At 71.2% G+C, this 48,358-nt stretch carries 44 protein-coding genes and 1 pseudogene; 31 read left to right on the forward strand and 14 right to left on the reverse strand.

The genetic code is table 11. The features are described from left to right. From H0E84_RS06185 to recO, 8 genes and pseudogenes are all read left to right on the forward strand, one after another. Positions 1–396 (forward strand): annotated as a pseudogene (locus H0E84_RS06185) (hypothetical protein); the annotation flags it as partial. 87 nt (positions 397–483) lie between these two features. Beyond that, the gene (locus tag H0E84_RS06190) at positions 484–2,073 is read left to right on the forward strand and encodes a Do family serine endopeptidase (RefSeq protein ID WP_180677767.1); all 1,590 of its coding nucleotides are present in this window, start codon (positions 484–486) and stop codon (positions 2,071–2,073) included. A 200-nt stretch (positions 2,074–2,273) separates the two neighbouring features. Next, the gene (gene lepA, locus H0E84_RS06195) at positions 2,274–4,067 is read left to right on the forward strand and encodes a translation elongation factor 4 (RefSeq protein WP_180677808.1); all 1,794 of its coding nucleotides are present in this window, start codon (positions 2,274–2,276) and stop codon (positions 4,065–4,067) included. Between the two features lie 93 nt (positions 4,068–4,160). Continuing rightward, entirely contained in the window at positions 4,161–4,958 is a 798-nt protein-coding gene (gene lepB, locus H0E84_RS06200) for a signal peptidase I (RefSeq protein ID WP_180677768.1), read from the forward strand. Positions 4,959–4,995: 37 nt separating this feature from the next. After that, on the forward strand, positions 4,996–5,379 hold the full coding sequence (locus H0E84_RS06205; protein WP_180677769.1) for a DUF4845 domain-containing protein: 384 nt from the start codon (positions 4,996–4,998) through the stop codon (positions 5,377–5,379). Beyond that, positions 5,357–6,031 carry a ribonuclease III gene (gene rnc / locus H0E84_RS06210; protein WP_180677770.1) on the forward strand — a complete coding sequence of 225 codons (675 nt, stop codon included), beginning with the start codon at positions 5,357–5,359 and terminating at the stop codon, positions 6,029–6,031. Before H0E84_RS06205 ends, rnc begins: the two co-directional genes overlap by 23 nt. A 123-nt stretch (positions 6,032–6,154) precedes the next feature. After that, positions 6,155–7,087 carry a GTPase Era gene (era, locus tag H0E84_RS06215; protein WP_180677771.1) on the forward strand — a complete coding sequence of 311 codons (933 nt, stop codon included), beginning with the start codon at positions 6,155–6,157 and terminating at the stop codon, positions 7,085–7,087. Between the two features lie 90 nt (positions 7,088–7,177). Then, the gene (gene recO / locus H0E84_RS06220) at positions 7,178–7,909 is read left to right on the forward strand and encodes a DNA repair protein RecO (protein ID WP_180677772.1); all 732 of its coding nucleotides are present in this window, start codon (positions 7,178–7,180) and stop codon (positions 7,907–7,909) included. Between the two features lie 42 nt (positions 7,910–7,951). Here the strand turns inward: recO and H0E84_RS06225 are convergent, their stop codons facing one another. Further along, positions 7,952–8,686, reverse strand: a complete 735-nt coding sequence (locus H0E84_RS06225) for a response regulator transcription factor (protein WP_180677773.1) — start codon at positions 8,684–8,686, stop codon at positions 7,952–7,954. Positions 8,687–8,719: 33 nt separating this feature from the next. Here H0E84_RS06225 and H0E84_RS06230 point away from each other — a divergent pair, with 33 nt between their 5' ends. The 11 genes from H0E84_RS06230 to H0E84_RS06280 all read left to right on the forward strand — a co-directional run bounded on the left by H0E84_RS06230 (position 8,720) and on the right by H0E84_RS06280 (position 20,191). Next, positions 8,720–10,744 (forward strand): hypothetical protein, encoded by a 2,025-nt coding sequence (locus H0E84_RS06230; RefSeq protein ID WP_180677774.1) that lies wholly within the window; start codon positions 8,720–8,722, stop codon positions 10,742–10,744. Between the two features lie 81 nt (positions 10,745–10,825). Next, positions 10,826–11,440 carry a YdbL family probable chaperone protein gene (locus H0E84_RS06235; protein ID WP_180677775.1) on the forward strand — a complete coding sequence of 205 codons (615 nt, stop codon included), beginning with the start codon at positions 10,826–10,828 and terminating at the stop codon, positions 11,438–11,440. A 47-nt stretch (positions 11,441–11,487) separates the two neighbouring features. Next, entirely contained in the window at positions 11,488–12,801 is a 1,314-nt protein-coding gene (gene rlmD / locus H0E84_RS06240) for a 23S rRNA (uracil(1939)-C(5))-methyltransferase RlmD (RefSeq protein ID WP_180677776.1), read from the forward strand. A 643-nt stretch (positions 12,802–13,444) separates the two neighbouring features. Then, the gene (nagZ, locus tag H0E84_RS06245) at positions 13,445–14,446 is read left to right on the forward strand and encodes a beta-N-acetylhexosaminidase (protein WP_180677777.1); all 1,002 of its coding nucleotides are present in this window, start codon (positions 13,445–13,447) and stop codon (positions 14,444–14,446) included. Next, complete coding sequence (locus H0E84_RS06250; RefSeq protein WP_180677778.1) at positions 14,443–15,000, forward strand: hypoxanthine-guanine phosphoribosyltransferase; 558 nt, start codon at positions 14,443–14,445, stop codon at positions 14,998–15,000. Before nagZ ends, H0E84_RS06250 begins: the two co-directional genes overlap by 4 nt. Positions 15,001–15,025: 25 nt before the next feature. After that, positions 15,026–15,781: an S-methyl-5'-thioinosine phosphorylase gene (locus tag H0E84_RS06255; protein ID WP_180677779.1), complete on the forward strand. Its 756-nt coding sequence runs from the start codon at positions 15,026–15,028 to the stop codon at positions 15,779–15,781. Positions 15,782–15,885: 104 nt separating this feature from the next. Then, positions 15,886–16,092, forward strand: coding sequence for a cold-shock protein (locus tag H0E84_RS06260; RefSeq protein ID WP_180677780.1), 207 nt, complete (start codon positions 15,886–15,888; stop codon positions 16,090–16,092). 73 nt (positions 16,093–16,165) lie between these two features. Continuing rightward, positions 16,166–17,446: an FAD-dependent oxidoreductase gene (locus tag H0E84_RS06265; RefSeq protein WP_180677809.1), complete on the forward strand. Its 1,281-nt coding sequence runs from the start codon at positions 16,166–16,168 to the stop codon at positions 17,444–17,446. A gap of 241 nt (positions 17,447–17,687) precedes the next feature. Beyond that, positions 17,688–18,059, forward strand: a complete 372-nt coding sequence (locus H0E84_RS06270) for a SnoaL-like domain-containing protein (RefSeq protein WP_180677781.1) — start codon at positions 17,688–17,690, stop codon at positions 18,057–18,059. Positions 18,060–18,347: 288 nt separating this feature from the next. After that, positions 18,348–19,988 (forward strand): acyl-CoA dehydrogenase family protein, encoded by a 1,641-nt coding sequence (locus H0E84_RS06275; protein WP_180677782.1) that lies wholly within the window; start codon positions 18,348–18,350, stop codon positions 19,986–19,988. A gap of 41 nt (positions 19,989–20,029) precedes the next feature. Continuing rightward, positions 20,030–20,191 (forward strand): hypothetical protein, encoded by a 162-nt coding sequence (locus H0E84_RS06280; RefSeq protein ID WP_180677783.1) that lies wholly within the window; start codon positions 20,030–20,032, stop codon positions 20,189–20,191. 10 nt (positions 20,192–20,201) lie between these two features. On the opposite strand, the gene H0E84_RS06285 is transcribed toward H0E84_RS06280, so the two are convergent. The 6 genes from H0E84_RS06285 to H0E84_RS06310 all read right to left on the reverse strand — a co-directional run bounded on the left by H0E84_RS06285 (position 20,202) and on the right by H0E84_RS06310 (position 25,556). Then, positions 20,202–22,031 (reverse strand): DUF2207 domain-containing protein, encoded by a 1,830-nt coding sequence (locus H0E84_RS06285; protein ID WP_180677784.1) that lies wholly within the window; start codon positions 22,029–22,031, stop codon positions 20,202–20,204. Continuing rightward, positions 22,028–22,585: a LemA family protein gene (locus H0E84_RS06290; protein WP_180677785.1), complete on the reverse strand. Its 558-nt coding sequence runs from the start codon at positions 22,583–22,585 to the stop codon at positions 22,028–22,030. Before H0E84_RS06290 ends, H0E84_RS06285 begins: the two co-directional genes overlap by 4 nt. Beyond that, positions 22,582–22,809, reverse strand: a complete 228-nt coding sequence (locus tag H0E84_RS06295) for an RNA-binding S4 domain-containing protein (protein WP_180677786.1) — start codon at positions 22,807–22,809, stop codon at positions 22,582–22,584. The genes H0E84_RS06290 and H0E84_RS06295 overlap by 4 nt, the downstream gene beginning before the upstream one ends. A gap of 75 nt (positions 22,810–22,884) precedes the next feature. After that, on the reverse strand, positions 22,885–23,532 hold the full coding sequence (locus tag H0E84_RS06300) for a serine/threonine protein kinase (RefSeq protein WP_180677787.1): 648 nt from the start codon (positions 23,530–23,532) through the stop codon (positions 22,885–22,887). A 13-nt stretch (positions 23,533–23,545) separates the two neighbouring features. Then, complete coding sequence (locus H0E84_RS06305; RefSeq protein ID WP_180677788.1) at positions 23,546–24,076, reverse strand: RNA polymerase sigma factor; 531 nt, start codon at positions 24,074–24,076, stop codon at positions 23,546–23,548. A 595-nt stretch (positions 24,077–24,671) separates the two neighbouring features. Continuing rightward, positions 24,672–25,556, reverse strand: a complete 885-nt coding sequence (locus H0E84_RS06310; RefSeq protein WP_180677789.1) for a LysR substrate-binding domain-containing protein — start codon at positions 25,554–25,556, stop codon at positions 24,672–24,674. A 102-nt stretch (positions 25,557–25,658) separates the two neighbouring features. Between H0E84_RS06310 and H0E84_RS06315 the strand changes: the two genes are divergently transcribed. The 4 genes from H0E84_RS06315 to H0E84_RS06330 are packed head-to-tail and all read left to right on the forward strand — an operon-like array spanning position 25,659 to position 28,515. Continuing rightward, on the forward strand, positions 25,659–26,030 hold the full coding sequence (locus H0E84_RS06315) for a cupin domain-containing protein (protein ID WP_180677790.1): 372 nt from the start codon (positions 25,659–25,661) through the stop codon (positions 26,028–26,030). Beyond that, the gene (locus tag H0E84_RS06320) at positions 26,011–26,928 is read left to right on the forward strand and encodes a DMT family transporter (protein WP_180677791.1); all 918 of its coding nucleotides are present in this window, start codon (positions 26,011–26,013) and stop codon (positions 26,926–26,928) included. Before H0E84_RS06315 ends, H0E84_RS06320 begins: the two co-directional genes overlap by 20 nt. 50 nt (positions 26,929–26,978) lie before the next feature. Further along, a complete protein-coding gene (locus H0E84_RS06325; protein WP_180677792.1) occupies positions 26,979–27,593 on the forward strand; it encodes a glutathione S-transferase family protein in 615 nt (204 codons plus the stop codon). Between the two features lie 28 nt (positions 27,594–27,621). After that, positions 27,622–28,515: a cyclase family protein gene (locus H0E84_RS06330; RefSeq protein WP_180677793.1), complete on the forward strand. Its 894-nt coding sequence runs from the start codon at positions 27,622–27,624 to the stop codon at positions 28,513–28,515. Between the two features lie 150 nt (positions 28,516–28,665). On the opposite strand, the gene H0E84_RS06335 is transcribed toward H0E84_RS06330, so the two are convergent. Then, positions 28,666–29,604, reverse strand: coding sequence for a bifunctional helix-turn-helix transcriptional regulator/GNAT family N-acetyltransferase (locus tag H0E84_RS06335; RefSeq protein ID WP_180677794.1), 939 nt, complete (start codon positions 29,602–29,604; stop codon positions 28,666–28,668). Positions 29,605–29,725: 121 nt separating this feature from the next. Between H0E84_RS06335 and H0E84_RS06340 the strand changes: the two genes are divergently transcribed. Beyond that, positions 29,726–31,468: a sulfatase family protein gene (locus H0E84_RS06340; protein WP_180677795.1), complete on the forward strand. Its 1,743-nt coding sequence runs from the start codon at positions 29,726–29,728 to the stop codon at positions 31,466–31,468. Positions 31,469–31,471: 3 nt separating this feature from the next. Here H0E84_RS06340 and H0E84_RS06345 read toward each other — a convergent pair whose 3' ends face one another. The 6 genes from H0E84_RS06345 to H0E84_RS06370 form a co-directional block, all read right to left on the reverse strand. Next, positions 31,472–32,764: an NTP/NDP exchange transporter gene (locus tag H0E84_RS06345; protein WP_219339622.1), complete on the reverse strand. Its 1,293-nt coding sequence runs from the start codon at positions 32,762–32,764 to the stop codon at positions 31,472–31,474. A gap of 27 nt (positions 32,765–32,791) precedes the next feature. Next, positions 32,792–33,778, reverse strand: coding sequence for an aldo/keto reductase (locus tag H0E84_RS06350; protein ID WP_180677797.1), 987 nt, complete (start codon positions 33,776–33,778; stop codon positions 32,792–32,794). A gap of 383 nt (positions 33,779–34,161) precedes the next feature. Continuing rightward, complete coding sequence (locus H0E84_RS06355; protein WP_180677798.1) at positions 34,162–35,250, reverse strand: SRPBCC family protein; 1,089 nt, start codon at positions 35,248–35,250, stop codon at positions 34,162–34,164. Then, the gene (locus H0E84_RS06360) at positions 35,247–36,215 is read right to left on the reverse strand and encodes an acyl-CoA desaturase (RefSeq protein WP_180677799.1); all 969 of its coding nucleotides are present in this window, start codon (positions 36,213–36,215) and stop codon (positions 35,247–35,249) included. The genes H0E84_RS06355 and H0E84_RS06360 overlap by 4 nt, the downstream gene beginning before the upstream one ends. 210 nt (positions 36,216–36,425) lie before the next feature. Further along, the gene (gene fdhD, locus H0E84_RS06365) at positions 36,426–37,277 is read right to left on the reverse strand and encodes a formate dehydrogenase accessory sulfurtransferase FdhD (protein ID WP_180677800.1); all 852 of its coding nucleotides are present in this window, start codon (positions 37,275–37,277) and stop codon (positions 36,426–36,428) included. 277 nt (positions 37,278–37,554) lie between these two features. Next, entirely contained in the window at positions 37,555–39,369 is a 1,815-nt protein-coding gene (locus H0E84_RS06370; RefSeq protein WP_180677801.1) for a DUF885 domain-containing protein, read from the reverse strand. Between the two features lie 186 nt (positions 39,370–39,555). On the opposite strand from H0E84_RS06370, the gene H0E84_RS06375 reads away from it, so the two are divergent. The 7 genes from H0E84_RS06375 to H0E84_RS06405 form a co-directional block, all read left to right on the forward strand. Further along, positions 39,556–41,187 (forward strand): TldD/PmbA family protein, encoded by a 1,632-nt coding sequence (locus H0E84_RS06375; protein WP_180677802.1) that lies wholly within the window; start codon positions 39,556–39,558, stop codon positions 41,185–41,187. A 178-nt stretch (positions 41,188–41,365) separates the two neighbouring features. After that, positions 41,366–43,000, forward strand: coding sequence for a TldD/PmbA family protein (locus H0E84_RS06380; RefSeq protein ID WP_180677803.1), 1,635 nt, complete (start codon positions 41,366–41,368; stop codon positions 42,998–43,000). Between the two features lie 25 nt (positions 43,001–43,025). Next, positions 43,026–44,360, forward strand: a complete 1,335-nt coding sequence (locus H0E84_RS06385; protein ID WP_180677804.1) for a TldD/PmbA family protein — start codon at positions 43,026–43,028, stop codon at positions 44,358–44,360. Between the two features lie 78 nt (positions 44,361–44,438). Beyond that, the gene (locus H0E84_RS06390; RefSeq protein WP_180677805.1) at positions 44,439–45,137 is read left to right on the forward strand and encodes a DUF4159 domain-containing protein; all 699 of its coding nucleotides are present in this window, start codon (positions 44,439–44,441) and stop codon (positions 45,135–45,137) included. Positions 45,138–45,348: 211 nt separating this feature from the next. Continuing rightward, a complete protein-coding gene (locus H0E84_RS06395) occupies positions 45,349–46,347 on the forward strand; it encodes an AAA family ATPase (RefSeq protein WP_180677806.1) in 999 nt (332 codons plus the stop codon). A 12-nt stretch (positions 46,348–46,359) separates the two neighbouring features. Further along, complete coding sequence (locus H0E84_RS06400; protein ID WP_345776282.1) at positions 46,360–47,253, forward strand: DUF58 domain-containing protein; 894 nt, start codon at positions 46,360–46,362, stop codon at positions 47,251–47,253. Beyond that, positions 47,250–48,358: BatA domain-containing protein (locus H0E84_RS06405; RefSeq protein WP_180677807.1), on the forward strand; the 1,109-nt coding region annotated here is incomplete at its 3' end. The genes H0E84_RS06400 and H0E84_RS06405, both read left to right, overlap by 4 nt.

Genomic DNA, 48,358 nt, shown 5'->3' on the forward strand with positions numbered 1-48,358 from the left:
AACCAGCGTCGCGCCGAGCAGGCGCCGGCGGCGGTCGCCGCTGCCACCAGCGCCATCGCGCCCGCGGCCGTCGCGCAGCCGGCCTCCCCCCTCGAACGCCCGGCGATCGAGACGTTGGCCGTCGCCGACTCCAGCGCGGGCGAGCCTTTCGCCCCCGCGCCGGCGGCATCCAGCCGGCCCTGGCCGCGTGCGGTGCTGCCGGGAGCGACTCCCGACAGCTTCGCGGTCGGCTATGGCGCCGCCGATGCCGACGGTCGTGCGTTCCATCCGTTCCAACCGCGGGTGACGCCGGAGCCGGCCTGGACCGGCCTGGCCCCGGCCACGGCGATCGGGGCCGCGGTGCTGCCGGCCTCAGGCCCGAGCGAAGCCGCAGCCGCCACGGCGGACCCGCGCTGAGCCGGACCGCGGCCGGTGGCCTGAGCCGCTCCGCCGGCCGGGCCGCGCCATGACTTTCTTCACCGACCTGTCGAGGATGGTTCCCCGATGAGAGCACCGTTCACCGCAATCGCCCTGGTCCTGGTTACCGCCGCCGCCACCGCTTCGGTGGTCGTGCCCGACGCCGCTCCGGTGTCGGGCGCCGCGCCGGGCACGGCGGCCGCCGGGAACGTGGCGCCCGCGGCCGCCGCCCAGGCCGTTGCGCCCGAGGCGCAGCGGGCGCCGGCCGAGCAGTTGGTCACCGGCCTGCCGGACTTCACCCGCCTGGTGGAGCAGGTCGGCCCCGGAGTGGTCAACATCGAGGCCACCATCGGTTCGCGCACCGCACAGCGCGGGCAGCGCCGCGGCGGGCAGATGCCGAACGAGGAGATGATGCCGGAGATCTTCCGTCGCATCCTCGGACCGGAGTTCCCGTTCCCCGGTGCGCCGCAGGGCCCCGACGGCCCCGGGCCGCGCGGCACCTCCATGGGCACCGGCTTCCTGGTGTCGGCCGATGGCTATCTGCTCACCAACCACCACGTGGTCGCCAATGCCGACCAGGTGAAGGTGCGTCTGCACGACCGCCGCGAGTTCGACGCCGAGGTGGTCGGCAGCGACGAGCAGTCGGACGTGGCCGTGCTGAAGATCGACGCCAGCGGGCTGCCGGTTCTGCGCGCCGGCGATTCGCGGCAGGTCCGGCCCGGGCAGTGGGCGGTGGCGATCGGCTCGCCGTTCGGGCTCGACCAGTCGGTGACCGCGGGCATCGTCAGCGCGGTGGGCCGCTCCAATCCGTACGCCAACCAGCGCTACGTCCCGTTCATCCAGACCGACGTGGCGATCAACCGCGGCAACTCCGGCGGCCCGCTGCTCAATACCCGCGGCGAGGTGATCGGGATCAATTCGCAGATTTTCAGCAATTCCGGCGGCTACATGGGCGTGAGCTTCGCGATCCCGATCGACATGGCGATGAACGTCGCCGAGCAGATCAAGAGCACCGGTTCGGTGCAGCGCGGCCAGGTCGGAGTGGTCGTCGAGGCGGTCAATGCCGAGAAGGCCGCCGGCCTGGGCCTGCCCGACACGCTGGGCGCCCTGGTCAACAGCGTGCAGCCGGGCAGCCCTGCGGAGAAGGCGGGCATCGAGGTCGGCGACGTGATCCGCGCCGTCGACGGCAGCGCGATCAACCAGTCCAGCGACCTGCCGCCGATCATCGGCAGCAAGGCGCCGGGCACCCGGGTGCGGCTGGAGGTCTTCCGCGAGGGTCGCTCCCGCAATGTCGACGTCACGCTCAGCCAGCTCGACGAGGGCGCGGCCGTTGCCGCGGCCGGCGGTCCCGATGCCGGACGCACGCCGGGGGCGGCCTCGAGCAACCCGCTTGGCCTGGTGGGGCAGGACCTCACCGCCGCCCAGCGCCGCCAGCTGGGCCTCGGCGCCGACGAGGGGGTGCGCATCGCCCGGGTCGAGGGGCTGGCCGCGCGCGAGGCCGGGATACAGCCCGGCGACGTGGTGCTGCGGGTCGGCCGCACCCCGGTGGCCGGCGCTGCCGCCCTGGACCGCCAGTTGCGCGACGTCAGGGCCGGGCAGACGGTGATGCTGCTGGTCAACCGCGGCGGCACCACCCAGTTCATCGCGGTCACCCCGCGCGAGGGCGGCGAGGACTAGGCCGCATTCGAGTCAGGCCGGTGGCGCGGCCGGATCCCGGCCGCATCGCCGCGAGCGATCGCCCGCGCTCCCGGCGAGGAGCGCGGGTTTGCAGCCCCGCGCCCACCCGGGCGCGGGGCGCGCATATGCGATAATCCCGCGCTTTGCCACGCGAACCAGGCCGCAGGGACGGCCCGCCTGACCTCATGAGCGCCGATCCGATGCGGAACATCCGCAACTTCTCCATCATCGCCCACGTCGACCACGGCAAGTCGACCCTGGCCGACCGCATCATCCAGCTGTGCGGCGGCCTGACCGAGCGCGAGATGGAAGCGCAGGTGCTCGACAACAACCCGATCGAGCGCGAGCGCGGGATCACCATCAAGGCGCAGTCCGTCTCGCTGCCGTATACCGCGAAGGACGGCCAGACCTACCAGCTCAACTTCATCGACACGCCGGGCCACGTCGATTTCAGCTACGAAGTCAGTCGCTCGCTCGCCGCCTGCGAGGGTGCGCTGCTGGTGGTGGATGCCGCCCAGGGCGTCGAGGCCCAGTCGGTGGCCAACTGCTACACCGCGGTGGAGCAGGGCCTGGAAGTGGTGCCGGTGCTCAACAAGATCGACCTGCCCACCGCCGACGTCGACAAGGTGAAGGCCGAGATCGAGGCGGTGATCGGCATCGACGCCACCGACGCCATCGCGGTCAGCGCCAAGACCGGGCTCAATGTCGGCGACGTGCTCGAGGCCATCGTCACCCGCATCCCGCCCCCGGTGCCGCGCGATACCGACAAGCTGCAGGCGCTGATCATCGACTCGTGGTTCGACAACTACCTCGGCGTGGTCTCGCTGGTGCGGGTGATGCAGGGCGAGATCCGCCCGGGCGGCAAGATCCTGGTGATGTCGACCGGGCGCAGCCACCAGGTCGACGGCGTCGGCGTGTTCACCCCCAAGCGCAAGGCCCTGGACGCGCTGCGCGCCGGCGAGGTGGGCTGGATCAATGCCAGCATCAAGGACGTGCACGGCGCGCCGGTCGGCGACACCCTCACCCTGGCCGCGGACCCGGCGCCGAAGCCGCTGCCGGGCTTCCAGGAGATGCAGCCGCGGGTCTTCGCCGGGCTGTTCCCGGTGGATGCCGACGACTTCCCGGACCTGCGCGAGGCGCTGGACAAGCTGCGCCTGAACGACGCCGCGCTGCGCTTCGAGCCGGAGAGTTCGGAGGCCATGGGCTTCGGCTTCCGTTGTGGATTCCTCGGCATGCTGCACATGGAGATCGTGCAGGAGCGGCTGGAGCGCGAGTACGACCTCAACCTGATCAGCACCGCGCCCACCGTGGTCTACGAGGTGCTGCAGACCGACGGCGAGGTGGTGCCGCTGGACAACCCCGCCAGCCTGCCCCCCGCCAACAAGGTGGAGGAGGTGCGAGAGCCGATCATCCGCGCCAACATCCTCACCCCGCCGGACTACGTGGGCAACGTGATCACCCTGTGCGAGGAGAAGCGCGGTCGCCAGATCGGCATCCAGTACCTGGGCAGCCAGGTGCAGATCAGCTACGAGCTGCCGATGGCCGAGGTGGTGCTGGACTTCTTCGACAGGCTGAAATCGGTCAGCCGCGGCTACGCCTCGCTGGACTACCACTTCCTGCGCTTCGAGGCGGGGCCGTTCGTGCGTGTGGACACCCTGATCAACGGCGACAAGGTCGATGCGCTGTCGATCATCGTCCACCGCAATCACGCCGACCGCCGCGGCCGCGAGCTCACCGAGAAAATGAAGGAACTGATCCCGCGGCAGCAGTTCGACGTCGCCATCCAGGCCGCGATCGGCTCGCAGATCATCGCCCGCACCACGGTCAAGGCGCTGCGCAAGAACGTGCTGGCCAAGTGCTATGGTGGCGACATCTCCCGCAAGAAGAAGCTGCTGGAGAAGCAGAAGGAAGGCAAGAAGCGCATGAAGCAGGTCGGTCGCGTGGAGATCCCGCAGGAAGCGTTCCTGGCGGTGTTGAGTTCGAGCCGTGAATAGGGAATCGGGAATCGGGAATCGCGAGCGCGCGGCCCTCCCGCTTTGCGCCATTCTCCATTCCCGATTCCCGATTCGCGCTCCAGAGGAGCACACATGAAGTGGTTCGAAATCGCCCTGGTGGTGCTGACCCTGGCCACCGGCATCATCTGGCTGCTCGACCGGCTGTTCTTCGCCAAACGCCGCGCCGAGCGCGCCGGGCTGCTGGAGGAGAAGGAGCCGGTGGTCGTGGACTACGCCAAGGCCTTCTTCCCGGTACTGGCGGTGGTGCTGATCCTGCGCAGTTTCGTCGCCGAGCCGTTCCGCATTCCCTCCAGCTCGATGATGCCGACCCTGCTGATCGGCGATTTCATCCTGGTCAACAAGTTCGCCTACGGTCTGCGCCTGCCGATCAGCAACCGCAAGTTCATCGAGATCGGCGAGCCCAGCCGCGGCGACGTGGTGGTGTTTCGGCCGCCGCACCAGCCCGACCAGGACTGGATCAAGCGTGTGGTGGGCCTGCCGGGCGACGTGATCGAATATCGCGAAAACACCGTCTACGTGAACGGCAAGGCCCTCGAGTACCGACCGGTGGGCAACGGCGGGTACGTCGGCAAGGGCCGCGGCCGCGAGATGACCGGCGCCCAGCTGCTGGTCGAGGCCATGCCCGGCCGCGAGCACCAGGTGCTGGAGATCCCCAACCTGCCCTTCAGCGACCCCGGCCAGGGCGAGTGGACGGTCCCGGAGGGCGAGTATTTCGTGATGGGCGACAATCGTGATAGAAGCGACGACAGCAGGTTCTGGGGTTCGCTGCCGGAGAGCCAGCTGCGCGGAAAGGCCTTCCTGGTCTGGATGCACTGGGACGGCAGCGCCGGCGGGGTGGGGTTCGACCGGATCGGCGGCAGCATCCGGTAGTATCCGGGCCACGCGCATTCCTTGGGGAGAAGGGCAAATGAAACGCACACAGAAGGGCATGACCCTGCTGAGCTTCGTGATCGTGCTGGCGGTGGTGGGGTTCTTCGCCTACGTGGCGATGAAGCTGTTCCCGATGTATTCCGAGTACTACAGCGTGCGCGCGGCGCTGAAGGGGTTGTCCGACGAGGCCGGCATCGCCCAGCAGGATCCGGCGCGCATCCAGGACCTGTTCTTCCGGCGCCTGTACATCAACTACTCCGAGAACGTGAAGAAGGAACACGTCAAGCTCAAGCGCGTCGACGACGGCTGGCAGATGGACGTGCAGTACGAGGTGCGCAAGCCGCTGGTCGGCAACCTCGACGTGGTCGGCAAGTTCCAGACAACGCAAATGCTCACGCGTGGCGGCGGCGCGGCCAACTGAGCCCTTCGGTCACCGCTTCGGTGACCAGGGCCTGCTGGCGCAGGCGCTGACCCACCGCAGCGCGGGGGCGCCGCACAACGAGCGCCTCGAGTTTCTCGGCGACGCCCTGCTCGACCTGATCATCGCAGAAGCGCTCTACCAGCGCTGGCCGCGCGCCGACGAGGGCGCGATGACCCGCGCCCGCGCCGAGCTGGTGCGCGAGTCGACCCTGGCGCGTATCGCCCGGGGGCTGGAGCTCGGCCCGCGGCTGATGCTCGGCCCCGGGGAGATGAAATCCGGCGGCCACCGGCGCGACTCGATTCTCTCCGACGCGCTGGAGGCGGTGATCGCCGCGATCCACCTCGACGCCGGCTTCGACGCCTGCCGCCAGGCCGTGCTGGCCTGGTTCCGCGCCGATCTGGACGGACTCGAGATCGCCAAGGTGGGCAAGGACGCCAAGACCAGGCTGCAGGAATGGCTGCAGGCGAGGCAGCGGCCGCTGCCGGTGTACGAGTTGCTGGGCGAGTCCGGCGACGACCATGCCAAAACGTTCGGGGTGCGCTGCAGCGTGTCCGAACCCCAGGTCTCGGCCGAGGGCGAGGGCGCTTCGCGCCGCGCCGCCGAGCAGCAGGCCGCCGAGGCGGTACTGGCAGCGCTGGACAAGGTCGGCTGAGCGCCGGGCGCGGCTCACGCCCCGCACAGCAGGCCGTAGGCGCTCTGGAGGAATCCAACCCGGGGCAGGGGCGCGGCGGGGCAGGTCGATATCGGCCGCACGCTGCGCGCGTAGAATGCCGGGATGATCCCATCCAAGCCCCACCGCGCCGGCCACATCGCCGTCATCGGCCGCCCCAACGTCGGCAAGTCCACCCTGGTCAACGCCCTGGTGGGCGCCAAGGTCAGCATCGTCTCCAATCGGCCGCAGACCACCCGCCACCGGTTGCTCGGGATCGCCACCTTCCCCGAGGGCCAGCTGGTCCTGGTCGATACCCCGGGCCTGCACCGCGACCAGGGCAGGTCCAGCGCCAGCGCCATGCACCGCTGGATGAACCGCGCCGCGCGCGGCGCTCTGGAGGGCGTGGATGCGGCGCTGCTGGTCGTGCAGGCCGGCCGCTGGGACGAGGAAGACGGCGCCGCATGGCAACTGCTGCACCAGGCCGGGGTGCCGGTGGTGCTGGTGGTCAACCAGGTGGACCGTCTCAAGGACAAGGCCGCGCTGCTGCCGTTTCTCGCCTCGGCCACCGAGGGGCGCGAGTTCGCCAGCGTGCACCCGGTCTCGGCGCTCAAGCGCACCGGCCTGGAAGCGCTGGTGGGCGCCCTGCTGCCGCTGCTGCCGGAGCAGCCGGCGCCGTACGGCGAGGACGAGATCACCGACCGCAGCCAGCGCTTCCTGGCCGCCGAACTGCTGCGCGAACAGCTGATGCGCCAGCTCGGCGCCGAGCTGCCGTACGCGACCACGGTGGAGATCGAACGCTTCGAGGAGGATGGCGCGCTGTCGCGCATCGGCGCGGTGATCTGGGTCGAGCGCGAGGGGCAGAAGGCCATCGTCATCGGCAAGGGCGGGACGCGCCTGCGCGAGATCGGCACCAAGGCCAGGCAGCAGATGGAGCGCCTGTTCGACCGCAAGGTGTTCCTGGAGACCTGGGTGCGCGTGCGCGAGGGCTGGTCCGACGACGAGGCGGCGCTGCGGGCGTTCGGGTATGAGGAGCCGGGAATGGGGAATCGAGAATAGGGAAGCGGAAAGGCGGATGCACGCGTCCACCACGTGACGGCGCGCCTTGCCGATTCCCGATTCCCCATTCCCGATTCCCGGCTTCACGCCATGCGCTACACCCAGGAACCCGCCTTCGTCCTGCACGCGCGCCGCTGGCGCGAGACCAGCCTGCTGGTCGAGGTGCTCAGCCAGGGTCACGGGCGGCTGGGCCTGGTGGCGCGCGGGGTGCAGGGGCCGAAGCGCCAGGCGCTGCGCGCGGCGCTGCAGCCGCTGCAGCACATCCGCATCGAGGCCACCCAGCGCGGCGAGCTGGCCTGGCTGAACTCGGCCGAGGCGATCGACCATGCGCCGCGGCTGGCCGGCGCGGCCGGGCTGGCCGGGTTCTACGTCAGCGAACTGGTGCTGCGCCTGGCGCCGCGGCAGGACCCGCATCCGGCGCTGTACGCGCTGTTCGCGCAGGTGCGCGAACGGCTGCGTGTCGGCGAGCCGCTGGCATGGTCGCTGCGCCGTTTCGAGCGCGACCTGCTCGAAACGCTGGGTTTCGGCTTCGCGTTCGATGTCGATGGCGACGGAATGCCGATCGATCCGGCCGCGCGCTACCTGCTCGATCCCGAGCACGGACCGCGGCGCCAACTCGGCGTGCGCGACGGCGGCGAGCGCGGACGCGCCGCCACCGGCCGCGCGCTGCTGGCGCTGGCGGCCGACCAGATGCCGGTCGCCGACGATCTCGCCGGCCTGCGCCGCGGCCTGCGCGGCCTGCTGCTGCACTACCTCGGCGGGCGCGGTCTCAAGTCGTGGGAACTGGCGGAAGGACTCGGCCGGATCGGCGACGGCCATTGAGGGGCGGCCCGCGGGGGCGTGCCGCGCGTCGCGCGCGCGGGGTCAGCCGGCGTCTGCGGTCGGTTTCGCAGCGGCCGCTGCCGTGCGCTCCAGGGTGTCGAGGAACTGCTGCAGCGCAGTGCCGCTGGCGGGATCCTCGTGCAGGCGGACGGCCGCGAACTGCAGTCCGGCCGCCCCGACGAAGCCGCAGCCGGCGCGCAGCCGGTGCAGGGCGCTGCGCACGGCCTCGTGGTTGCCCGCGGCGACGGCGGCGGCAACGGTCTCGCGGGTGGCGGGCAGTTCGGCGAGGAACAGCTGGCGCAGCGCGGCGACGTTGGCGGCATTGCCGCCCAGCGCCGCCGCCGCGCCGGCGTCGTCCCAGAGCGCGACGACGGGGGAGGCCGAGGCCTCCGGCCGGTCCTGCACGCCACCGCCGCGCCCGCCCAGCGCGTCGTGGATCGCCGCCTGCCAGGCCGCTGCGGAAAGCGGCTTGGTCACGACCGCCGCGAAACCTTCGTCCAGCAGCCGCTGCCGCTCGGCGTCGTCGTGGGCGGCGGTATGCGCCAGCGCCGGCGTCTGCAGGCCCTGGCCGCGCAGCGCGGCCAGCAGCCCGCCGCCGCTGCCGTCGGGCAGGTTGACGTCGAACAGCCACAGCGCGTGCTCGGCGGCCACCGCCATCGCGTGCGCTTCGGCCACGCTGCCGGCATGGTCGACCGTGGCCGGCAGCGCCTCGGCCGCCAGGCACAGGAAATGGCGGCTGGCGGGGTCGTCCTCGAGCAGCAGCAGCCTGGGCTTCATCGCGCACCTCCCTTGCGTGGGTATGCTTCCGGCATGACGATCCCCCGCATCCTACTCCTGGCCGCCGTGCTGCTGGCGGCGGGCGTCCAGGCGGCCCAGGCGCGCACGATGAGCGCTCGGATCGAGCGGGTCGATGCCGCGGTGGCGGTGCTCGAGCAGGTGCGGGTCCGGCTGGAGTGGCCGGATGGCGCCGAGGCCGGCACGCTGCGGCTCGAGGCAGGCCGCGTTCGCGCCCCCGACCTCGGGTACGAGTTCCGCGATCTCGCCTGGGAGTGCCCGCTGGCGCGCGCCGGGGCCGGGCGCTGGCGCTGCGACGGGGAGCTGCGCAGGCGCGGCGGCGGTCCGCTGCGCCTGGTCGTCGATCTCGGTCCCGCGACCACCGATGCGGTGCTGGCCGGCGGCGGGGCGCGCATCGCCCTGGCGCGCAGCGCCGCCACGCCCGACCGCACCTCGCTCGATCTCGCCCGGGTGCCGCTGGCCTGGGCGCAGGCGCTGGTGACGCAGGCCTGGGAGGGCGGGCGCCTGGCCGGCGGCACCCTGGACGGCGAGCTGGACATCGACGTGCCGGAGAACGGCCCGCTGCGGATCGGCGGCGAGCTGCAGGTGGCGGGCGCCGCGCTCGACAGCGCCGACGGCACGGTCGCCGCCGAGGGACTGGGCGTGCGCATCGCCATCGACTACCGCAAGGTCGGCGACACCGACCTGGTCGCCCTGGACGGTGCGTTGCGCGGCGGCGAGGCGCTGGTCGGCAACGCCTATCTGCTGCTGCCGGACACGCCGGTGCCCGTGCGCCTGGACGCGATGCGCGAAGGTGCCGGCGCCGGCTGGAGCCTGCCGCATTTCGAATGGCGCGACGGCGCGACCCTGCAGGCCAGCGGTTCGGCCAGGCTCGACCCGGACCTCGGGGTGCGGGCACTCGATCTCGCCCTGCGCAGCGACGACGCCTCGCAGTTGCCTTCGCGCTACCTGTCCGGCTGGCTGGCACTGAGCGGACTGGCCGGACTCGAGCTCGAAGGCGGGCTGGGGCTGGCCCTGCGCATGGAGGGCGAGCGCCTGCAGTCGCTGACCGCGGAGCTGCGCCGGCTGCGGTTGCGCGACGGCGCGGGGCGCTTCGGCTTCGAGGGCCTCGACGGGGGGCTGCGCTTCGCCGGCGACACCAGCGTCGACAGCGAGCTGCGCTGGAGCGGCGGCGCCCTGCGCGATGTCCGATTCGGGCCGGCGCGGCTGCCGTTCCGCGCCGCCGGCGGCGAGTTGCGCATGCGCGGACCGTTCGAGGTGGAACTGCTCGGCGGCCGGCTGCGCTTCGACGGCTTCGCATTGCGCCCGCCGGGCGGGGACGAGGGCATGCGGCTGCAGTTCGGACTGGCGGTGGAGGCGCTCGACGTGGCCCGGCTGGCCGAGGCGTTCGGTTGGCCGGCGTTCGGCGGCACTCTCAGCGGCGAGATCCCGCAGGTGCGCTATGCCGACCAGCGCCTGGAGTTCGACGGTGGCCTGGCGGTGCGCGTGTTCGGGGGCGCGATCGCCGTCTCGGCGCTTTCGATGGAGCGTCCGTTCGGGGTGGCGCCGACGCTCTCGGCCGATCTCGAGCTGCGCGATCTCGACCTGCTCACCGTCACCCGCGTGTTCGAGTTCGGCAGCATCAGCGGCAGGCTGTTCGGGCACGTCGACGGCCTGCGCCTGGTGGACTGGCAGGTGTCCTCGTTCGACGCCGCGCTGCACACCGAGCGCCGGCGCGGAGTGCGCCAGCGGATCAGCCAGCGCGCGGTGCAGAACATCTCCAGCGTCGGCGACGCTTCGTTCGTCGGCAGCCTGCAGGACCGCCTGATCGGCCTGTTCGACGATTTTCGCTACGCCCGCATCGGCATTTCCTGCCGGCTGGCCAACGAGGTCTGCCGCATGGGCGGCCTGCGTTCAGCGGGCAACACCTTTACTATCGTCGAAGGAGCCGGGCTGCCGCGGCTGAGCGTGGTGGGCCACAACCGCGACGTCGACTGGCCGACCCTGGTCGAGCGCGTCGCCGCGGTGGCCGGCGGCGACGTCGCCCCGGTGGTCGACTAGCCGGGGCCGGCGCGCGAGACGCTATCCTTTCCGCCCAGATGTCCCTGCAGAATCCGTCCGAACGATCACCTGGAGCCGTCCATGAACCGCTGGTTGGGAATGCCGATCGCCGCCGCGCTGGTGCTCAGCGCCTGCGTCACCATCAACGTGTACTTCCCCGCTGCGGAGGCGCGCGAGGCAGCGCGCGAGTTCGTCGACAACGTGATCGGCGAGAATGGCCGGCCCGTCGAGGACGACGGCCTGTTCCCGCAGGAGCCGGGCGGCATGGCGCGGGCCCCCGCGCCGGCCTCGTTCCACCCGCTGATGCTGATCGGCATCGCCCCGGCGCATGCCCAGGGCAGTCCGGACATCACCATCAAGACCCCGGCGATCGACGCGATCCGCTCGCGCATGCGCGAGCGTTTCGGCAGCGCGCTGCGCCCGCATTTCGAGTCCGGTGCGCTCGGCTTCGGCAACGACGGGACCGTCTCGGTGCGCGACGCCGGCAAGATCCCGCTGTCGGACCGGGTCAAGGTGAACCAGGCGGTGGCCGACCAGAACCGCGATGCCCAGGCCGTGTACCGCGAGATCGCGGTGGCCAACGGCCATCCGGAGTGGGAAGGGCAGATCCGCGAGGTGTTCGCCAAGCAGTGGGCCGACAGCGCGCGCAGCGGCTGGTGGGTGCAGGACCGGAGCGGAAGCTGGAAGCAGAAGTAGGCCGATCTGCGACAATGGCCGGCTTTCCGCCCGCAGCCTGACGCCACGTGGCCCGCATCGACCAGACCCCGTTCGAACTCGACATCCTCGATCTCAGCCACGACGGCCGCGGCGTCGCCCGCCGCGACGGCGGCAAGACCGTCTTCGTGGCCGGGGCCCTGCCCGGCGAACGGGTGCTGGCCAGGCAGACGCGGCGCTCGCGCAGCTTCGACGAGGCGGTCGCGCTGGAGGTGCTGCGCGCCTCGCCGGACCGGGTGCAGCCGCGCTGCCCGCATTTCGGCACCTGCGGCGGCTGCGTGCTGCAGCACCTCGACGAGGCTCGGCAGATCGAGGCCAAGCAGCGGGTGCTGCTGGAGAACTTCGAGCGCATCGGCCACGTGGCCCCGGAGGCGGTGCTGGCGCCGCTGACCGACGTTTCCTGGGGCTACCGCCGCAAGGGGCGGTTCTCGGTGCGGCGGGTGGAGAAGAAGGATCGCACCCTGGTCGGGTTCCGCGAGCTCGATCCGCGCTTCGTCGCCGACCTGTCGATCTGCCACACCGCGATCGCCGAGGTGGGCGGGCGCGTCGAGGCGCTGTCGCGGCTGGTCGACGGCCTGCAGGCGCGCCGGGAGATCCCGCAGATCGAGTTCATCGCCGGCGACGACACCGTGGCGCTGGTGTTCCGCCACCTGCAACCGTTGTGCGAGACCGACCGGGAAGCGCTGGCGGGATTCGCGCGCGCGCATGGGGTCGCGATCTTCCTGCAACCGGGCGGCATCGACTCGGTGCATCCGCTCTGGCCCGAGGCGCCCCCGCTGTCGTTCCGGCTGGCGCCCTGGGACGTGGAGCTGCGCTTCCGGCCGCTCGACTTCATCCAGGTCAATGCCGGCCTCAACGAGAAGATGATCGCGCGTGCCCTGGAACTGCTGGACGTGGGCGCCGGCGAGCGCGTGCTCGATCTGTTCTGCGGGCTGGGCAACTTCACCCTGCCGCTGGCCCGCGGCGGCGGCGAAGTGGTCGGCGTGGAAGGCGACGCCGGGCTGGTGGCGCGGGCGCGCGAAAACGCCGCGCACAACGGCCTGGACAACCCGCGCTTCTTCGCCGCCGACCTGGCGCAGGACCTCGCCGGCCATCCGTGGATGCGGCAGGGCTTCGACCGGCTGCTGCTCGACCCGCCGCGCTCGGGCGCGGAGGCGGTGCTGAGGCAACTGCCGCTGAAGGGGCTGAAGCGCATCGTCTACGTCAGCTGCCATCCCGGCTCGCTGGCGCGCGATGCCGGCTACCTGGTCAACGAGCGCGGCTGGAAGCTGCGCAGCGCCGGGGTGATGGACATGTTCCCGCACACCGCGCACGTCGAATCGATCGCGATGTTCGAGCCCTGATCTCCGGGCTGTTTTTTGCTGTCCGCGTCCCTCGGCCCGGGCGCCGCGTCGGCGACTCGCTTTCGGGTGCTCGGTAGCCAGTCCGTCCGAAGCCCACCAACGGTGAGAAGCGGGAGCCGCGCCGGGGGTGTTGCGGAGAGCTGCACAGGGATGTGCAGCGGCCCTGACTCCGGCCATGGATGGCCGGACGGAAGGGCGGAGCAATGCCCCCGGCGCGGCTCACTCCCCGCGCAGCTTCCGAAGCGGCTATTCGACGTCATCGGCCCGTGGCGACGGTGCGAGATTGCCGTTACGGATGGGGCTGCCTGGCGCGGTCGGACGGAAGGGCGGAGCAATGCCCCCGGCGCGGCTCACGCCCCGCGCAGCTTCCGAAGCGGCTATTCGATGTCATCGGCCGTGGCGACGGTGCGAGATTGCCGGCACGGATGGGACTGCCTGGCGTGGCCGGACGGAAGGGCGTAGCAATACCCCCGGCGCGGCTCCCGCCCCGCGCAGCTTCCGAAGCGGCTATTCAATGTCGCTGGCCCGTGACGACGATGCGGATCCCTCCATCGGATGGGACTGCCTGGCGCCCCGGCGCGCCATTCACGCCGTTGCGCGGCAGCCCCGTACAATCGTCGGCCGACCGCGAAGGAACCCCCGCATGCTCGTCATCGGCATCGCCGGACACGAACTCGACGCCCGAGAGCGCGACTGGCTGCAGCACGACGCCTGCGCAGGCGTGATCCTGTTCACCCGCAACTTCGCCTCGCGCGCGCAGGTGGCCGAACTCGCCGCTGCGATCCGCGAAGCCGCGCCCCGGCCGCAGCTGCTCTGCGTCGACCAGGAGGGCGGCCGCGTGCAGCGCTTCCGCGACGGCTACAGCGCGCTGCCGCCGCTGGACGTGTTCGGCCGCCACTACGCGCAGGATCCGCGCGGCGCCCTGGCGGCCGCGCGCGAGCACGCCTGGCTGATGGCCAGCGAGGTGCTGGCCAGCGGGGTGGACCTCAGCTTCGCGCCCGTGGTCGACCTGGGGCGCGGCAACCTCGCCATCGGCGATCGCGCCTTCGCCGCCGACCCGGAGATCGTCGCCGAGTTCACCCGCGCCTACGTCGAAGGAATGCATTCGGCGGGCATGGCGGCCACGCTCAAGCATTTCCCGGGGCACGGCTCGGTGCGCGAGGACACGCACTTCGACGCCGCCGTCGACGACCGCCCGCTCGAGGCGATCCGCAACGAGGACCTGGTTCCCTTCGCCGCGGGCATCGAAGCCGGCGCCGATGCGGTGATGCTGGCCCATGTGACGTATCCGCAGGTGGACCCGGAGCCGGCCGGCTACTCCAAGCGCTGGATCGATGACATCCTCCGCGGCGAAATGCGCTTCCGCGGCGTGGTGTTCTCCGACGACATCGGCATGGCCGCCGCGCATTCCGCCGGCGGCGTCGGTGCGCGCATCCACGCCCACCTGGATGCCGGTTGCGACGTGGTGCTGGTCTGCCATCCGGAACTGGCCGAGGAATCGCTCGCGGCGGTGGCCGGCCGCAGCCTCAACACCATGGCGCTGACCGGGCTGATCGGTCGCGGGGCGCTGGGCTGGGACGGGCTGCTCGCCGACGGCCGCCATGGCCGTGCGCGCGATGGCCTGGGCGGGGAGGGCGTGGCATGACCCCGCGCCTGGCCGATGCGCTGCGCGGGGCGGAACTGATCCATGCCCGCACCACCCTCGAGGCAGCGATCGTGCGAATGGCCGGCGAGATCCACGCCGAATACCGCGACGACGAGGTACCGCCGCTGTTCCTCACCGTGATGCATGGAGGGCTGCCGTTCGCCGCGCAGCTGGCGTTCGCGCTCGGCGACCTCGGCCTGGACCTCGAGTTCGACTATCTGCACGCCACCCGCTACCGCGGCCAGACCACCGGCTCGGGGCTGGCCTGGCTGCATCGCCCGGCCACGCCGATGCGCGGGCGCCGGGTGCTGCTGGTCGACGACATCCTCGACGAGGGCCACACCCTGCACGCCATCACCCACTGGTGCGAAGACCAGAACGCCGCGGACGTGCGGGTCGCCGTGCTCGCCGTCAAGCTGCACGACCGCTGCGTGGAAGGCGTCGAGGCCGACTGGGTAGGCGTCGAGGTGCCGGACCGCTACGTGTTCGGCTACGGCATGGACTATCACGAACAGGGCCGCAACCTGCCGGCGATCTACGCGCTGGCCGAATAGCGCGCCGAGACGAGCGGAGCACGGGATGGACGCGGAGCAGATCGCACTGGCCGTCATCGGCGGGACCGGCCTCTACCGGCTCGCCGGACTGGATGCGGTGGAAACCCATCAGCCCCCGACCAAGTACGGCGCGTTGTCCGGGCCGGTCCGGTTGGGCACGCTGGCGGGCCGGCGGGTGGCGTTCCTGGCGCGCCACGGCGAAGGGCATTCGGTGCCGCCGCACCTGGTCAACTACCGCGCCAACCTGGCCGCGCTGCAGGCGCTGGGCGCGCGGCGGGTGCTCGCCCTCAATACCGTGGGCGGCATCGGCGCGCGCTTCGGGCCGCGGGTGCTGGCCTGTCCCGACCAGCTCATCGACTACACCTGGGGTCGCGTCTCCACTTTCTGCGAGGAGCCGGGCAGCGAGGTGCTGCACGTCGATTTCGGCGACCCCTACACCCCCGCGCTGCGCGCCGAGATCCTCGCCGCGGCGCATGCCGCCGGAGTGGCGATGGTCGATGGTGGATGCTACGCCGCCACCCAGGGCCCGCGCCTGGAGACCCGCGCCGAGATCGCCCGGCTGCGCCGTGACGGCTGCGACCTGGTCGGCATGACCGGCATGCCGGAAGCGGGCCTGGCGCGGGAACTGGGCCTGGAATATGCCTGCGTGGCGATCGTGGCCAACTGGGCCGCCGGCTGCGGAGATGAGGAAGAGATCACATTCCAGCAGGTCCTGGACAACGTCGCCGCTGCGTCCACCGCGCTGCCGGCGCTGCTGGACGCGCTGCTCGCACGGCCATAAAACGATTGCAACCGTCGGGGGTTGCTTTGCATACTCGGGCCGTGCGCCCGTTTCGGGGACTCGGGGCGGGCGCGCGCTCTTAATCCAGACAAGGTGGAAGGGTCATGCAATACGGCACAGTGAAGTGGTTCAACGACGCCAAGGGGTTCGGCTTCATCGCTCCGGAGGATGGCGGGTCGGACGTGTTCGTCCACTATTCGGCGATCGAGTCGCAGGGCTTCAAGAGCCTGCAGGAAGGCCAGCGGGTCAGCTACGAGGTCACCCAGGGCCCGAAGGGCGCGCAGGCGTCCGGCGTCAGCCCGGTCGCCTGACCGGGACATTGCGGATCGAATTATCCGGCCCCGCGCATCGCGCGGGGCCTTTTCGCGTGGGGGAGCGGTGAGGCTGCACGTCGGCATCGTCGGCTACGGCAGCGCCGGCCAGGCGGTGGCGCTGATGCTCGCGCGCGACGGTCACCGGGTGGAGGTATTCGAGCGGGTGCCGGTGCCGCGGCCGGTGGGCGCCGGGTTCCTGCTGCAGCCGGTCGGGCTCGAGGTGCTTTGGGAGATCGGCCTGCTCGACGCGGTGCTGCGGCACGGGGTGCGCATCGAGCGCCTGTACGGCGAGACCGACGCCGGCCGCGCGGTCATGGACATGCGCTATCGCGAGCTGCAGCCGGCCCTGTTCGGGCTGGGCATGCAGCGTGCGGCGCTGTTCTCGCTGCTGGACGACGCCTGGAGCGGGGAGCGGGTGCTGCATGCCGGCTGCGAGGCGGTCTCGGTCGATGCCGGGCGCGGCACGCTGGTCGCGGCCGACGGCGCCAGCCACGGTCCGTTCGACCTGCTGGTGATCGCCGACGGCGCCGCCTCGCGGCTGCGCGGCATGGTGCATCCGGCGCGGCTGGACCGCGCCTATCCCTGGGGTGCGCAGTGGTGTCTGGTGCCCGCCGGCGACTGGGCCTGGCCGGCCGAATTGCGGCAGCGCTACGTGCGGGCGCGGCGGATGGCGGGGATGCTGCCGGTCGGCACCCGCCCGGGCGACGACACCCCGCGCATGAGCTTCTTCTGGAGCCTGCCGGCCGCGGCGATGGATCCGTCGGCCTGGCTGGGCGAGGAGGCCTGGCGCAGCGACGTCGCAGCGGTCTGGCCGGAAGCTGCGGAACGGCTGCGCGCCACCCCGGTCCCGGACGGGCTGGCGCAGGCGCGCTACCGCGACGCGGTGCACCGGCACTGGTTCCAGGGACGGGCGGTGCTGGTCGGCGACGCAGCGCACGCGATGAGCCCGCAGCTCGGGCAAGGCGTGAACATGGCACTGCTGGACGCGCGCGCGCTGCGCGATGCGCTGCGCCTGCACCGCACGCCCGCCGCGGCGCTGCCCGCGTTCCAGCGCGAACGCCAGGCGCACGTCGGCATCTACCACGTCTGGAGCCGGATGCTGACCCCGCTGTTCCAGTCCGAACTCGACCGGGTGGCCGCGCTGCGCGATCTCGTCATGCATCCGCTCACCCGCGTGCCCGGCCTGCGCGGCCAGTCGCTGCGGGTGCTCACCGGCACCCGCCGCGGCTGGCTCGGCCGTCAGCCGCTGTCGTCCGCATTCCTGCACCATCTCGCCCGGCTGGCGAAGGAGGAAGCCGTGGCGCGCCGGCAGCCCGGTCCCATGGCGGCGGGATCCCGCGCGGTGGAATGACCTCATGGTAGTTGCGCCGCTCTCCTGGCCAGATCCAGGTGCAACTGGGGGTTTCCGGGCGATGAGGATCCGGGATTCGATCGGGAGGCGTCGAGAGCGCCGTGCTGGGGGTTGCGCCTCCTCCGCATGTGTCGCGCCTGTCGCAGACCCTGAGACGGCATCCGGCTGCAATGCATCGCCGACGCGGCGATGACGCCGCTGCCCGCAGCAGCCAGTTCCCACTTTCGATCAGGAGCGTGCCATGAACACCCAGCAAGTCGCAGATCGCCTCGTCGCGCTATGCCGCGAGGGCAAGTACGAGCAGGCGCAGCAGGAGCTTTACGCCGACGATGCGGTCAGCATCGAGATGGAAGGGGCGCCGGGCGCCGGGCCCGGCAAGGTCCAGGGGATGGACGCGATCCGCGAAAAGGGCCGCAGGTGGATGGAGAGCATCGTCGAGATCCACGGCGGCAGCGTCGGCGATCCCGTGGTCGCGGGCAACTGGTTCAGCATGGCCATGGGCATCGACGCCACCTACAAGGACATGGGACGGATGCCGATGGAGGAGATCTGCGTGTACCGGGTGCGCGACGGCAAGATCGTGCACGAGCAGTTCTTCTACGACGTGGGCTGATCGTCTTCTACGACGTGGCTGGTCGGCCCGCGCGCCGGGCGTTCCGGTCGTTCCGTGCAGCCGCCCGGAGGTCTCCGGAAAGCGCTTCTTCCTGCCAGCCGGCAGCCGGTCCTGACCGAAGCGGGCTCGAGCGGTAGGCGATGCGGCTGTGCCATCCGGCGCAGTTGCCCGAGAAGGCCGGCAAGCGCCCCGGGAACGCCGCCCCGGCGCGCGACCGTCGTCATGCCGTGACCGCCGTGACCGGGTGCGCGCCGTAGAATCGGACTGCACCCGCCACGGAGCGATTCCATGACCGCAGCCCCCGAGCCGCAGGCCACCCGCGTCGCGTTGAACCAGCCGCCGGAGTTCGCGCCGTGCGACCTGTGGCAGGCGGATGTGGTGCTGCGCGAGGCGGTGGAACGCGAGGGCGGCGGCGATTTCGCCGCGCAGCTTTCCGCCTACGGCCTCCTGGCCGGCGGCGAGCTCTACGCCCGCGGCTTCGACGCCAACCGCGACCGCCCGCGCCTGCGCACCCACGACCGCTTCGGCCAGCGCATCGACCGGGTCGAGTTCCACCCCGACTACCACCGGGTGATGGAGGCGGCGATCGAGGGCGGCGTGGCGGCGCTGTCGTGGTCCGACCCGCGTCCCGGCGCGCACGTGGCACGCGCCGCGCTCAGCTACCTGCACCACCAGGCCGAGGCCGGCACCAGCTGTCCGCTGACCATGACCCACGCCGCGGTGCCGGTGCTGCGGCGTGCGCCGGCGCTGGCCGAGTGGGCCGAGAAGGCGATCGCGTGCCGCTACGATCCGGCCGACGCGCCGATCGCCGGCAAGCGCGGCGTCACCGTGGGCATGGGCATGACCGAGAAGCAGGGCGGCAGCGACGTGCGCGCCAACCTCACCCGCGCCACCCCGCTGATCGCCGAGGGCGAGTATCTGCTGTCCGGGCACAAGTGGTTCTTCTCGGCGCCGATGTCCGACGGTTTCCTGGTGCTGGCGCAGGCGCCGGGCGGGCTGAGCTGCTTCCTGCTGCCGCGCTGGCGTCCCGATGGGGCGCGCAACGCGTTCCGGCTGATGCGGCTCAAGGACAAGCTCGGCGACTGGTCCAATGCCTCGAGCGAGGTGGAGTTCGACGACGCCTGGGCGTACCGCATCGGCGACGAGGGGCGCGGCGTGGCGACCATCATCGAGATGGTGATGCTCACCCGGCTGGACTGCATGCTCGGCTCGGCCGCGGAGATGCGCATGGCGCTGGCGCAGGCGGTGCATCACGCGCGGCACCGTGCCGCGTTCGGCAAGCGCCTGGTCGAGCATGCGCTGATGCGCAACGTGCTGGCCGACCTGGCGCTGGAATCGGAGGCGGCCACCGCGCTGGCGCTGCGGGTGGCGCGCGCGGTGGATGCCGCGCCGCGCGACGCGGGCGAGGCGGCGTTCGCGCGCGTCGCCACCGCGATCGGCAAGTACTGGATCTGCAAGCGTGCGCCGGCTTTCGTCAACGAGGCGCAGGAATGCCTGGGCGGCAACGGCTACGTCGAGGAGTCGATCCTGCCGCGGTTGTACCGGCAGGCGCCGCTGAACTCGATCTGGGAGGGCAGCGGCAACATCCAGTGCCTGGACGTGCTGCGCGCGCTGGTGCGCGAGCCCGCCAGCGGCGCCGCGCTGCGCGCCGAACTGGAATCGGCGCGCGGGCACGACGATGCCTTCGACGGTGCGGCGTCGAGGCTGGGCGATGCGCTCGCCGGCGGCGCCGTGGAGGAGGCGGGCGCGCGCCTGCTGGTGGAGCGCCTGGCGCTGGCGCTGCAGGCCGCGATGCTGCTGCGCGGCGGCAGCCCGGTGGCGGAGTCGTTCTGCCGCAGCCGCCTGCGGCCCGGCTGCGGTCGTGCGTTCGGCACGTTGCCGGCCGGCACCGACCTGGACCTGCCGATCGCGCGCACCCTGCCGGGCTGAGCGAGCACCACGCAGGCAAGGACCGGCCGTAGGAGCGTGCCATGCACGCGAAAGCCGGCGTCGTCGCGGTGGCGATGCATAGTCGCTGCTCGCCGGCGAGTTCGGCGCGCGCGCATGATGCGGGCGCTTCGCCGGCGCTGGTGGCGCAGGTGGCCGAGCCGGGCGGATTCGATGCGGTGCGGCGAGGCGACGTCGCGGGCTGAGCGTGGCGGCTCAGCGGCCGCCGCCGCCCCCGCCGCCCCCGCCGCCGCCGGAGAACCCGCCGCCGCCACCGCCCGACGAGCTTCCGGGCGGGGTGGAGGAGGACGAGATCTGCGAGCTGAGGCTGCTGCCGACCGCTCTGGTCAGGCTGCCCAGGTCGCTGACGCCTCCGCCGCTGTACCAGCCGATCGAGGCGGTCGTCGCCGCCGCCGCCGCGGCTCCCACGGCGACGGTGAACCTGCGGGTCCAGGCGTCTTCGACGTCGAGCGCCACGGCGTAGGGCAGCAGTCGCTCGAAGCGCTTCGCGTCGAGCGCCGGTTCGGCTGCGCCGGGTGCCTGCAGCCGCTGCAGGTCCTGCTGCTCGGCGACCTGCAGGTAGCGCCGGAAGCCCTCGATCTCGTCGAGCAGGCGGCGCCCGGCCGGGGTCGGCGCGGCGACCAGCAACGCGAACACGACCACGGTGGCCAGCATCAGCAGCGCCACCGGGAGCAGCAGCAGCACGCCGGAGCCCGAACCCGCCCCGACCGCGAACGCCAGCAGCAGCGACCCCAGCATGATGCCGGCGGCGATCGCGATGCTGCCGGCGTTGCGGTTGAACATCGCCGGTTGGAAGCGCTTCTTCAGCAGCGCCCGGTGCGCGCTGGTGGCGGCCTGGAACGTGCTGGCGTTGCTGTTCTTCATTTCCAGGGTGCTGCCCACCCGTGGCAGCAGGTGCTGCAGCAGCGCCTGGGGCCCGGCGCCGGTGTCGCCCGGGTCGCCGGTGCGCTCGATGCGCCAGCTGTCCTTCAGCAGGCCCTTGTCGCGGTGGATGCGCACCGCGCCGTCGACCGCGCAGGCGAGCAGGTCGGCGGTGACCGCGCGGCTGTCGTGGCGCATCCGCCGCATGTAGCGCAGCGCCGCCGGGGAATGGCCGACGGGGGGCTCGTAGCGCACGATCACGGTACCGGGGCGCGGGTCGCGGCCGACCTTGCGCCAGCGCGTCGCGCAGTACGCCAGCAGCGCCAGCAGCCCCATCAGGCCCAGCAGTACGCCACGGTTGTCGCCGAGCAGCCACAGCAGCCGCTGCGTGCGCGAAGGCTCGGCGACCAGGCCCTTGGGAAACTCCAGCACGATGGTGAAGCCTTCGCGCGGCGCCAGCGGCCGGGTCAGCTCCCAGCGCGCGCGGCCCGGTGCCGGCAGCGTGCTGCGGTAGTCGGTCGCGCGCGCGCCGTGGGGGCCGGTGTAGCCCGATGCGGTCATGTCGGTGGCCGGCACCGGCTCCGGCAGCGTCACCTCCACGCTGCCGCCATCGATGGCGAAGGCCCAGCCGTGGCCGATCGCGTTCCAGTAGAGCTCGTCGTGGTGCTCGAAGAAGCCGAGCTGGCGATTGGTGCGATAGCGCAGGGTATAGGTGTAGGTGGCAGGCAGCGGCAGGAAATCGTCGTTGCCGGTGTTGACCCGCACGCCGTTGCCGTGGCGCTCGGTGAACCAGGGTTCGGGCTTGCCGTCGCGCAGCACCTCCAGGACTTCGAAGCCGGCCGCCACGCGGTTGCCGTAGCGGTCGCGGTAGCGGGTCGGGAAGTCGCGGTAGATGCCGCGGCGGATCTGGTTGCCTTCGGCGCGCACCTGGATCCGCTCGGTGATCTCCAGGGTGGCGTCGGCGCGGACGTCGACCACCGTGTCGTAGGCGAGGATGCGTTCGGCGCCGCGGGCGGCGGCGGGCGCCATCACGGCCAGGACGAAGGCCAGGGCCAGTGCCAGCGCGAGCGCCGGCAGCCGGCCGCGGCTGCGCGCGCCACCGCTATCCGCCGAGGGCACCCCGCCGCGGCGCCAACCGGCATCCCTCCGGTACGCGGCGGTCATCGCGCCAGCTCCACGGCCGGCGCGGCGCGCTCGTCCTCGCGCGCCTGGAAGAATCCGGCGGGACGAAATCCGAAGCCGCGCGCGACGGCGATGTCGGGAATCCGCTGGGTGGCGTCGTTGTAGTCGCGCACCGCCCCGTTGTAGAAGCGGCGGGCGTACTGCAGGTGTTCCTCCACGTCCACCAGGTCGCGTTGCAGCTGGGCGAAGTTGTCGCTGGCCTTGAGGTCGGGATAGGCCTCCTGGATGACCAGCAGCCGCCCGATCGCCAGTTCCAGCGCCGACTCCAGCTCGCCGAGCTTGGCCGGGTCGCGCTGGGTGAGCGCCTGCGCGCGAAGTTCGGTCACGGCCTCCAGCACGGCGGCCTCGTGCCCGGCGTAGCCGCGCACCGCCGCGACCAGCTGCGGCACCAGATCGTGGCGGCGCTGCAGCTGGACGTCGATGTCGGCCCAGGCGGTGCGCACCTGGTTGCGCAGCCGCACCAGGCGGTTGTAGAGGAACGCCGCCCAGCCGAGTACGGCCAGCACCAGCCCCGCGAGGACGCTGGTGACGGTCATGGCGCCTGCTCCGGCAGGACGCGTATTTCGGTGCCGGCGACCGAGACCAGCTGCCCGGCGCGGATCTTGCAGGTCTTCCTCGTCTCCACCGCGCCGTCCACGCGGACCAGGCCCTGCGCGACCAATGCCTTGCCGGCACCGCCGCTGTCGCACACGCCGGCCAGTTTCAGCAGCTGGTTGAGTTCGACATGGCTGCGGTCGAGCTGGAAGTCGATGCGTTGCATGGCGGCGCCGGACGGGAGGCAGGGCCACGAGACTAGCGCAACCGCCGCGGCCCTGCCGACACGGAGGGCGGCGGGCTAGTCGCGCTCGAAGCTTGCCAGCTCGTCGACGATGCGCTCGCTCCTGCGGATCCCGTCGGCGCCGTCGGCGCGGTCGCGATCGGCCTGGCGCGCGGTACGCCTGCCGCTCCATGCGTACAGCCAGGTCCCGGCCAGCCCGGCCAGGCCGACGCCGAGGCCGATCCAGACCCAGGCCGGCGTCGCGGACCCGGGCGGAGCGTCGCCCAGTCCGGCGAACGCGACCACCACCGGCAGCCACATGATCCACCACGGCAGGGCGCAGATGTTGGCATTGAAGGCATGGAAGCGCCGCAGCGTCGCCAGTTGCTTCTGGATGCGCAGGACCGCCGCCGAGTAGTCGACCCTGGCGACCAGCGCCATGGTGATGCCGGCCAGGGCCGCATTGGCCACGCCGAATGCATGCACGAGGATGCCGGCGGCCAGCAGCCCGGGGACCTCGGGATTGCGCGTCCAGCACGCCACGCCCAGCCCGATCAGCGCGACGCCGAGCAGGAATTGCAGGGTCTGCCCGAGCATCAGCGGACGCAGGCTGCGCCTGGCCCGCTCCAGGCGACTGTCGCGCAGCAGCTGGAACTGGATCGCGTCCTGGCGCTCCAGCTGGTGCCCGAGCGCACGCCAGGCGGATTTGAGTTCGTCGAGTTCCATCGGGTGTTCCTTCTCAGTCGTGGCCGGCGGCCGCCGCGTAGTCGCGCAGCCGCTGCTTGAGCCGGTTGATCTTGGTGGTGACGTTGCTCTCGCCGATGCCCAGGACTTCGCTCATCTCGCGGCTGCTGCGCTCCTCCAGGTAGAGCAGCAGCAGGGCGCGGTCGAGCGGCTGCTGGTCGGAGATGAAGCGCTGCAGCAGGCGCATCCGGTCGAGGCCGTCGCGATCATTGGTGAGGTCGTCCGCGGTGTCGTGCAGCGCTTCGTCGAACGGCACGGTCAGGCGGGAATGCGGCGCGTGGCGGCGCACGTGCCCGATCGCGACGTTCAGCGCGATCCGGTACATCCAGGTGGGGAATGGCCGCGACGGGTCGTAGCCGGGGAAGGCGCGCCAGAGCTGCGTCGCGATGTCCTGGGTCAGGTCGGCGCGATCCTCGGCGTGCCACGCGTAGCTGGCGGCGATCTTGAGCACGATGCCGCGATGCCGGCTCAGCAGCGTCTCGAAGCGGGCGCGGTCGTCGGTGGCCATGGGGGTGGCGATCTCCATCCTCGGCATCGGATCCCGTGCGGCGCTCTGCCGCGTCGGAAAGATGATTCGCGCGGCCGGCGAATATGTCACAGCGGCCGCGCCAGGCAGCCCCATCCGTTGCGGGGATCTTTCACCGTCGCCGCGCCAGGCAGTTCCATCCGTTGCGGGGATTCATCACCGTCGCCGCGCCAGGCAGTCCTATCCGTCGAACTCATCCATCACCGTCGCTACGGGGCTGCGCCAGTGAATAGCCGCGTCTGGCAGTTGCTCTTTGGAAGAGGGAAGAGCGCCTTCGATCGACCGCGCGGGGCGGGAGCCGCGCCGGGGGCGTTGCTCCGCCCTTCGGTCCGGCCATCCATGGCCGGACTCAGGGCCGCAGACCATCCATGGTCTGCTCTCCGCAACACCCCCGGCGCGACTCCCGCCTGAACGTTGATGAGCTTTGGAGGGACTGGCTACCGAGCATCCGAAAACAAATGGCCGAGACGGCGCCCGGGCCGGGGAAATGCGGAGAGCAGGCCATGGATGGCCCGACCGAGCTGCGCAGCACTCCCCGGCCCGGGCGCCGCTGGCTCCGAAGTTCGCGATGGCGCGGCGCAACGCCGCGGCTGCCTCAGTCGGGCGCCTGCGCCAGCATCCAGTCGGCCAGCGCCTGCGCCTCGGGGCGCAGGCGCCGGTGCGAGGGATGGACGATGTAGTAGGCGAAGCGCCCCGTCATCTCCGGCCCGGGCAGTTGCCGCAGCCGCCCGTTCTCGAGCCACGGCGCGACGATGCGCTGGCGCGCCAGGCCGATGCCCAGGCCATGCGCCGCCGCCTCGAGCACGTCGGTGCTGTCGCTGAACACGTAGTGCGGATCGATGCGCACGCCGTGGTGGCCGGCATGGCGGAACCAGTCGTGCCAGCCCTGCCGGTTGTTGTCGGCCAGCAGCGGCAGCGCGGCGATATCGCCCGCGCCGCGGATGCGGGAGAGGCCGGGCAGCGACGGCGAGGCCACCGGGAACATGGTCTCGTCCATCAGGTGCCTGGACGACAGGCCCGGCCAGTGGCCGGGGCCATGGCGGATGCCGAGGTCCGGGCCGCCATCGTCGAATCGGGTCAACGCCACCTCGGTATCGACGTGGACGCGCAGGTCCGGGTGCGCCGCGGCGAAATCCGCCAGCCGCGGCAGCAGCCAGGAATGGGTCAGCGAGTGCAGGGTGGTGACGCGCACCACGTGGCGTTCGTCGCGGCGACTGCGCAGGGCCTGCACCACGCCGTCGATGTCGGTGATGGCGCTGCCGGCGGCATCGGCCAGCTGCCGGCCCTCGGCGGTCAGCGAGACCCCGCGCGCGTGGCGCTGGAACAGCGGCACGCCCATTCGAGCCTCCAGCTTGCGCACGTGATGGCTGACCGCACTGGCGGTCAGATGCAGTTCCTCGGCGGCGTGGGCGAAGTTCTGGTGCCGGGCCGCCGATTCGAACGCCGCCAGGGCCGGCAGCCAGTCCGCTCTGGTCTTCATCGAGCCACAAGTCTGGTTTGTGTCTGGCGCCCAAAGTACGCGCTTGCACCGCTTTTGGCAAAGCCGACAATGGCAAGTCAGACGACTGCCGGAACCGCTGAAATGATCGCCCAACCCAGGCCCGAAACGGCCGCGACACCGTTCGTTCTGCCCGCCCTCGCTGCCGATCTGCCGCAGTCCTGGAAATCCACGGCCGTCGCCGCCGTCGCCGGTGCGCGGCTGAAGCTGTTGCGGATGGACACGCGTCTCCACCCCCACGAGGTCCACGACCACGACGAGGCATTGCTGGTGGTCGACGGACGCCTGCTGCTCGAGGTCGAAGGCAAGGCGGTCACCGTGGATGCCGGCGAGCTGTACGTCGTTCCCGCCGGGACCGTGCATGGCGTCGCTGCAGGCAGCCATGGCACGCTGCTGGTGATCGACCCGCAACCGCTCCGGCTCGAGGAAATATCGTATGCAGCACGACTCCTGTAGCGCCCTGGGCGCCGGTGCAGCGGAGGCTCGGCGCGCGCGAATCGTCGGCGACTGGCTCACGCCGCTGGAGCTGTCGCTGCTCGGCGCGATCTGGGGGGCCTCGTTCCTGTTCATGCGCGTGGCCGCGCCGGATTTCGGCGCGGTGGCGCTGGTGGAACTGCGCCTGGCGCTCGGCGCGGTGGTGCTGCTGCCGTTCCTATGGCGCGCAAGGGCCGCGTTCCCGGCCCAGCTGTGGCCGCGCCTGGCGCTGATCGGCGCGATCAACTCGGCGGTGCCGTTCGTGCTGTTCGCCTGGGCGGCGCGGCATGCGCCGGCGGGCATCGGCGCGATCACCAATAGCATGGCGGTGCTGTTCACCGTGCTGGTCGGGTTCCTGTTCTTTGGCGAGCGCATCGGCACCCGCAGCGCGGTCGCGCTGCTGGCGGGTTTCGCCGGCGTGGTGGTGCTGGCGGCCGGCAAGACCGCCGGCGCCAGCATCGGCTGGGCGGTCGCCGCCGGCACGCTGGCGGCATTCCTGTACGGCATCGGCGCGAACATGGTACGGCGACAGCTGACCGGGTTGCCGCCCGCCGCGGTAGCGGCAGCCACGCTGTCGTGCGCCGCGCTGCTGACCCTGCCGCTGGCGATCGCGCGCTGGCCCCAGCATGAGATCCCGGCCGCATCGTGGCTGTCGGCCGCGGCGCTGGGGGTGCTGTGCACCGGCGTCGCGTTCGTGATGTTCTATCGGCTGATCCAGCGCGTCGGCAGCGCGCGCGCGGTCGGCGTAACCTATCTGGTGCCGCTGTTCGGCGTCGCCTGGGCCTGGATGCTGCTCGGCGAACCGCTGACCTGGTCGATGGCCATCGCCGGCGCCCTGATCCTGGGCAGCGTGGCCCTGAGCCAGCGGAAGGCGGGATGAGCGTAGCGGAGCGCGGTCACGTTGAGTGGTGAAAGCGCAGGTGATGCGAAATGTTCAAGGTCTACGGCGACACGCTTTCCGGAAACTGCTACAAGGTCAGGCTGCTGTTGGCGCTGCTCGATCTTCCGCACGAATGGGTGCACGTCGACATTCTTGCCGGACAGACCCGAACGCCGGAGTTTCTCGCCAGGAATCCCGGCGGCAGGATTCCCCTGCTGGAAATCGGGGAAGGCATCCATCTACCGGAATCCAATGCCATCCTGGCCTATCTGGCCGACGGCACGCACCTGCTGCCCGGTGAACGCCTGCCACGGGCGCAAGTCCTGCAGTGGCTGTTCTTCGAACAGTACAGCCACGAGCCCAATATCGCCGTTGCGCGCTACATCATCCGCTACCTGGGGCGGCCGCAGACGCACGAGGCCGCGCTGCAGGCGAAGACAGCACCCGGATACGCGGCGCTCGCGGTCATGGAAACGCATCTGTCCGGACGAGAGTTCTTCGTAGGCGAACGCTACACGATCGCCGACATCGCGCTGTACGCCTACACGCATGTCGCGCACGAAGGCGGGTTCGACCTGGGCCGTTTTCCGGCGGTGACGGGTTGGCTGGAACGCGTCGGCCGGCAGCCCGGCCACGTCGCCATGGACGATGGCGGCGACGAATGACACTTGGTCGAACAGGAACAGGAACGGCATGACGGCACAGCATCGCGTGGAATTCGATTTCGAGATCGAGTTCACCAACGGCGGCGGCATCCAGGGGCAGGGCTTCCGTCTCGACATCGACGGCGACGACATCGACGATGCCGCGCTGGTCGACTACATCGTGCGCGACCTGCGCCTGCTGATGGTCGGGCCGGCGCGGATCCTCGGCAAGCGGATCATCGCCGAGGCGCACAAGCGCAACCGGCCCGCAGGCGGGCGGTCGCGCGCGATCGTCGAGCTCAGCCACGTGGTGGCCGATGGAACGGTCACCTATCCCGGCCTGCCGGCGCCGCGCATCTGCGATTTCCTCAGCCGGGAACGCTCGCGCGAGCTCTACGCGCACGGTACCGAATTCCAGATCGCTTCGATCGACATGGTCGCCAATACCGGCACCTACGTCGACAGCCCGTTCCACCGCTACCGGGATGGCAAGGACCTGGCGCAGATGCCGGCCGAGGCCTTCGCCGACCTGGAGGCCGTTGTGGTGCGCGCCGACCACCGCCGGGTGCGCGCGATCGATGCCGGGTATTTCCGCGACCGGGAGCTGCGCGGCCGCGCGGTGCTGGTGCACACCGGCTGGGACGAGCACTGGACCCGGCCGTCGTATGCGGTCGACCATCCGCATCTGACCGCGGACGCGGCGCGCTACCTGCGCGACTGCGGCGTGCGCCTGGTCGGCATCGACTCGATGAACATCGACGACACCCGGGGCAGGGAACGGCCGGTGCACACGCTCCTGCTCGGCGCGGAGATCCCCATCGTCGAGCACCTTTGCAATCTGGTGGTGCTGCCCGACGACGGTTTCCGCTTCAGCGCGCTGCCGCCGCGCTTTGCCGGGGTCGGCACCTTCCCCGTGCGCGCGATCGCGACCCTGCGACCGTAGAGTGGAGCTTGCTCCGCTGCTCTCCATTTTCCCGCTCCCCTGCTGCGCCTGCCCCGGCAACCGCGCGAAGGGGCTGGTTGCGTGGTTTGCAAGACCTGCCAGCGTGGCGGGGCCGGGCTTCGGGGAGACGGCAGCGGAGCAAGCTCCGCTCTACGGGGGGGCGAGGCCGAGGGTCCAGGTTTCGGCGATCAGACCCTCGCCGAAGTCGTCGTGCGGCGTCTCGGCGGTCTTGCGGAAGCCGGCTTCGGCGTAGAGGTGGCGGGCGGCATGCAGGTTGGACTGGGTCCACAGCACGATGCAGCGATAGCCGGCCGTACGTGCGAAATGCACGCATTCGCCCACCAGGCGCCGGCCCAGCCCGAGGCCGCGCGCGTGCGGCTCCACCAGCAGCATCCGCAGCCTGGCTTCGGCGCGGTTCTCGGCGGCCAGGAAAACGCAGCCGAGGCGTTCGCCGCCGCGCTCGGCGATCCAGCAGCGCTCGCGCCGCGGATCGAACGTCCGTACGAAGCGTAGGGCGATCTCGGCGACCAGCGTCTCGAAGCGTTCGTCCCATCCGTATTCCCGGCAGTACAGTTCGCCGTGGCGCTGCACCACCCAGCCGATGTCGCCGGGGCGGTGGCCGCGCAGGACGACTTCGGTCGAGGCCGAGGCGATGCCTTCCAGGCCGTCGTGGATGGCGCGCATCGCCGCCAGCACGTCCTCGCGCCGCTCCGGGTCCAAGGCGCCCAGCAGGGTCGCGACCTGTCCGGCCGAACGCCGGTCGAGCATTGCGAAGGTGTGCCGGCCGGCCGGCGTCAGCCGCAGATGGTGGCGGCGGCCGTCTGTGGTGGACCTGGTCCTGGCGATCAGGCCGCGGGACTCGAAGCGCTTGAGCATGCGGCTGAGATAGCCGCGGTCGAGCCCGAGGTCGGTCGCCAGTTCGAACGCGCTCACGCCGGGGCGATGCGCCAGTTCGTACAGCAGGCGCACTTCGGTCAGCGAGTGGGGACTGTCGAGCAGGCGCTCCTGCAGCACGCCGATGCGCTGCGTGTAGTAGCGGTTGAAGCCGCGCACGGCAGCGATCTGCGCGGGGGTCGGGTCCAGCGACATGGCGATCACCTCCTCGGGCCGAGCATCCGCCAGATAGTTGACGAAGTCAACAAATCGGGCTGCACGCCGGCAAGCGCCGTATTGACTGGCGCGGAGGAGGATGCATAGTCTAAAAGCTGGCATGAAAACGTTTTCAGTGCTGGGAGGGATGATGCGACACCAAGCAGCGCAGCGGGCGGCATCGGCGCCCGGAAGCGGCCACGCGCGAAGGAATGCCGGCGCGATCGCCGGGGCGGCGACCTTGCTGTCGATCGTGTTGCTGGTGGGTGCCCACGCTCAACCGGCCGCTGACGCGCCGCCCCGGCGCAAGCTGCCCAACGTCGTCTTCATCCTGGCCGACGACGTCGGCTTCGGCGACCTGGGCGTGTACGGCGGGAAGGTGCCGACGCCCAATCTCGACCGGCTGGCGCAGCAGGGCATGCGCTTCACCGATGCGCATTCCCCGGCCGCCCTGTGCGCGCCTTCGCGCTTCAGCATGCTCACCGGCAGCCATCCCTACCGCAACGGCCGGGCCGGCGGAAGCTGGGACGTCAACGTCAGCTCCGGCTTCAGCCACAACGGGCACCTGACCAGGGCGGGCCGCCACGTCACCGTCGGCGAGATCCTGCAGAACGCCGGCTACCGCACCGCCTTTTTCGGCAAGATGCATCTGGGCGGCGACGTCCGCGACGGCGACGGCGAACCGATCCGCGACAAGGACAAGCTCAACACCATGGATTTCAGCCGCGGCATCGGCGACGGCCTCGGCGAGCACGGCTTCGACTACTGGCTCGGGCTGCCCAGCGGCATCCAGCACGAGCCCTACGCGTATTTCGAGAACGGCAGGTTCGTCCCGGTCGATCCCGGCAAGCCCGCCGACAACTCCAGCACCCGCCTGCTCAACGACGGTTTCTACCTGGTGAGCGGCAACGGCCTGTCCGAGATCGTGGAGGCCGCGAAGGTGCCGGCGCGGGGCGACGTCGACTACGACTCGAGCCAGGCCGGCATCCGGTTGACCAATGCCGCGGTCGATTTCATCGACAGCCACGTGGAAGCGAACAGGGCGAGCGGGAAGGAGCAGCCGTTCCTGGTCTACTTCGCCTCGCAGGCGATCCATGTCCCGCATTCGCCGCCGTTCGATTTCGACGGCGACCCGGGCACCATCGACGAGCAGGTCTACGGCAGGACCGGGGCGATGACCTCCGACGTGCTCTACGAGCTGGACCTGCAGGTCGGCAGGATCATCGCCAAGCTGGAGGAGAAGGGCATCGCCGACGACACCCTGATCTTCTTCACCAGCGACAACGGCGCGCTGTGGCCGCACATCACCCGCTACGGCGATCCGGCGCACGACAACAACGGCCCGCTGCGCGACTACAAGGCCTCGGTCTACGAAGGCGGCCACCGCGTCCCGTTCATCGCCAAATGGGGCGACGGCACCGCGGCCGGCTCGGTGATCCCGCCCGATACCGTTTCCGACCAGCTGATCATGGGCCAGGACTGGGTGGCGACGATGTACGAGCTCACGGGCCAGGACATGCAGGAGGACCAGGCGATGGACAGCTTGTCGCTGCTGCCGGTCCTCACCGGTCGGCAGTCGGAGCGCGAACCGCTGCGCGAGTTCGCCCTCTACCAGGCCGGGTTCGCCTACGAGGGCGCGATCCGCGAGGGCAGTCTCGTGCTCGTAGTCGACAACGAGGTCGGCGCGCGGGAGTTGTACGACCTGGCGACAGACCTGGGCCAGGAAAGGGACCTGATCGACCTGGAGGAATACCGGGACACCGTCGCCAGGCTGTACCGGAAGTTCCGGACCTACAACGATCACGACGACGGCACCGTCGAGCCGCGGACGACCGAGCCGTACCGGATCGCTCCAGGGCGCTAGGGACTAGGGAGCCGATCGTGCGGCGGTACGCCGCTGCTGGGCGCGTCCCAGCCAGATCCCCAGCGCGGCCCAGACCACGGCCAGCGGCAGCACCACGCTGACCAACCCGCCCAGCGCCAGCCCCAGGCGCCCGAGCAGGCCCTCGGTCTGCGCGCCGATCACGTCCCCGGCGCGGTAGACGAAGGTGTCGATGAACGCCTTGGCCTTGTACTTGTCCTCGCGGCCGACCACGGTGTAGAGGGTTTCGCGTGCCGGACGGGTCAGGCCGCGCTGCACGGCGCGATTGGTCGCTTCGAGCAGGATCAGCACGACGAAGGAGCCGTAGATCGCCAGGCCGATGAAGCCGATGGCCGTGGCGATGGGCAGCGCGGCCAGCGCGAACGCCAGGCCGAAACGCTTGATGATGTGCCCGGTGAGCGTCACCTGCAGCGCCAGCACCGCGATCTGCGTCCACATGTCGATGCTGCCGAGCAGGCCGGTGCGCGCGTCGAGATCGTCGACGGCGGCGGCCACCATCTGCAGGCGGGTGAAATAGATGAAGGTCGCCATGACCGTCATGATGACGATGAAGCCCGCGATCCCGGCCAGATAGGGGGAGGAGAACACCGCGCGGAAGCCGGCCCAGGCGCTGCCGCCGATACGCACGGCCTCTTCCGCCTGGGGCGTTGCGAGCTGCGCCTCCGCCGTTCCCGTGCGCCGGTCCGGGCGGATCCAGACCAGCAGCCATGCCGTGGCGATGGCGAGCGCGAGCAGCAGTGCGGCCACCAGCAGCAGATTGGGCGTGCCGAGCGGCTCCGCCAGCCGCGAGGCCAGCCACGGCCCGAAGATCGCGCCCAGAGTGCCGCCGACCGCGATCAGGGCGAAAAAGCGCTTGCCCTGCTCGCTGGAGAACCGGTCGGCCAGCAGCGCCCAGAACACCATGGTCACGAACAGGTTGAACACGCTGAACCAGACATAGAAGACCTGGCCGCTGCGCTCGCCCACCGCGCCCGGAGCGAACAGCAGCAGCGCCCAGAATCCGACCAGGCTCAGGGCGAAGAAGGCGTATGTGGCCGAAATGAAATGCAGGCGCCGGAAGCGGCTCACCATCCAGCCGAAGATCGGGTTGACCAGCAGCGTGGCAACCGCCGTGCCGACGAACAGCCAGCGGACCTCCTCGATCCCGCGCTCCATGCCCAGCGCATCGCGCGCCGGGCGCAGCAGCATCAACGCGGTCAGGATGAAGAAGAAGAACAGGCTGGCGACGAGCACCGGCGCGACTTCGTCGCGCCGGAGGTTGAACAGCCGTGAGAGCATGCCGCGCATCCGCTCGGCTGCCGGGGATCAGGCGAACATCCGGATCAACTCGGCCTGCTGGTCCTCGTCCAGCAGGGCGCCGGTGCCGGCGCCGAGATTGTCGGCCTGGCGGTCGGGCTTGCCGGTCGCCGGGATCACCGCGGTGACCGCCGGATGGCTGATGGCGAACTTGAGGAACAGCTGCGCCCAGCTGGCGGCGCCGACCCCCTCCGCCCATGCCGGCAGCGGCTTGTCCTTGACCTGCGCGAACAGCTTGCCGTCGTCGAAGGCGCGGTTGATCAGGACGGCGACGCCCAGTTCCTGCGCCGCCGGCAGCAGCGAGTCAGCCGCCTGCGGCGCGGTGACCGAGTAATTGATCTGGATGAAGTCGGGCCGTTCCGCGCGCATGATGCGTTCGAGGTCGGCATGACCACTTTCCAGGTAGTGGGTGAGGCCGATGTACTTCGTCAGCCCCTGCTCCTTCAGCTCGCGGGCGTAGGGCAGGGCGATCTCCCAGGCGCGCAGGTTGTGCACCTGCAGCAGTTCCACGCGGTCGGTGCGCAGGCGGCGCAGCGTCTCGGCCCATTGGGCCTCCATCGCGGCGCGATCGTCTTCGGCGATCTTGGTGGCGAGGAAGCAGCGCTCGCGCCAGCCGCCCTCGTCCAGCAGCGCGCCGAGCACTTCGTCGGCGTTGGAATAGTTGGGCGAGGTGTCGAACACGCTGCCGCCGCCCTCGAAGAACACGCGGATGGTTTCCTTCAGCGTCTCGAACTCGCCCGAGCCCATCGGTACCTCGTAGCTGCCGGAGGTGCCGGCGCCGATCGCCGGGATCCGCTCGCCGGTGGCCGGGATCGCGCGCGTCAGCAGTGGGCCGGCCTCGGCCGCGGGCGCCGACGCGACCGGCGGCGTGGGTGCGGAAGTCGCCGGCGCGGCCGGCGGTGCCGGGTTCTCGCGGCTGCAGGCGGCCAGCGGCGCCAGCGCCAGGCCGGTCGCGGCGAGCGTGGTGGAAGTCAGGAAGTCGCGGCGTGAGGTCATGATGGATTCCTCGGCATTGGCGGAAGCCGGCGGTTCGTCCGCTCGGCGGCTGCGCGGGGGATGCAGGCGTGGGCGGGGCGGCTTCCGGATCTCGAAGGGCGAGCGACGATCGGCGCGCCGATCAGAGCATGCCATGGGTCGCGTGACAACTGCATGGCCCGGCAGCATCGAATCGACGGCGACGGGGTGGTCTGCGGGGTGGTGTTGTGCCCGGACGACCGCCGCTGCGGAGCCGGAGCGGCCGGGAGATTCCGATTTCGACATCATCGCGAGGCTCGGTGTGGAGGTGCAAGCGATGCTGGCGCCTGCAGGCGCCGCCTGCCAGCGCGCCGATCGATGAGCGGCTGTGCGCCGATCGCACAGCTTGCGCGCGGTCGAATCCGCTACCGCGCGGGATGCCGCGCCGCCGGCGCCTCGGGTCCCGCGGCCTCCGCCGCGGCTTCGCTGCGCCGGCGATAGAAGGCGAGGGCGGTGTCCTCGAAGTTGCCGATCAGCAGCTTGGCCAGCGGCTCGGCGTACCAGTTGAAGCGGGTACTGACGCGATAGCGCATCTGCAGGGTGAGCCTGGTGGCGTCGCCGACCGGTTCCAGGGTGTAGACCGTATCGCCCAGATCGAAGTAGTCGCCGCCGATGCGCACGTGGTCGTCGAGCGCACGCGGCGGGATCGAGTCTTCGCTGAAGCGGTAGCGGAACACGACCCGGCGCTCCGGGACCCATTCGGTCGCCACCTGGTCGAAACGGATGCCCTTGCCCATGCGGATGCGGCGCACGCGGCCCTCGGCGGTGTCCTCGGTGAGGCCCGACACCGGCAGCGGCACCCCGATGCGGTACATCCAGCCGCGATCGATTTCTTCGGGGCGGATCGCATCGGCGTGGTGGATCTGCTTCCAGACCTCCGCCGGCGGTGCGGCGATGGTGACGGTGCGTTCCACGTCGTCGAGCCGCTGCGGCAGGCCGGTGCCCGGCTCGAACGCGCCGAGCAGCAGCGGAAGCACGGCGACGCTGTAGGTCGCGTGCTTGGGCCAGCGCGTCCAGCGGCAGATCGCGCCCATCGCCAGGCCGCCGAGCGCGCCGAGGGTAGCGAACAGCGGAATGATGAGGATCGCGCAGATCCAGCCCTCGATCAGGATGAGCAGGGTGCCGACGACGAACAGCACGTTGGCCAGGAACGGGGCAAAGAAGTAGTAGCCCCAGCTGCGACGTTGCTGCCGCTCCGCGGCGTAGACGGTCACCGCGCCGACCGCGATGGGAGCGAGCAGGATGAAGCTGCCGGCCATCGCCGAGTAGGCGTGTCCAGGTGCGGCGCTGAAGAAGAGCCGCAACACCAGGCCGACGCCGGCACCGGCCAGGATCGGCCACGGTAGCCGGAACGGCAGGTAGTTGCGCAGCTGGATGGGCGCTGCCGGCTTGGGTGCGGGGGTGCCCGGGGGGAGTTCCGGCTGCCGCTGGTCGGGTGCGTGATCTTCGTTCATTCGTGGAGACTCCTGTAGGCGAGCGCGGCCTCCGCCGGCGCACGGCTGCGCGCGAGGGCGGTGCCGACCAGTTCGGGCCGGTGCGGGAGGTCGCTCGGCAGGCGGATCCCCCAGGCCAGGCCCAGCCGCCGCAGCGCCAGCAGCGTCCACCAGCCCGGGTCCCATTCGCCGGCGTGCAGGCCGAGCCTGGCCGAACCGGGAAACGCGTGGTGGTTGTTGTGCCAGCATTCGCCCATCGTCAGCAGCGACGCGAAACGTACGTTGTGGCCCTGTACGCAGGCGCCACGCACCTCGTGGTGCATCGGGCCATGGTTGTGCGCGAACCAGCCGATCAGCCAATGGCCGCAGATCCCGGCGGTCACGCGGGCGCAGACGCCCCAGAACACGAACGCCCAGCCTCCCCACCACCACAGCAGCAGCGCCCACGGCAGCTGCTGCAGCATCCAGGTGCGCTGCAGGAAGCGGTAGACCGGATCGTCGGCGATACGCGATTCGATGTCGATGCGCGGTGGGCGCGTGAGCCGCAGCTCGCAGTGCAGCTGCCACCATCCGTCGCGCAGGAAGGAACGCCGATGCGCGAGAAAATCGTGGCAGTGCGGCAGGCGCTGCGCGTAGTCGCGCAGATCGTGCGTGCGCAGCAGTGCCAGCGGGCCGGCCAGTCCGACCAGCACGCCGCAGTAGACGAGGAAGTATTCCAGCCATTTCGGACACTGGAAGCTGTCGTGGATCAGCTTGCGGTGCATGCCGAGGGAGTGTCCGAGCAGCAGCATCGCGGCGGTGGAAGCGACGAAGAGCGCGAAGGCGCTCCAGCGGAAGGTGAGCGCGCCTCCGGCCGTCGCGCCGAGCGCCATTGCGATCAGCCAGAGCGAGCGGACCGGCTCCCAGTGCACGGCGCCGTCCACCACGCTGCGCACGTCCGCCGCGCGGACACGGTGATCATCGAGGCTTTCCGGCAGCATTCCCATCCTTCCCTTCCCCTGCATTCTTCGCTGCGCCGCGCGGCGCGCGGTCCCGGGTGGCCCGGTGTGCCGGTCAGCCCTCCTGCGCTGCCGAACTCGACCAGGGCGGGCAGGGGGCGGCCGGCGTCAGCGACAGCAGGGGCATGGGCGAGCCGGTCGGAAAGGTCAGGCAGCATGGTACGGCGCCGCTGGCCTTCTCGACCAGCCGCTGCGCGCTCATGCGGGTGCCCGGTCGCCCGCGTCGATGCGATGCGGATGCGTATAGACCGCATAGCCGTCCTCGCGCGCGAAACCGATCAGGGTGAGGTCGGCGCGCTCGGCCAGCGAGATCGCCAGCGCGGTCGGCGCCGAGATCGCGGCGAGCAGGGCGATGCCCGCGCCGGCCGCCTTCATCGCCATCTCGTAGCTGGCGCGGCTGGTGACCACGGCGAAACCGGCCTGCGGATCGTGGCTGCCGCGCAGCATGGCGCCGATCAGCTTGTCGAGCGCGTTATGGCGGCCGACGTCCTCGCGCAGCAGCAGGATCCGGCCGTCGGCATCGGCCCAGCCGGCGGCATGGGTGGCGCCGGTGCGGGCGTTCAGTGCCTGGCCCTCGCGCAGCTGCCGCAGCGCCGCGTACAGCGCGCGCTCGGCGATCGTCACCCCGGGGCCCACGGCGTCGGGCCGGCGCAGCGCCGCCTCCAGCAGTTCGCTGCCGCAGATGCCGCAGCCGCTGCGTCCGCTCAGGCTGCGCCGGCGCCGTTCCAGCGCCTGCGCGCGATGCCCTGGAATGCGCAGCCGGATCTCCACCCCTTCCAGCAGGTGCCCGACGTTCTCGATGCGCGCCTGGCCCGCGTCGGCGACGATGCCCTCGCTGATCGCGAAGCCGAGCGCGAAATCCTCCAGGTCGGCGGGCGTCGCCATCATCACCGCGAACGGCAGATCGTTGTAGACGAAGGCCACCGGCACCTCCTCGGCGACGTGGTCGTCGTAGCGGTGTTCGCCGTGCCCGCGGCGGCGCTGGACCGGGCGCAGCGCGCTGCCCGGCGGCGCCTGAAGGGGCGGGTCGTCGGGCGCAGCGGCGCTCACGGCCGGAGCGCGGCGGTCTGGTCGGGGAACGTCCTTCTCGTGCGCTTTCCCATCGGTCGTCGCCTCCGCGGAACAGGACCGGAGTCTAGTCGAGGGCGATGCATTCTCTCGGAGCGGCAGGCCCGAGGCCGCCCGGGCGCCAGCGAACGGCAGCGGATCGCGCCGCCGCGTCCGATCCGCGCCGCTGCGCGGCGGGATCGCGGGCGCGCCGCCAGTATCGCCCTTCTCGTGCGCCTGCGCTCGCCCCCGCACCGGCCCTGCCGGGGACTCGTGCCGGTCAGCCGATCGGCTCGTCCAGGATCAGCTGCCGCACGAAGCGCACCGGCGGGGCGCCCTTGGACAGCACCTCGTCGTGGTAGGCCTTGAGATCGAAGGCCTCGCCGCGCTGCTCCTCGACCGCGCGGCGCATGTCGAAATGCTCCTGGGCGCCGGCGAAGTAGGTCGGCAGCTGCGCCGAGGTGAGCTGGGCGCGCACCCACTTGCCGGCGGCCTCGCGCTCCTGCTGGAAGGTGGTGCGGACCATCAGCTCCATGGCCTGGTCGCGGTCCCAGCCGTCGACGTGCACGCCCTGGTCGAGGATCGCGTTGGCCACCCCCCGCAGGTAGAACTTCAGCTGCACCAGGCGGAACAGCGGGTCGCCGTCGAGGTAGCCCGCGTCGGCCATCATGTCCTCGGTGTACACCGCCCAGCCTTCGGCGAACGGGCCCGAGCGCAGCACCGCGCGCAGGGTGGAGGGGTGCTTCACCGAGTGCGCGCCCTCCAGGTAGTGGCCCGGCATCGCTTCGTGGATCGACAGCAGGTGGATCATGCGGTCGTTGTATTCGCGCAGGAACGACTCGCTCTGCTCGTCGCTCCAGTCGTCCGGGATCGGCGAGATCGCGTAGTAGGTGTCGAGGCCCTTGTCGAGCGGGCCGGGCGAGTCGCAATAGGCGACGGCTACGCCGCGCTGGAATTCCGGCATCAGGATGATCTGCACCGGGTCGTCCGGGACCGTCACCAGGTCGTGTTCGCGGGTGAAGGCGGTGGCCTGCGCCAGCGTCTCCTTGGCGAAGTCGACCACCTCGTCACGGCCCGGCTTCTCGGCATAGGCGAGCTCCAGCGCAGCCTCGATCGCCGCCTGACGCTGGTCGTCGTCGGGCTGATCGGGCATTTCCGGCGCGTCGGGCGCATCCTTCAGCACGCCGCGGGCGATCGTGTACATCTCGTCGCGGACGCGGGCGAGGTCGGCCTCGGCGCGCTGGCGGATCTCCTCCCGCGAGAGCTCGGAGTTCAGCGCGAAGCGCAGCTTCCGGTCGTAGCGCTCGGTGCCGATGCGGAAATCGCCGGCGGCGTTCGGCACCAGGGTGTCCTCCAGCCAGGACTGGTGCTCGGCCACCGCCTCGCGCAGGCCGGCGATGGCGGCGTCGAGGCGCTCACGCTCCGCGCCTTCCAGGCGACCCACGTTCGGAGTGATGAATTCGTCGACCAGGGTGAGGATGCCGAGGTTCTGCTGCGCCACGGTTTCGGCGTGGATCTTCGGCACCCGGGCCGGGTCGAGGTTCTCACGTGCCAGCGCGAACAGCGCCGGCAGCTTCTCCATGCGCGACGTGGCCGAGCGCAGGCGCTCGGGCAGCGGCGCGAACTCGCGCGCCATCAGGCCATAGATCGCGCCGCCGGCCAGGCTGTTGTAGAGCAGCGGATCCCAGGCCCAGGACTGCAGGGTCTCGGCGGTCCAGATCTCGCCCTCCAGCTGGTTGCGCAGGATCGCCGCGTCCACCTGGTTCTCGCGCGACAGGCGCGCGGCGTCGATGGCGTCCAGTTCGGCCAGCAGCCCGCGGGCCAGCTCCAGGGTGCGGGCGCGGCCTTCGGCGCTCAGGTCGTCGAGTTCGCCGTCGTAGCGGTGCTCGCCGATCTGCGTGGCGGACACCGGCGAGACTTCGAACCAGCTGTCGAGCGCACGCTGCGAGAGCTGCGCGAAGCGCGCGTCGGCGACGGCGTCCACCGCCGCATCGGCGGTGGAAGGCTGCCCGGCGGCGGGGCCGGTGGGCGCCTCGCTGCGCTGGCAGGCCGACAGCGCGGCGAGCAGGGCGAGGGCGAGCAGGCTATGGCGCATCTTGGGGCTCCGGTGACGGTCAGCCGGGCAGGATAGACGCGGGCAGGCGCCCGCGCATGTGCCGCAAGCCGTGGTTTACGGTCGCCGGAGCCACGGCAAGAATGCGGGGCGGCGGGCCCGCGCCGGATCGACCCGCCCGCGCGCCGGTCCCGCGCGCGCCAGCCGCGCATCATCGGGAGAATCCCCTTGCAACGACGCGATTTCCTCGTACTCGGCGGCCTCGGCCTGGGCGGGCTGGCGCTGCCGCCCTTCGGCCGCGTCATCGCCGCCGAGGACCTGCCGACGCGGCTCGACGTCGCATTCAAGAAGCGCCTGGCCGACGCCGCCCTGGCTGCGGCCACCGATGCCGGCGCCGGCTACTGCGACGTGCGCATCGGCCGCTACCTGAGCCAGTCGCTGATGACCCGCGAGGACAGGGTGGAGAACGTGGTCAGCACCGAGTCGACGGGCGTGGGCGTGCGGGTGATCGCCGACGGCGCCTGGGGCTTCGCCGCCACCAGCGCGCTCACCGAGGACGGCGTGGCGCAGGCGGCGCGCCAGGCCGCAGCCATCGCCAGGGCCAACGCGAAAATCCAGGCCGAGCCGGTGCGGCTGGCGCCGGTGCAGGGCGTGGGCGAGGTGGCATGGCATACGCCGGTACGCCGCAACGCCATGGAAGTGCCGGTGGCGGAGAAGATCGAGCTGCTGCTCGGGGTCAACGCCGCGGCGATGGCCGCCGGCGCCGACTTCGTCGCCTCGCGGATGTTCCTGGTCAACGAACAGAAATATTTCGCCAGCACCGACGGCTCCTACATCGACCAGGACGTGCACCGGATCTGGGCGCCGTTCACCGTCACCGCCATCGACAAGCAGAGCGGGAAGTTCCGCACCCGCGACGGGCTCGCCTCGCCGATGGGACTGGGCTACGAATACCTCGACGGCGACGCGGCCGGACGGGTGGAGCTGCCCGGCGGCGCGGTGGCCTACACCACCTCCTACGACATGCGCGAGGATGCGGTGGCCGCGGCGCGGCAGGCGCGCGAGAAACTGAAGGCGCCGTCGGTCAAGCCCGGCAGGTACGACCTGGTGCTCGATCCCACCAACCTGTTCCTGACCATCCACGAGAACGTCGGGCACCCGCTGGAACTGGACCGCGTGCTCGGCTACGAGGCCAACTACGCCGGCACCAGCTTCGCCACCCTGGACAAGCGCGAGCAGGGCTATCGCTACGGCAGCGAGCGGGTGAACTTCTTCGCCGACCGCGTGCAGCCCGGCAGCCTGGGCGCGGTGGGCTACGACGACGAGGGGGTGAAGACCGGGCGCTGGGATCTGGTGCGCGACGGGGTGCTGGTCGACTACCAGGCCACCCGCGACCAGGCCCACATCCTCGGCCACGAGCGCTCGCACGGCTGCAGCTACGCCGACTCCTGGGCGAGCGTGCAGTTCCAGCGCATGCCGAACGTGTCGCTGGCGCCGGGCCGCGAACCGCTGGACCCGGCCGGCATGATCGCAGGCGTGGAGAACGGCATCTACATTCTCGGCCGCGGCTCCTACTCGATCGACCAGCAGCGCTACAACGCGCAGTTCGGCGGCCAGCTGTTCTACGAGATCAAGGACGGCGAGATCGCCGGGATGGTCGAGGACGTGGCCTACCAGATCCGCACTCCGGAGTTCTGGGGCGCCTGCTCGGCGATCTGCGACGACGGCGATTTCCGCCTCGGCGGCTCGTTCTTCGACGGCAAGGGCCAGCCCAGCCAGGTGTCGGCGGTCTCGCACGGCTCGTCCACCACCCGCTTCGACGGCGTCAACGTCATCAACACGGCGCGCAGCCTGGGATAGGGTGGGGCGATGCCCGGCACGAGCGATGTTTCGCGCCGCGTCTATGCCAAAAGTCATTTGACGCTCCTCCGGCTGGCGGCAAGAATCGAAGGGTCATGCCGACAGCCGTCGCGCGTGCGTCCGCAACCCATTCAGCCCGGCCGGCAACGCGCCGCGGCGCCATCACGGGAGAGCTGCCTTGCAACGACGTGACTTCCTGGCCCTCGGCGGCCTCGGACTGGGCGGCCTGGTCCTGCCCTCGTACTTCGGCAAGGCGATCGCCGCCGAGGAGCTGCTGACGACCTTCGATCCGGCGCTCAAGAAGCGCCTGGCCGATGCCGCGCTGAACGCGGCCACCGGCGACGGCGCCAGCTACTGCGACGTGCGCATCGGCCGCTACCTGCGCCAGTTCGTGATGACCCGCGAGGACAAGGTGCAGAACGTGGTCAACACCGAATCCATTGGCGCGGGCGTGCGGGTGATCGCCGGCGGCGCCTGGGGCTTCGCCGCCACCAGCACGCTCACCGAGGACGGCGTGGCGCAGGCGGCGCGCCAGGCCACGGCTATCGCCAAGGCCAACGCCAGGATCCAGACCGAGCCGGTACGGCTGGCGCCGGTCGAGGGCGTCGGCGAGGTGTCCTGGCGCACGCCGATCAGGAAGAATTCGATGGAAGTGCCGCTCAAGGACAAGGTCGACCTGCTGCTCGGCGTCAACGCCGCGGCGATGGGCGCCGGCGCCAGCTTCGTCAACTCGATGCTGTTCCTGGTCAACGAGCAGAAGTACTTCGCCAGCACCGACGGCTCCTACATCGACCAGGACGTGCACCGGATCTGGGCGCCGATGACGGTGACCGCGATCGACAAGGACAGCGGCAAGTTCCGCACCCGCGCCGGCCTGTCGGCGCCGATGGGCATGGGCTACGAGTACCTCGACGGCGCCGCCTCGGGCAAGGCGGTGCTGCCCAACGGCGTGATCAGCTACGGCATGTCCTACGACATGCGCGAGGACGCCGTGGCCGCGGCGAAGCAGGCGCAGGAAAAGCTGAAGGCACCCTCGGTCAAGCCGGGCCGGTACGACCTGGTGCTGGATCCGTCGCACACCTGGCTGACCATCCACGAGTCCATCGGCCATCCGCTGGAACTCGACCGCGTGCTCGGCTACGAGGCCAACTACGCCGGCACCAGCTTCGCCACCCTGGACAAGCGCGAGGAACGCTTCCAGTACGGCAGCGACATCGTCACCGTGTTCGCCGACAAGGTGCAGCCCGGCAGCCTCGGCGCGGTGGGCTACGACGACGAGGGCGTCAAGACCAAGCGCTGGGACCTGATCGCCGCCGGCAAGCTGGTCGACTACCAGACCATCCGCGACCAGGCGCACATCCTCGGCAAGTCCGAGTCGGACGGCTGCTGCTACGCCGACTCGTGGTCGAGCGTGCAGTTCCAGCGCATGCCGAACGTGTCGCTGGCACCCGGCAAGGACAAGCTGAGCGTCGCCGACATGGTCAAGGACGTCGAGAACGGCATCTACATCGTCGGCGACGGTTCGTTCTCGATCGACCAGCAGCGCTACAACGCGCAGTTCGGCGGCCAGCTGTTCTACGAGATCAAGGACGGCGAGATCGCCGGCATGATCGAGGACGTCGCCTACCAGATCCGCACCCCGGAGTTCTGGAACGCCTGCGCGGCGATCTGCGACGAGAGCGACTACCGGCTCGGCGGCTCGTTCTTCGACGGCAAGGGCCAGCCCAGCCAGGTGTCGGCGGTCTCGCACGGCTCGTCCACCGCGCGCTTCAACGGCATCAACGTGATCAACACCGCCCGCTCGCTCGGCTGACCGGCGCCCAGGAGATTCCAAGCACATGACCATCTTCACCGAAGAGCAAGCCAAGGCCATCCTCGACAAGGTCATCGCCCTGTCGACGGCCGACGAGTGCACCGCCACGCTGTCCGGATCGATCGACGGCAACATCCGCTTCGCGCTCAACAACGTCTCCACCAGCGGCATCGTCACCGACGCCGAACTCGGCGTGCAGGTGGCGTTCGGCCGGCGCGTGGGCATCGCCACGGTCAACGAGTTCGACGATGCCGCGCTCGAGCGCGTGGTGCGCCGCGCCGAGGACCTGGCGCGCCTCGCACCGGAGAACCCCGAGTTCATGCCGGCGATCGAGAAGCAGGAATACCGGCCCACCCCCACCTTCAGCGAGTCCACCGCTGCGATCACCCCGGAGTTCCGCGCCCAGGTAGCGGCCGATTCGATCGCCCCGTGCCGCGAGGAGAACCTGGTCGCCGCGGGGTTCCTGGACGACGGCCGGGGCTTCCAGGCCTTCGCCAACAGCAACGGCAATTTCGGCTACCAGAGGGTCACCAACTTCAACTACACCTGCACGGTCCGCACCGAGGACGGTCGGGGTTCCGGCTGGGTGGGGCGTAATCTCAAGGACGCCAGCGACTTCCGTGCCGACCGCGACATCCGCGTGGCCATGCGCAAGGCCAGCGAGTCGGCCGAGGCGCAGGCGCTCGAGCCGGGCAAGTACACGGTGATCCTGGAGCCCGCGGCCGCGGCCGGCCTGGTGTCCTTCATGATGCGCTTCTTCGACGCGCGCACCGCCGACGAGGGCCGCAGCTTCCTGTCCAAGAGGGGCGGCGGCAACAAGCTCGGCGAGCAGGTCTACGACCCGCGGGTCAACATCGTCGCCGATCCGTGGCACGCCGACGCCCCGGTGATGCCTTGGGACGACGACGGCCTGCCGCGCGAGCGCATGCCGATCATCGAGGACGGCAAGGTGGTGGCGCTGGACTATTCGCGCTTCTGGGCCAAGGAGCAGGGCAAGCGCGCGGTCGGTCGCCCCGGAAACCTGTTGATGGCCGGCGGCGACAAGTCCACCGCCGAGCTGATCGCCGGCACCCAGCGCGGCATCCTGGTCACCCGTACCTGGTACATCCGAATGGTCGACCCGCAGACGGTGCTGCTGACCGGGTTGACCCGCGACGGCACCTTCTACATCGAGAACGGCGAGCTCAAGTATCCGGTGAAGAACTTCCGCTTCAACGAGTCGCCGGTGATCATGCTCAACAACATCGAGGAACTGGGTCGCCCGGTGCGCGTGGCCGGCGACGAGTCCAGCTTCGTGATGATGCTGCCGCCGATGAAGCTGCGCGACTTCACCTTCACCTCGCTGTCGGACGCGGTGTAGCGATGCGCTGCGCGAGCCCGTGCTCCTAGGGTCCCGCCGCCTTCCCCGTGCCCGGGGAAGGCGCGGTCCGGGGGGCGCATGAATCGCGCCGGGTTCCTGCGGTTGGCGCTGGGCGCGGCGGCGTTCGCCGCGCTGCCGCGCCCGCTGCGCGCCGCCGCCGCGTACGACTTCTGGTTCACGCGGTTGCGCTACGACTCCGGCAACTGGGACGTCGACGCACGCATGCCCTCCAACGTCGTCACCGCGCTGATCGACTACACCAACCTGCGCGTCGATCCCGAGGAGCGGGTAGTGGACCTGGCCGACCCGGCGATGCTCGAAGCGCCGTTCTGCTACCTGGCCGGACACAAGCTGGTCGAGTTCAACCCGGCCGAGCGCCGCAACTTCGAACGCTACGTGCGCAGCGGCGGCTTCGTCTTCGCCGACGACTGCAACCACGACATCGATGGCCTGTTCGCGAAGTCGTTCGAGGCGCAGATGGCGTCGGTCTTCGGGCCGCGCGCGCTGCGCAAGCTGCCCAACGACCACGCCCTGTACCGCAGCTTCTTCCGCTTTCCGGACGGCCCGCCCGCCACCAGCTTCGAACTCAACGGCTGGGGCGACGACCTGGTGCACGACTACCTCAAGGGCATCGAGATCGACGGCCGCCTCGGCGTGCTCTACAGCAACAAGGACTATGGCTGCGAATGGGATTACGACTGGCGCAACAAGCGCTTCCTGGCCGAGGACAACACGAAGTTCGCGGTCAACATCGTCATGTACGCGCTGACCGCATGAGCCCGCCCCCGTCGTAGAGCGGAGCTTGCTCCGCTGCTGCAGGCTCCGAAGCCTCGCGTAGAGCGGAGCTTGCTCCGCTGCTTTTCGGCTTCGGAGCCCGCGCAGCCGAGCAAGCTCGGCTCTACAGGGGGCTCCGGGGCCTAAGCGGCCGGGGGAGCCGGGTTGTGGCGGCTGCACCACGAACCTTCTTTACGATTCCACAGGCCACTCCATGACCGACACCGTTTCAGAATCCGACCTCCAGGCGCGCATCTCCCGCCTCGCCCCGCTGCGCGACGCGATCGGCCAGGCCGTGGTCGGCCAGGCGGAGGTGGTCGAGCAGCTGCTGATCGGCCTGCTCGCCGGTGGCCACTGCCTGCTCGAGGGGGTGCCCGGACTCGGCAAGACCCTGCTGGTGCGCACGCTGGGGCAGGCGCTGGCGCTCGATTTCCACCGCGTGCAGTTCACCCCGGACCTGATGCCCAGCGATATCCTCGGCACCGAACTGCTGGAAGAGGACCACGGCACCGGGCACCGCCACTTCCGCTTCCAGCAGGGGCCGGTGTTCACCAACCTGCTGCTGGCGGACGAGCTCAACCGCACTCCGCCCAAGACCCAGGCCGCGTTGCTGGAGGCGATGCAGGAGCGCACCGTGAGCTACGCCGGCGTCACCCACGACCTGCCGTCGCCGTTCTTCGTGCTGGCCACCCAGAACCCGATCGAGCAGGCCGGCACCTATCCGTTGCCGGAGGCGCAGCTGGACCGCTTCCTGCTGCAGATCCGCGTCGACTATCCGGACGAGGGCGAGGAGCGCGCGATCCTGGCGCAGACGACCGGCGCGAAGATCCCGCAGGTGCCGCAGGTGATGGAAGGCGACGAGGTGCTGGCGCTGCAGGCGCTGGTGCGCGAGGTGCACGTCGGCGACGAACTGCTGACATGGATCACCCGCCTGGTACGCGCCAGCCGGCCCGGTGAGGGGGCGCCGGACGCGGTGCGCCGCTTCGTGCGCTGGGGCGCGGGCCCGCGCGCAGGACAGTCGCTGGTGCTGGCGGCCAAGGCGCGCGCGCTGCTGCACGGCCGCCTCGCCGCCACCCGCGAGGACGTGCTGGCGCTGGCGGCGCCGGTGATGCGCCATCGCCTGCTGCTGTCGTTCGCCGCCGAGGCGGAGCAGGCCGACGCAGACGCGGTGATCGCCGCGCTGCTGCGCGACGTGCCGTTCCCCGACGCCTGACCGGCCGGCGCCGTGTACGACCCCGTCCCGCCCGAGGTCCGCGCCCGGCTGCGCGCGCTGCGAATCCTGCCGCGCCGCGCGGCCGGCCGCCGCGGCATCGGCATGCACCATAGCCGCAGCCGCGGCGCGGGCCTGGAGTTCGCTCAGTACCGTGCCTACGAGCCGGGCGACGAACCGCGCCAGATCGACTGGAAGCTGTACGCGCGCAGCGACCGCTTCTTCGTGCGCGAGGCCGAGCGCGAGAGCCCGCTGACGGTCTGGGTGCTGCTCGATGCCAGCGCGTCGATGGTGCAGGCCGACGGCGCGCGGCCGGACTGGACGCGGCTCGATGCGGCCAGGGCGCTGGCCGCCTGCATCGCCGAAGTGGCGATGGCGCAGGGCGATGTCTGCGGACTGGTGGCGCTGCGCGCCGCCGGGCTGCAGCTGGTGCCGCCCGGATCGGGTCCGCGCCAGCGCGACCGCCTGCTGCTGGTCCTGCATGAGCTCGCCGCGGAGGGTGGATTTCCCGACCCGCAGCGGCTGGCGCCGCTGTGGGAGCGGGTCGCGCCCGACGATCTGGTGGTGCTGCTCGGGGACTGCTTCGACGAGGACTGCATCGCCCTGGCCGAACGCCTGGCCGCGGCGCGGCGCGAGGTGCTGGCGATCCAGCTGCTGACGGTGGAGGAACGGGATTTCCCGTTCCGCGACGGCCGCCGCTTCATCGACCCCGAGACCGGCGAGGAGCTGCTCGGCGACGGCGCCGCGCTGCGCGCGGAGTTCCTGGAACGCTTCGGCGCGGCGCGGCGCGCGCTGCGGTCGCGCTTCGACGCGGCCGGCATCCGCCATGCCGAATACGTGCTCGACCGGCCGCTCGACGAGCCGCTGCGGCGGCTGTTCGGTGCCGGACGCGATCCGGGGGGCGCATGAGCTTCGGCCTGCTGTTGCCCGCGGCGCTGGCGGCCCTGGCGGCGCTGCTGTTGCCGCTGGCGATCCACCTGGCGCGCCGCAGCGAGCAGCGCCCGACCGCGTTCGCCGCGCTGCGCTGGCTGCGCCGGCGGCCGAAACCGCGGCAGCGCCTTCGCTTCGACGAATGGCCGCTGCTGCTGCTGCGCCTGCTGCTGCTGGCGCTGCTGGTGCTGTGGCTGGCGCGGCCGGTGCTGTACGGCGCGCCGGCAGCGGCGCGCTGGATCGTCGCGGCGCCCGGCATCGAGCCGGCGGCGCTGGCCGCCGCCGCCGAGGACGGCGAGGAGATCCAGCGGCGGTGGCTGGCGCCCGGCTTCCCGCCGCTGGCCGAGCCGGAGCCGGACGGTCCGCTGCCGCTGAGCAGCCTGCTGCGCCAGCTCGACGCCGGGCTGCCCGCGGAGGTCGCCCTCACCGTGCTCGTGCCCGAACGGATCCAGGGCGTCGACGCCGAGCGCCCGAGGCTATCCCGCGTGGTGGATTGGCAGGTACTGCCGGGCGCGATGCCGGCGTCCGCGCCGCCCGGGCCGCCGGCGCTGGCGGTGCGGCATGCCGCGGAACGCGCACCGGCGCTGCGCTATCTGCGCGCGGCCGCGCAGGCCTGGCAGGACACCGACGGGGCGCAGCCACGCTTCGATGCCGGCGGCGTGGACGTCGCGTTGCCGGCGGCGGACCGGACCCTGGTATGGCTGGTGCCGGGGCCGCTGCCGGACGAGGTGCGGCGCTGGATCGATGCCGGCGGTACCGCCCTGCTCGATGCCGCGGCGACGCTCGAAGAAGGCCCGGCGCTGCGGCCGCTGTGGCGCGACGATCTGGGCATGACGCTGGCCGAGGGCGGCGCGTTGGGGCGCGGGCGGCTGCTGCGCCTGACCCGGGCGCTGGAGCCGGCGGCGATGCCGCAGTTGCTGGAGGCGGCGTTCCCGCAGCAGCTGCGCGCGCTGCTCGAGCCGCCGCCGGCGCCGGCGCGCGCACGCGCTGCCGACCATGCGCCCGAGACCGGCATGGCCGCCTGGGCGCAGCCGCCGCGCGAGCTGCAGCCCTGGTGGGCGGTGCTGGCGGTGCTGCTGCTGCT

Origin of the sequence: Luteimonas salinisoli, assembly GCF_013425525.1 — a bacterium.
Taxonomy (GTDB): Bacteria; Pseudomonadota; Gammaproteobacteria; order Xanthomonadales; family Xanthomonadaceae; genus Luteimonas; species Luteimonas salinisoli.

Excerpts from the sequence above, each read along its gene's own strand:
- H0E84_RS06190 (WP_180677767.1), top strand. The coding sequence starts at position 484 with ATGAGAGCACCGTTCACCGCAATCGCCCTGGTCCTGGTTACCGCCGCC.
- H0E84_RS06295 (WP_180677786.1), bottom strand. The coding sequence starts at position 22,809 with ATGCAACGCATCGACTTCCAGCTCGACCGCAGCCATGTCGAACTCAAC.
- era (WP_180677771.1), top strand. The coding sequence starts at position 6,155 with ATGATCCCATCCAAGCCCCACCGCGCCGGCCACATCGCCGTCATCGGC.
- lepA (WP_180677808.1), top strand. The coding sequence starts at position 2,274 with ATGCGGAACATCCGCAACTTCTCCATCATCGCCCACGTCGACCACGGC.
- H0E84_RS06255 (WP_180677779.1), top strand. The coding sequence starts at position 15,026 with ATGGACGCGGAGCAGATCGCACTGGCCGTCATCGGCGGGACCGGCCTC.
- H0E84_RS06395 (WP_180677806.1), top strand. The coding sequence starts at position 45,349 with ATGACCGACACCGTTTCAGAATCCGACCTCCAGGCGCGCATCTCCCGC.
- recO (WP_180677772.1), top strand. The coding sequence starts at position 7,178 with ATGCGCTACACCCAGGAACCCGCCTTCGTCCTGCACGCGCGCCGCTGG.
- nagZ (WP_180677777.1), top strand. The coding sequence starts at position 13,445 with ATGCTCGTCATCGGCATCGCCGGACACGAACTCGACGCCCGAGAGCGC.
- H0E84_RS06250 (WP_180677778.1), top strand. The coding sequence starts at position 14,443 with ATGACCCCGCGCCTGGCCGATGCGCTGCGCGGGGCGGAACTGATCCAT.
- H0E84_RS06275 (WP_180677782.1), top strand. The coding sequence starts at position 18,348 with ATGACCGCAGCCCCCGAGCCGCAGGCCACCCGCGTCGCGTTGAACCAG.
- H0E84_RS06325 (WP_180677792.1), top strand. The coding sequence starts at position 26,979 with ATGTTCAAGGTCTACGGCGACACGCTTTCCGGAAACTGCTACAAGGTC.
- H0E84_RS06285 (WP_180677784.1), bottom strand. The coding sequence starts at position 22,031 with ATGACCGCCGCGTACCGGAGGGATGCCGGTTGGCGCCGCGGCGGGGTG.
- H0E84_RS06300 (WP_180677787.1), bottom strand. The coding sequence starts at position 23,532 with ATGGAACTCGACGAACTCAAATCCGCCTGGCGTGCGCTCGGGCACCAG.
- H0E84_RS06205 (WP_180677769.1), top strand. The coding sequence starts at position 4,996 with ATGAAACGCACACAGAAGGGCATGACCCTGCTGAGCTTCGTGATCGTG.
- H0E84_RS06340 (WP_180677795.1), top strand. The coding sequence starts at position 29,726 with ATGAAAACGTTTTCAGTGCTGGGAGGGATGATGCGACACCAAGCAGCG.
- H0E84_RS06360 (WP_180677799.1), bottom strand. The coding sequence starts at position 36,215 with ATGGGAATGCTGCCGGAAAGCCTCGATGATCACCGTGTCCGCGCGGCG.
- H0E84_RS06390 (WP_180677805.1), top strand. The coding sequence starts at position 44,439 with ATGAATCGCGCCGGGTTCCTGCGGTTGGCGCTGGGCGCGGCGGCGTTC.
- H0E84_RS06270 (WP_180677781.1), top strand. The coding sequence starts at position 17,688 with ATGAACACCCAGCAAGTCGCAGATCGCCTCGTCGCGCTATGCCGCGAG.
- H0E84_RS06290 (WP_180677785.1), bottom strand. The coding sequence starts at position 22,585 with ATGACCGTCACCAGCGTCCTCGCGGGGCTGGTGCTGGCCGTACTCGGC.
- H0E84_RS06305 (WP_180677788.1), bottom strand. The coding sequence starts at position 24,076 with ATGGAGATCGCCACCCCCATGGCCACCGACGACCGCGCCCGCTTCGAG.
- H0E84_RS06280 (WP_180677783.1), top strand. The coding sequence starts at position 20,030 with ATGCACGCGAAAGCCGGCGTCGTCGCGGTGGCGATGCATAGTCGCTGC.
- H0E84_RS06260 (WP_180677780.1), top strand. The coding sequence starts at position 15,886 with ATGCAATACGGCACAGTGAAGTGGTTCAACGACGCCAAGGGGTTCGGC.
- H0E84_RS06230 (WP_180677774.1), top strand. The coding sequence starts at position 8,720 with ATGACGATCCCCCGCATCCTACTCCTGGCCGCCGTGCTGCTGGCGGCG.
- H0E84_RS06330 (WP_180677793.1), top strand. The coding sequence starts at position 27,622 with ATGACGGCACAGCATCGCGTGGAATTCGATTTCGAGATCGAGTTCACC.
- H0E84_RS06235 (WP_180677775.1), top strand. The coding sequence starts at position 10,826 with ATGAACCGCTGGTTGGGAATGCCGATCGCCGCCGCGCTGGTGCTCAGC.
- lepB (WP_180677768.1), top strand. The coding sequence starts at position 4,161 with ATGAAGTGGTTCGAAATCGCCCTGGTGGTGCTGACCCTGGCCACCGGC.
- H0E84_RS06315 (WP_180677790.1), top strand. The coding sequence starts at position 25,659 with ATGATCGCCCAACCCAGGCCCGAAACGGCCGCGACACCGTTCGTTCTG.
- H0E84_RS06320 (WP_180677791.1), top strand. The coding sequence starts at position 26,011 with ATGCAGCACGACTCCTGTAGCGCCCTGGGCGCCGGTGCAGCGGAGGCT.
- H0E84_RS06385 (WP_180677804.1), top strand. The coding sequence starts at position 43,026 with ATGACCATCTTCACCGAAGAGCAAGCCAAGGCCATCCTCGACAAGGTC.
- H0E84_RS06355 (WP_180677798.1), bottom strand. The coding sequence starts at position 35,250 with ATGAACGAAGATCACGCACCCGACCAGCGGCAGCCGGAACTCCCCCCG.
- H0E84_RS06225 (WP_180677773.1), bottom strand. The coding sequence starts at position 8,686 with ATGAAGCCCAGGCTGCTGCTGCTCGAGGACGACCCCGCCAGCCGCCAT.
- H0E84_RS06335 (WP_180677794.1), bottom strand. The coding sequence starts at position 29,604 with ATGTCGCTGGACCCGACCCCCGCGCAGATCGCTGCCGTGCGCGGCTTC.
- H0E84_RS06350 (WP_180677797.1), bottom strand. The coding sequence starts at position 33,778 with ATGACCTCACGCCGCGACTTCCTGACTTCCACCACGCTCGCCGCGACC.
- H0E84_RS06310 (WP_180677789.1), bottom strand. The coding sequence starts at position 25,556 with ATGAAGACCAGAGCGGACTGGCTGCCGGCCCTGGCGGCGTTCGAATCG.
- H0E84_RS06370 (WP_180677801.1), bottom strand. The coding sequence starts at position 39,369 with ATGCGCCATAGCCTGCTCGCCCTCGCCCTGCTCGCCGCGCTGTCGGCC.
- H0E84_RS06345 (WP_219339622.1), bottom strand. The coding sequence starts at position 32,764 with ATGCTCTCACGGCTGTTCAACCTCCGGCGCGACGAAGTCGCGCCGGTG.